The organism is Campylobacter sp. 107 (assembly GCF_002383835.1).
GTDB classification, from domain to species: domain Bacteria; phylum Campylobacterota; class Campylobacteria; order Campylobacterales; family Campylobacteraceae; genus Campylobacter_D; species Campylobacter_D jejuni.
In genome coordinates this window covers 1-57,671 of the sequence record NZ_NXBA01000023.1, presented here as the reverse complement: position 1 = coordinate 57,671, position 57,671 = coordinate 1, and the positions used below count along the sequence as shown (strand labels likewise).

General features: G+C 30.5%; 51 protein-coding genes, 1 tRNA gene, 1 other RNA gene and 2 pseudogenes (1 of these 55 running past the window's edge). 26 read left to right on the top strand and 29 right to left on the bottom strand.

Annotated features, from left to right (window positions below):
* Positions 1 to 152 carry the 3' portion of a hydrogenase small subunit gene (locus tag BGS40_RS04210; protein WP_096738420.1) on the top strand. It extends 1,342 nt beyond the left edge of the window, so 152 of the gene's 1,494 nt are visible here — the last part of the coding sequence; its start codon lies off the left edge, out of view; it ends in the stop codon at positions 150 to 152.
* Here the strand turns inward: BGS40_RS04210 and feoB are convergent.
* From feoB to BGS40_RS04175, 7 genes are all read right to left on the bottom strand, one after another.
* Positions 149 to 1,990: a ferrous iron transport protein B gene (gene feoB / locus BGS40_RS04205; protein WP_096738419.1), complete on the bottom strand. Its 1,842-nt coding sequence runs from the start codon at positions 1,988 to 1,990 to the stop codon at positions 149 to 151. The genes BGS40_RS04210 and feoB overlap by 4 nt on opposite strands.
* Positions 1,987 to 2,211 carry a FeoA family protein gene (locus tag BGS40_RS04200; RefSeq protein ID WP_002859677.1) on the bottom strand — a complete coding sequence of 75 codons (225 nt, stop codon included), beginning with the start codon at positions 2,209 to 2,211 and terminating at the stop codon, positions 1,987 to 1,989. Before BGS40_RS04200 ends, feoB begins: the two co-directional genes overlap by 4 nt.
* Positions 2,212 to 2,292: 81 nt before the next feature.
* A complete protein-coding gene (locus BGS40_RS04195) occupies positions 2,293 to 3,633 on the bottom strand; it encodes an MmgE/PrpD family protein (protein ID WP_096738418.1) in 1,341 nt (446 codons plus the stop codon).
* A gap of 8 nt (positions 3,634 to 3,641) precedes the next feature.
* A complete protein-coding gene (purB, locus tag BGS40_RS04190) occupies positions 3,642 to 5,009 on the bottom strand; it encodes an adenylosuccinate lyase (protein WP_096738417.1) in 1,368 nt (455 codons plus the stop codon).
* 9 nt (positions 5,010 to 5,018) lie between these two features.
* Positions 5,019 to 6,182, bottom strand: coding sequence for a trans-sulfuration enzyme family protein (locus BGS40_RS04185; RefSeq protein WP_052798033.1), 1,164 nt, complete (start codon positions 6,180 to 6,182; stop codon positions 5,019 to 5,021).
* 12 nt (positions 6,183 to 6,194) lie between these two features.
* Positions 6,195 to 7,634 carry a C4-dicarboxylate transporter DcuC gene (gene dcuC, locus BGS40_RS04180; RefSeq protein ID WP_087704282.1) on the bottom strand — a complete coding sequence of 480 codons (1,440 nt, stop codon included), beginning with the start codon at positions 7,632 to 7,634 and terminating at the stop codon, positions 6,195 to 6,197.
* Positions 7,635 to 7,637: 3 nt separating this feature from the next.
* Positions 7,638 to 8,000: a RidA family protein gene (locus tag BGS40_RS04175; protein ID WP_002860397.1), complete on the bottom strand. Its 363-nt coding sequence runs from the start codon at positions 7,998 to 8,000 to the stop codon at positions 7,638 to 7,640.
* 167 nt (positions 8,001 to 8,167) lie between these two features.
* Here BGS40_RS04175 and BGS40_RS04170 point away from each other — a divergent pair, with 167 nt between their 5' ends.
* Positions 8,168 to 8,824, top strand: coding sequence for a helix-turn-helix transcriptional regulator (locus BGS40_RS04170; RefSeq protein WP_032582320.1), 657 nt, complete (start codon positions 8,168 to 8,170; stop codon positions 8,822 to 8,824).
* On the opposite strand, the gene BGS40_RS04165 is transcribed toward BGS40_RS04170, so the two are convergent.
* Together BGS40_RS04165 and BGS40_RS04160 are read right to left on the bottom strand one after the other, a co-directional pair.
* On the bottom strand, positions 8,825 to 9,295 hold the full coding sequence (locus BGS40_RS04165) for a Cj1386 family hemin-binding protein (protein WP_002858381.1): 471 nt from the start codon (positions 9,293 to 9,295) through the stop codon (positions 8,825 to 8,827).
* A gap of 56 nt (positions 9,296 to 9,351) precedes the next feature.
* Positions 9,352 to 10,776 carry a catalase gene (locus BGS40_RS04160; protein WP_052775852.1) on the bottom strand — a complete coding sequence of 475 codons (1,425 nt, stop codon included), beginning with the start codon at positions 10,774 to 10,776 and terminating at the stop codon, positions 9,352 to 9,354.
* A gap of 170 nt (positions 10,777 to 10,946) precedes the next feature.
* Between BGS40_RS04160 and BGS40_RS04155 the strand changes: the two genes are divergently transcribed.
* Genes BGS40_RS04155 through fldA form a run of 3 tightly spaced genes read left to right on the top strand, consistent with a single transcriptional unit; the run spans position 10,947 to position 12,450 of the window.
* Positions 10,947 to 11,261, top strand: coding sequence for a DUF2325 domain-containing protein (locus BGS40_RS04155; protein WP_002855637.1), 315 nt, complete (start codon positions 10,947 to 10,949; stop codon positions 11,259 to 11,261).
* 2 nt (positions 11,262 to 11,263) lie between these two features.
* Positions 11,264 to 11,959 (top strand): hypothetical protein, encoded by a 696-nt coding sequence (locus BGS40_RS04150; RefSeq protein WP_052823887.1) that lies wholly within the window; start codon positions 11,264 to 11,266, stop codon positions 11,957 to 11,959.
* A complete protein-coding gene (gene fldA, locus BGS40_RS04145; RefSeq protein WP_096738416.1) occupies positions 11,959 to 12,450 on the top strand; it encodes a flavodoxin FldA in 492 nt (163 codons plus the stop codon). Before BGS40_RS04150 ends, fldA begins: the two co-directional genes overlap by 1 nt.
* A gap of 44 nt (positions 12,451 to 12,494) precedes the next feature.
* On the opposite strand, the gene BGS40_RS04140 is transcribed toward fldA, so the two are convergent.
* Genes BGS40_RS04140 through selA form a run of 4 tightly spaced genes read right to left on the bottom strand, consistent with a single transcriptional unit; the run spans position 12,495 to position 16,914 of the window.
* Positions 12,495 to 13,025, bottom strand: coding sequence for a hypothetical protein (locus tag BGS40_RS04140; RefSeq protein ID WP_096738415.1), 531 nt, complete (start codon positions 13,023 to 13,025; stop codon positions 12,495 to 12,497).
* A gap of 5 nt (positions 13,026 to 13,030) precedes the next feature.
* The gene (locus tag BGS40_RS04135) at positions 13,031 to 13,741 is read right to left on the bottom strand and encodes a thioredoxin fold domain-containing protein (RefSeq protein ID WP_096738414.1); all 711 of its coding nucleotides are present in this window, start codon (positions 13,739 to 13,741) and stop codon (positions 13,031 to 13,033) included.
* 48 nt (positions 13,742 to 13,789) lie between these two features.
* Positions 13,790 to 15,595 carry a selenocysteine-specific translation elongation factor gene (gene selB, locus BGS40_RS04130; protein WP_096738413.1) on the bottom strand — a complete coding sequence of 602 codons (1,806 nt, stop codon included), beginning with the start codon at positions 15,593 to 15,595 and terminating at the stop codon, positions 13,790 to 13,792.
* Positions 15,592 to 16,914, bottom strand: a complete 1,323-nt coding sequence (gene selA, locus BGS40_RS04125; RefSeq protein ID WP_096738412.1) for an L-seryl-tRNA(Sec) selenium transferase — start codon at positions 16,912 to 16,914, stop codon at positions 15,592 to 15,594. The genes selB and selA overlap by 4 nt, the downstream gene beginning before the upstream one ends.
* Positions 16,915 to 16,991: 77 nt before the next feature.
* Between selA and BGS40_RS04120 the strand changes: the two genes are divergently transcribed.
* The gene (locus tag BGS40_RS04120) at positions 16,992 to 18,665 is read left to right on the top strand and encodes a 4Fe-4S dicluster domain-containing protein (RefSeq protein WP_002877362.1); all 1,674 of its coding nucleotides are present in this window, start codon (positions 16,992 to 16,994) and stop codon (positions 18,663 to 18,665) included.
* Between the two features lie 2 nt (positions 18,666 to 18,667).
* On the opposite strand, the gene BGS40_RS04115 is transcribed toward BGS40_RS04120, so the two are convergent.
* The gene (locus tag BGS40_RS04115; protein ID WP_096738411.1) at positions 18,668 to 19,969 is read right to left on the bottom strand and encodes an MFS transporter; all 1,302 of its coding nucleotides are present in this window, start codon (positions 19,967 to 19,969) and stop codon (positions 18,668 to 18,670) included.
* Between the two features lie 166 nt (positions 19,970 to 20,135).
* Between BGS40_RS04115 and rdgB the strand changes: the two genes are divergently transcribed.
* The gene (gene rdgB / locus BGS40_RS04110; protein ID WP_052823881.1) at positions 20,136 to 20,738 is read left to right on the top strand and encodes an RdgB/HAM1 family non-canonical purine NTP pyrophosphatase; all 603 of its coding nucleotides are present in this window, start codon (positions 20,136 to 20,138) and stop codon (positions 20,736 to 20,738) included.
* Positions 20,739 to 20,768: 30 nt separating this feature from the next.
* Here rdgB and BGS40_RS04105 read toward each other — a convergent pair whose 3' ends face one another.
* From BGS40_RS04105 to mqnE, 6 genes are read right to left on the bottom strand one after another with little or no spacing between them, the layout of a single operon-like run.
* Positions 20,769 to 23,240, bottom strand: a complete 2,472-nt coding sequence (locus BGS40_RS04105) for an efflux RND transporter permease subunit (protein WP_096738410.1) — start codon at positions 23,238 to 23,240, stop codon at positions 20,769 to 20,771.
* A complete protein-coding gene (locus tag BGS40_RS04100; RefSeq protein WP_096738409.1) occupies positions 23,240 to 23,809 on the bottom strand; it encodes a Tgt2/MlaC family protein in 570 nt (189 codons plus the stop codon). The genes BGS40_RS04105 and BGS40_RS04100 overlap by 1 nt, the downstream gene beginning before the upstream one ends.
* Before the next feature lie 9 nt (positions 23,810 to 23,818).
* Positions 23,819 to 24,517, bottom strand: coding sequence for an MlaA family lipoprotein (locus BGS40_RS04095; protein WP_096738408.1), 699 nt, complete (start codon positions 24,515 to 24,517; stop codon positions 23,819 to 23,821).
* A gap of 44 nt (positions 24,518 to 24,561) precedes the next feature.
* Positions 24,562 to 25,005: a phosphoribosyltransferase gene (locus tag BGS40_RS04090; RefSeq protein WP_002869565.1), complete on the bottom strand. Its 444-nt coding sequence runs from the start codon at positions 25,003 to 25,005 to the stop codon at positions 24,562 to 24,564.
* Between the two features lie 13 nt (positions 25,006 to 25,018).
* Positions 25,019 to 26,338, bottom strand: coding sequence for an NCS2 family permease (locus tag BGS40_RS04085; protein WP_002856518.1), 1,320 nt, complete (start codon positions 26,336 to 26,338; stop codon positions 25,019 to 25,021).
* A 9-nt stretch (positions 26,339 to 26,347) separates the two neighbouring features.
* Entirely contained in the window at positions 26,348 to 27,412 is a 1,065-nt protein-coding gene (mqnE, locus tag BGS40_RS04080) for an aminofutalosine synthase MqnE (protein WP_096738407.1), read from the bottom strand.
* Between the two features lie 142 nt (positions 27,413 to 27,554).
* On the opposite strand from mqnE, the gene BGS40_RS04075 reads away from it, so the two are divergent.
* The 3 genes from BGS40_RS04075 (at position 27,555) to fumC (ending at position 33,229) form a co-directional block, all read left to right on the top strand.
* Positions 27,555 to 29,903, top strand: a complete 2,349-nt coding sequence (locus BGS40_RS04075; RefSeq protein WP_096738406.1) for a nucleotidyltransferase — start codon at positions 27,555 to 27,557, stop codon at positions 29,901 to 29,903.
* 4 nt (positions 29,904 to 29,907) lie between these two features.
* Complete coding sequence (gene glmS / locus BGS40_RS04070; protein WP_096738405.1) at positions 29,908 to 31,704, top strand: glutamine--fructose-6-phosphate transaminase (isomerizing); 1,797 nt, start codon at positions 29,908 to 29,910, stop codon at positions 31,702 to 31,704.
* A gap of 133 nt (positions 31,705 to 31,837) precedes the next feature.
* A complete protein-coding gene (gene fumC, locus BGS40_RS04065) occupies positions 31,838 to 33,229 on the top strand; it encodes a class II fumarate hydratase (protein WP_096738404.1) in 1,392 nt (463 codons plus the stop codon).
* 29 nt (positions 33,230 to 33,258) lie between these two features.
* Here the strand turns inward: fumC and BGS40_RS04060 are convergent, their stop codons facing one another.
* Positions 33,259 to 34,302 (bottom strand): AI-2E family transporter, encoded by a 1,044-nt coding sequence (locus BGS40_RS04060; protein WP_002892916.1) that lies wholly within the window; start codon positions 34,300 to 34,302, stop codon positions 33,259 to 33,261.
* Between the two features lie 3 nt (positions 34,303 to 34,305).
* A complete protein-coding gene (ruvB, locus tag BGS40_RS04055) occupies positions 34,306 to 35,313 on the bottom strand; it encodes a Holliday junction branch migration DNA helicase RuvB (RefSeq protein WP_096738403.1) in 1,008 nt (335 codons plus the stop codon).
* 90 nt (positions 35,314 to 35,403) lie between these two features.
* Here ruvB and BGS40_RS04050 point away from each other — a divergent pair, with 90 nt between their 5' ends.
* From BGS40_RS04050 to BGS40_RS04040, 3 genes and pseudogenes are all read left to right on the top strand, one after another.
* The gene (locus tag BGS40_RS04050) at positions 35,404 to 35,814 is read left to right on the top strand and encodes a hypothetical protein (protein ID WP_002783915.1); all 411 of its coding nucleotides are present in this window, start codon (positions 35,404 to 35,406) and stop codon (positions 35,812 to 35,814) included.
* Positions 35,815 to 36,173, top strand: a transfer-messenger RNA (tmRNA) gene (ssrA, locus tag BGS40_RS04045).
* 206 nt (positions 36,174 to 36,379) lie between these two features.
* Positions 36,380 to 38,641: pseudogene (locus BGS40_RS04040) on the top strand (autotransporter outer membrane beta-barrel domain-containing protein).
* 139 nt (positions 38,642 to 38,780) lie between these two features.
* Here BGS40_RS04040 and BGS40_RS04035 read toward each other — a convergent pair.
* Positions 38,781 to 40,865, bottom strand: coding sequence for an RNA degradosome polyphosphate kinase (locus BGS40_RS04035; protein WP_087695698.1), 2,085 nt, complete (start codon positions 40,863 to 40,865; stop codon positions 38,781 to 38,783).
* A gap of 187 nt (positions 40,866 to 41,052) precedes the next feature.
* Between BGS40_RS04035 and nrfH the strand changes: the two genes are divergently transcribed.
* The 4 genes from nrfH to BGS40_RS04015 all read left to right on the top strand — a co-directional run bounded on the left by nrfH (position 41,053) and on the right by BGS40_RS04015 (position 44,257).
* Positions 41,053 to 41,568: a cytochrome c nitrite reductase small subunit gene (gene nrfH, locus BGS40_RS04030; protein ID WP_010891930.1), complete on the top strand. Its 516-nt coding sequence runs from the start codon at positions 41,053 to 41,055 to the stop codon at positions 41,566 to 41,568.
* A gap of 14 nt (positions 41,569 to 41,582) precedes the next feature.
* Positions 41,583 to 43,415 (top strand): ammonia-forming cytochrome c nitrite reductase subunit c552, encoded by a 1,833-nt coding sequence (locus BGS40_RS04025; protein WP_096738402.1) that lies wholly within the window; start codon positions 41,583 to 41,585, stop codon positions 43,413 to 43,415.
* 134 nt (positions 43,416 to 43,549) lie between these two features.
* A complete protein-coding gene (locus tag BGS40_RS04020) occupies positions 43,550 to 44,104 on the top strand; it encodes a hypothetical protein (RefSeq protein ID WP_052794237.1) in 555 nt (184 codons plus the stop codon).
* A gap of 63 nt (positions 44,105 to 44,167) precedes the next feature.
* A tRNA-Ser gene (locus BGS40_RS04015) sits at positions 44,168 to 44,257 on the top strand.
* Between the two features lie 72 nt (positions 44,258 to 44,329).
* On the opposite strand, the gene ceuE is transcribed toward BGS40_RS04015, so the two are convergent.
* The 6 genes from ceuE to BGS40_RS03985 all read right to left on the bottom strand — a co-directional run bounded on the left by ceuE (position 44,330) and on the right by BGS40_RS03985 (position 49,633).
* On the bottom strand, positions 44,330 to 45,322 hold the full coding sequence (gene ceuE, locus BGS40_RS04010) for an enterochelin ABC transporter substrate-binding protein CeuE (protein ID WP_096738401.1): 993 nt from the start codon (positions 45,320 to 45,322) through the stop codon (positions 44,330 to 44,332).
* A gap of 12 nt (positions 45,323 to 45,334) precedes the next feature.
* Positions 45,335 to 46,090 (bottom strand): enterochelin ABC transporter ATP-binding protein CeuD, encoded by a 756-nt coding sequence (gene ceuD, locus BGS40_RS04005; RefSeq protein ID WP_096738400.1) that lies wholly within the window; start codon positions 46,088 to 46,090, stop codon positions 45,335 to 45,337.
* Complete coding sequence (gene ceuC / locus BGS40_RS04000; RefSeq protein WP_096738399.1) at positions 46,087 to 47,025, bottom strand: enterochelin ABC transporter permease CeuC; 939 nt, start codon at positions 47,023 to 47,025, stop codon at positions 46,087 to 46,089. The genes ceuD and ceuC overlap by 4 nt, the downstream gene beginning before the upstream one ends.
* Entirely contained in the window at positions 47,018 to 47,986 is a 969-nt protein-coding gene (gene ceuB / locus BGS40_RS03995) for an enterochelin ABC transporter permease CeuB (protein WP_096738398.1), read from the bottom strand. Before ceuB ends, ceuC begins: the two co-directional genes overlap by 8 nt.
* A gap of 85 nt (positions 47,987 to 48,071) precedes the next feature.
* Positions 48,072 to 49,061, bottom strand: coding sequence for a phospholipase A (locus BGS40_RS03990; RefSeq protein ID WP_096738397.1), 990 nt, complete (start codon positions 49,059 to 49,061; stop codon positions 48,072 to 48,074).
* Positions 49,058 to 49,633: a molybdenum cofactor guanylyltransferase gene (locus BGS40_RS03985; protein ID WP_002858185.1), complete on the bottom strand. Its 576-nt coding sequence runs from the start codon at positions 49,631 to 49,633 to the stop codon at positions 49,058 to 49,060. Before BGS40_RS03985 ends, BGS40_RS03990 begins: the two co-directional genes overlap by 4 nt.
* A gap of 61 nt (positions 49,634 to 49,694) precedes the next feature.
* On the opposite strand from BGS40_RS03985, the gene BGS40_RS03980 reads away from it, so the two are divergent.
* From BGS40_RS03980 to BGS40_RS03940, 9 genes and pseudogenes are all read left to right on the top strand, one after another.
* Complete coding sequence (locus tag BGS40_RS03980) at positions 49,695 to 51,002, top strand: NFACT RNA binding domain-containing protein (RefSeq protein WP_096738396.1); 1,308 nt, start codon at positions 49,695 to 49,697, stop codon at positions 51,000 to 51,002.
* A 1-nt stretch (position 51,003) separates the two neighbouring features.
* Positions 51,004 to 51,342 (top strand): hypothetical protein, encoded by a 339-nt coding sequence (locus BGS40_RS03975; RefSeq protein WP_002852397.1) that lies wholly within the window; start codon positions 51,004 to 51,006, stop codon positions 51,340 to 51,342.
* 8 nt (positions 51,343 to 51,350) lie between these two features.
* Positions 51,351 to 52,076, top strand: coding sequence for a phosphatidate cytidylyltransferase (locus BGS40_RS03970; protein ID WP_096738395.1), 726 nt, complete (start codon positions 51,351 to 51,353; stop codon positions 52,074 to 52,076).
* A complete protein-coding gene (gene dxr, locus BGS40_RS03965; RefSeq protein ID WP_096738394.1) occupies positions 52,073 to 53,143 on the top strand; it encodes a 1-deoxy-D-xylulose-5-phosphate reductoisomerase in 1,071 nt (356 codons plus the stop codon). The genes BGS40_RS03970 and dxr overlap by 4 nt, the downstream gene beginning before the upstream one ends.
* Before the next feature lies 1 nt (position 53,144).
* A complete protein-coding gene (locus BGS40_RS03960) occupies positions 53,145 to 54,539 on the top strand; it encodes a M99 family carboxypeptidase catalytic domain-containing protein (protein ID WP_052803818.1) in 1,395 nt (464 codons plus the stop codon).
* Positions 54,536 to 55,543: a tRNA (adenosine(37)-N6)-threonylcarbamoyltransferase complex transferase subunit TsaD gene (gene tsaD / locus BGS40_RS03955; protein ID WP_071170083.1), complete on the top strand. Its 1,008-nt coding sequence runs from the start codon at positions 54,536 to 54,538 to the stop codon at positions 55,541 to 55,543. The genes BGS40_RS03960 and tsaD overlap by 4 nt, the downstream gene beginning before the upstream one ends.
* Positions 55,544 to 56,059: a type II secretion system protein gene (locus BGS40_RS03950; protein WP_096738393.1), complete on the top strand. Its 516-nt coding sequence runs from the start codon at positions 55,544 to 55,546 to the stop codon at positions 56,057 to 56,059. It begins immediately after the preceding gene.
* Positions 56,059 to 57,300, top strand: coding sequence for a DUF2920 family protein (locus tag BGS40_RS03945; protein WP_096738392.1), 1,242 nt, complete (start codon positions 56,059 to 56,061; stop codon positions 57,298 to 57,300). Before BGS40_RS03950 ends, BGS40_RS03945 begins: the two co-directional genes overlap by 1 nt.
* Positions 57,301 to 57,311: 11 nt before the next feature.
* Positions 57,312 to 57,671, top strand: a pseudogene (locus BGS40_RS03940) (motility associated factor glycosyltransferase family protein); the annotation flags it as partial.

Below are 57,671 nucleotides of genomic sequence, written 5' to 3'. Positions count from 1 at the left end.
ATGCTGAAAAACCAAAGCTTGATGTGAGTAAATCTTTTCGTATGACTTTAATCTATCTTTGCGGTGGGCTTGATTTTGAAGGTATTGCTTATAGTATTTTAAAAGCTTTTGAAGATAATATTACTAAAATTTCATCATTAAAAGCAAGTTAATTTAATAAAATTTTAGCAATATGAAGCCCTATAAAAGCTACTATATAAGCACTTGTGCAGGTAAAAAGAAAGAGAAAAAGAGTGTATTTTAGCTTTCCACTTTCTTTTGAAAAAACTATAGTTGCTGCAAAGCAGGGATTATAAATCATTACAAATAAAATAAAAGCCACTGCACTTGGTATAGGTATATTTTTGGCAATAATTCCTTTTAAATCATTATTTGTTTCATCTACATCTTTTCCTAGTGAATAAAGTACTCCCATAGTTGAAATCATCACTTCTTTAGCGGCCAAACCACTGATTAAAGATATGCTTAATTTCCAATCTAACTCAAGGGGTTTAAAAATAGGTTCTATGCCTTTGCCAAATTGTCCTAAATAACTTTGTTCTATAGCTTTTTCTTGAGCGTTAAAATCATTTAAATTTTCTTCATTTTTTGGAAAATTGCTAGCAAACCATATGAGCAAAGAGGCTAAAAGTATGAAAGTTCCTGCTTTTTTAAGATACATTTTGGCTTTATTATAAACCATAAACCAAACTAAATGCCAATTTGGCATACGATATTTTGGCATTTCCATAACAAAAGGTTCATCAAGTCCACGAAATGCTGTCATTCTTAAAAATTTTGCAGCACAAAGTCCCAAAATCGCACCTAAAATATAAATTCCAAAAAGATAATTTCCTGCTTTTTCACTTGGAAAAAAAGCACCGATAAAAAGCACATATACAGGAAGTCTTGCCCCGCAACTCATAAAATTGATCACAAAAAGAGTTAAAAGTCTATCTCTTTTGTTCTTAAGAGTGCGTGTAGCCATAAAAGCAGGTACCGAACAACCAAAACCAGTGATTAGCGGAATAAAACTTTTACCATGCAAACCAAATTTATGTAAAATCCCATCAAGTAAAAAAGCTATTCTTGACATATAGCCTGTGGTTTCTAAAAGAGCTATGCCTAAAAATAAGATTATTATATTAGGTAAAAAAAGTATCACAGCACCAACACCTGCGATAATCCCATCAGCTAAAGCTGAAGCGATGAAGGTATTAGAAATATTGTTTTTAACAAGTTCACCTAAGGCATTAAAGCCTGATTCTATATAATCCATAGGAATTTGCCCTAAGCTAAAGGTGAGTTGAAATAAAAGCCACATTAAAAATAAAAATATAGGTAAGCCAAAGAATTTATGGATAAGTAAGGCATCGATTTTTTTGGTTAAATTTCTTTCTTCTTTTTTGCGTGTGATAATTTTTTTTGAAAGTTCATTAATAAAATATAATAAATATTCTTTCTCTGGGCTTTTTTCACAAAGTGGAGTATAAAATTGAGATCTTGAAATAAATTTACTTTCAAATAAAATAATAATTTTTTGCAGCAAAAGTTCTAAATTTTCTTTTGTTTTTGCTGAAATTTCAACAACTTGACTTTGAAATTCTTGGCTTAAAACAGAAGTGTCAAGCTCTATACCTTCTTTTTTGGCTTCATCGCACATATTTAAAGCTAAAAGCATTTTTTTATTAAGGCTTAAAAGTTCTGCGCTAAGGATAAGATTGCGTTCTAAATTGGTAGCATCTAAAACATTAACAATAACATCATAGTCGTTTTGATTTAAAAAATGACGTGTGATTTTTTCTTCTTCGCTATATCCATCTAAAGAATAAGTTCCTGGCAAATCAATGACTTCAAATTCATAGTTTTTATAAAAAGTTTTTGCGCTTGCTTTTTCTATAGTAACTCCGCTAAAATTTCCTACTTTCATATTAGCTTTGCAAAGCACATTAATAAGAAGACTTTTGCCTACATTAGGCTGACCTACAAGGGCTATTTTGATTTTTTTCATATAAGATTCACTTCTATGGTTTTAGCTTCATCAGATCTTAGGATAACACAACTTGCATCAAGCTCTACCATTATGGTGGCATTTTTTAAAGAGGAGTGAATTTTTTTCAAGTTTTTATTTTTGATAAATCCAAAGCTTAAAAGTCTATTTTTGAGTTCTTTTTGAGCGCTTAAATTGACAATAATAGCCTTTTGTCCATCTTTTAAATTATCTAAAGTCATTGTAATTCCTAAATTAATAATAAATATTATAATAAAAAAGTGTAATGAAATTATCCTTCTTATAAAAAGAAGGATTAATATTTAAAAAGAAAAGTGGTTTAAATTTTCTAGATTGATGATTTGATCTAGAATTTTGTTAGCTTTAGCATTATCAAGGTAAATTTGTGCATTGGCTAAAAATTTAGCTTTTAATTCTTCAAAACTTAATGGATTATCAAAATTACCTTTATTTATAAAAACATCTTTTTGGATTGTGCGTCCATCTTGCAAACTGGCTTCTAAATGCCCTGGAAAATATTTTGGAAAGCCTTGAGATTTTCTTTTTTCGTAACTGATTTTTTTAGCAAATTCTAGTACTTCTTCACGCTTTAAATTTTCATAAGATTCAAGAGTGATTTTACCATCAAAGAATCCTAGAGCCATTAAAAAAGGCATGGAAAATTTAGCTTCGTAAGCACTATTTGGAGTGTATTTTGCTTCCAAAGGATCGCAGATAAAAGAAATAGGAACTTCATCTACAAAACAATGAATACTTTTAATTTCATCAGCTTTTAAACCATCATTTTTTAAAGCAATAGCACAATCAATAAGCCCATGAGCAAAATGACAACTTGGATAAGGCTTGATTGAAACTTGCATAGTTTGCCAAATTTCTCCTAAGGCTTTGTTAAGTTCTGTTTTATCGCATTCTTCTTCTATGCCAAAACATTTAAAGATATTATCCCTACCTTCAAAAATACTCAAAGGTCCACTCATATGGTTTTTAGCAAAATGAGCTACTATAATACCGTTTTTAATAGCATTGGCAATATGCAAAACTTTTGAATTAGATCCATTGGATAAAAACTCATTAATCCCACTTGCAAAACTTCCTGCAAGTCCTAAAGCATTGATGATTTGTTCTTTGTTAAGATCTAGCAAGATTGCACTTGCACTTACGCTTCCAAAAATTCCTGCAATAGCAGTGGTATGAAAACCACGCTTATGAAAAGTACCTTTGCTTGCAATGCCTACTCTAGCTGCAATTTCCCAGCCTACTATAAAAGCTTTGATGATTTTTTTTGCATCTTTGTTAACATGAAAACCATAACTTAAACAAAGTGGAGTTAAAATTGCACTTGCATGCAAAATCGCTTCTGTATGTGTATCGTCAAAATCTAACGCATGAGAAGCAATGCCATCTAGCATGGCTGCGTATATAGGATCTAATTTTTGATCATTTACCCAAATAAGGGTATTTTTTTCTGTGCTTAAATTTTCAAAAGCTTTAAAAGCATTTAAAACACATTCTTCTTTGCTTGCTGCTATAGCTGTTCCAAGGCTATCAAGCATAAGTTCTTTAGCTCTTTGAACAACTGTATTAGGGATATTTTCATATTTAAGATTGAAAATAAAATCCGCTAAAATTTCACTATAGAACATGATTTTTCCTATTTTAAAATAGCACTATTTTTGATTTTTTCCAAAAATTCATCTACAAGTTTTGGTGCATATCCTACATAGGTTGTTGCATCAAGTAAAGCATCAATTTCTTTTTCTTTCAATACCTTAGATACTCTTTTATCTGCAAGTAAAACTTCTTTAAAGGTTTTTTGTTTTTCGATACCTAGCATAGCATTTTCATAAACAATCTCATGGGCGTGTTGTTTTCCATAATGATCGCTTAATGCAAACATAACACGCTCTGCTAAAACAAAACCATTAAGAGTATTTAAATTTTTAAGCATTTTGTCTTTTTTTACTTCTAAATCACTAAGAGCGAATTTCATATTTGCTAAAACCACAGAAAGCATTAAAAACATTTCAGGTAAAAGCTTCCATTCCATTTTCCAAACTTGACCATCTCTTTCATGTTCATGTCTTTCAATATCACTTAAAATGGCTAAATTTGCTTTAAAGGCATTGCTTATTGTAACCGCATTTTCGCTTACTGCAGGATTTCTTTTGTGTGGCATAGTGCTTGATCCTACTTGTCCTTTGCCAAAAGGTTCAGCAACTTCATCAATTTCATTATGCGAAAGGATTAAAATTTCATGAGCAATTTTGTTAAAGGTTGCGTTGATATTGCCTAGTACAAAACCAAGTTCTATAAAGCGATCACGTGCAGGTTGCCAAGAAATATTAGGCACATCAAGTCCTAAATTTTCTAAAGTGAGTTTTTCTACTTCATTGCACTCATCACTTAAACTTGCTTTAGTTCCTACAGCACCTACTATACTGCCTACATAAAGTCTTTTTTCAAGTTCAAGTATTCTTTCAAAATGACGCTCAAGTTCGCTTAACCAAATAGCCACTTTATGTCCAAAAGTAATAGGCAAAGCCTGAAGTGCTAAAGTTCTTCCCATCATAGCAGTGTTTTTATGGGTTTTAGCTAGTTTCGCTAAGGCTTTTGCGATAGCTTTTAATTCGCTTTTTACAAGAGTCATTGCTTCTTTAAATTGTAAAACCAGTCCTGTATCGATGATATCTTGAGTGGTTACTCCAAAATGTACATATTCGCCTAAATTATTATCGCAAGCTTTTTCTAATCCTCTTACAGTAGGAACTAAAGGGTGTTTGGTTTTTTTAAATTCAGCAAAGATAAAGTCCATATCCATAAATTTATAATGAGCTTTTTTTGCGATCTCATCAGCTGCTTTTTTAGGGATAATTTTAAGTTTTGCTTGTGCTTTTGCTAAAGCTGCTTCAACATCGAGCCATTTTTGTATGCGGTTTTGTTCGCAAAAAATAGCACGCATTTCCTGCGTGCTCCATGAGTCTGCTAGTAATCTATGATCAAATACACTAATTCCTGTCATCTTATCTCCTTATTTTTTAATACTATCAAAAGCTTGTGTTAAATCAGCAATTAAATCTTTAGTATCTTCAAGACCTATATGAAATCTTACAAATGGTCCTCTTGCACTTAGGTCTGTTGCAGTTCTAGGCGGAGTAGTTACGGTGGCTAAGCTTTCATATCCACCCCAGCTAGCACCAATTGAAAAGTATTCTAGTTTATCTACAAATTTAATAGCATCCTCTTTGTTATAACCTTCTGCAAATTCTATGGTAATCATACCATTTGCACCTTTATGATCACGCATGAAAATTTCATGATTTGAGTGGGATTTGAGTTTTGGATAGAAAATTGTTTTAACTTCTTTTCTGCTTTGTAAAAACTCTACAATTTCATCAGCACTTTTTTCATGAGCTTTCATTCTTACATCTAGTGTTCTCATACCACGAAGTACTAAGTAAGCATCATCAGGGCTTGTTGTAAAGCCTAAAGCTTCTGGAAGTTTGTCAAAATTTTTCCATTCTTTTTCGTTGATTACTACTATACCCATGGTTACATCAGAGTGTCCACTAAGATATTTTGTAGCGGCGATAACTGAAATATCCACTCCAAGTTCTAAAGGATTTAGAAAATATCCACTAGAATAAGTATTGTCAATAGCTACAGGGATATTATGCGCATGGGCAATTTTGCAAAGTTTTGGTAAATCTATGATTTCATAAAGTATAGAACCTGGACTTTCACATAAGATAAGCTTGGTATTAGGTTTGATTTTTTCTTCTACATCACTTGCATCAGCTTTTAAAAAATCAATTTCAACTCCCATTTTTTCTAAAAATAATTCGCAAATTGTTCTTACAGGCCCATAAATTGCATCGGTAATTAAAAAATGCGCATCTTTGCTTGCATAGTTTAAAAGTACCATAGCTAATGCTGCAAGTCCCGTTGGGAAAAGTTGTGCTCTATAGCCACCCTCTAGAGTGCAAATAAGTTTTTCAAGTTCAAAATTGGTTGTTGTTCCTCTAGCTCCATAACTTAAAACACGATCTGTTTTTCTTAATTCTCTGTATTTTTGCCAAGTTGCGTGATCTTTAAAAAGTATAGTTGATGCACGCATAAGTGTAGGATTGACTGATCTTACTTCAGCGCCTTGATCGCCTCTGCCACAATGAATAAGTTTAGTTTTTGAGTTCATTTTTTCTCCTTTTTAAAGATAGATATAAGTCATAATAACATTTACAATAGCCGCTACAAGCATAGGAATAGCTGTTCTTTTAACCACGGCAAAAGGACTTACTTTTGCAATAGCTGAAATAGCTAAGATTGCTGGTGCAATAGGACTAACACATCTTCCAAAGCCCGTCATGATTTGAATTGGTGCTATCATGGTGATAGTTTCAACTCCAAAGTGTTTTGCTATATTTGGGATAAGTGGAGCAAAGCTAAAAAATGCTGCATTTCCTGAACCCATTAAGAAAGCACAAACCGCAAGTAAGATTGAAACAGCGATAATAATAGCCAAAACTCCAAATCCTGCATTTTTGCAAAATTCTATTAAAGTATCTACAAAACCTACAGATAAAAGACCACTTGCAAATACTTGACCACAAACGATGAGTGAAACTGTGATAACAAATAAATGTCCCATTCCTTTAAAGAAAATCATCATAGAATTAAGAGTTTCTCTTATACTTTTATAGCGTATCATTTCAAAAATAATAGCCACAAAAGTTGAAATCACCATTGCTACTGGAACATTCATTTTAATTGCAGTGCTAGCAGCTGCTTTAACTTCTTCAGCGCTACTTATTCCCATTAAAACCAAGATGCTATCAAGCACGGAACTAAATCCTAGGATTAAAACCAAAGGAATTATAGGTAAAATCGCATAAATTCTAGGAGGCTTTTTAAGTTCTTTTTCTTTACCTTCATTTTCATTTAGTTCTTTTTCAATTTCTTGCGCATTGAAGACAAAATTATCTTTTTTGTCAAAAAATTTATTGCAAAGATATATTGCAATACTTACAGCTATAATGATAGGCAAGGTTGTAGGGAGTTGATAATGAACAAAATAAATTGCAGGATCAACTTCAGCTTTTTCTGAGGCCATGATCACATTTCCACTTCCAGGTCCATGATCGATATATTGACAAATAGCAATCACACTTAAGGCAGAAAGTTTTGAAACACCAGAGCGTACAAGTATAGGATACATAGTAACCATAAGTAAAAGTGCCAAGCCTGCGTGAGAAGGGATGAAAAGAACTAAAAATTGTACGATAAAATAAGCAACTATGAGTAAAACATAAGGAGATTTTACGGCTTTTAAAGGTTTTTCAAAAACTTTAAAAAGTGCATAAGAAGCCCCTACATGATCCATATAAGCAGAAAAACCTGCTATAGTCATAAGTGTAAGTCCAAGCCCTGCTAATGTACTTGACATGGTTTGATTAAAAACTTGAAAAATATCAAAAAAACCTAGATTTAAAGAATCTTTAGTAACAATGTGTGGAGAAAGTCCAAAAATAGTAGCTAAGGAAAGTAAAAGCAAGCCACTTAAAAGCAATGCCATGTGAGCATTGATTTTTTTATAAAGCATAAAAACAAGTAAAAAAATACTAAATAAAGAAAAAACAATACCTAGCATATTTTATCCTTTTTGAGCGATGATCTCTATCTCTACTTTAGCTTTTTTTGGTAGATCTTTTACTGCAAAAGCGCTTCTTGCTGGATAAGGAGCTTTAAAAAATTCAGCATAAATTTCATTAAATGCTACAAAATCATTAATATCAGCTAAAAAGCAAGTGGTTTTAACCACTTTATCATAACTGATACCATTTTCTTCTAAGATAGCACCGATATTTTTCAAAGATTGTTTGGTTTGTTCTTTGATATCATGGCTTTCTATTTCGCCTGAATCAGGGTTGATAGGAAGTTGTCCTGATATAAATAAAAGTCCATTTACTTCTCTGTAAGCTGAGTATGGACCAATGGCCTTTGGATAGTTTGACATGAATTCTCCTTTGTTAAATATAGATTAAGCAGAATGCATTTTATCACTACAATAATAATTTGTCAATAGTTTATTATCATAATAATAAAATTTTATTTTTAAGAAATGTTTTAAAGTATAAAGAGTAGAATTTAATATTATATTAATTTTTTATTGAAGGCAGTTTTATGGATGAGGGACAAAAACAACAATTTATAAAGTTGACATATTTTTTAGGAGAAGTTTTAGGTGAGCAATATGAGATAGTTTTTCATGTAATTACTGAAGATGGGGCCTATATTGCAGCAATTGTTAACAGTCACATTAGTGGAAGAAGTTTAGATTCTCCCTTGACTGCTTTTGCAAGTGAGCTTATGCAAAATAAAAAATATTTAGAAAAAGATTTTTTATGTGATTATAAGGCTCTTGTTGGAAAATCAAAATTAATTAGAGGATCTACTTTTTTTATTAAAAATCATGACAAATTAGTAGGTATTTTGTGTATCAATCATGATACTAGCATTATGAGAGATTTAATATGCAAGATGATTGATTTAGAAAAAATTGGAGATATGGGTGATATTTTAGGAAATATTAGTTTTTCTCAAAATGATTCAAGTATAGAAACATTAAGTCACTCGATAGAGGATATTTTAGTTCAAAGCGTAGATTCTAGTTATTTAAATTCTGATTATCAATTAAGCATTACTCAAAAAGAAGAAATTGCTGAAAAGCTATATGAAAAAGGTATTTTTAATATAAAAGGGGCGGTTCCTATCGTAGCAAAATTTTTAAAAATTTCAGAACCTAGTGTCTATAGGTATCTGAAGAAATTTAAAAAATAACTAAAATTTTTTGATAAATTTTAGTATTTTTAGGCTTATTTTCTTTAAAAAATTATTTTTAGATTTTTTGAGTAAAAATTCTGCCACATCTTTGCGTCCAAACATAATAGCAAAAGTATAAGGTGTCATTCCTAAACCATTGTTTTCATCAATATTTGCTCCATATTTAACTAAAAGTTCACACATAGGTAAGTATCCTTTAAAACAAACTCCCGCTAATGGGGTTTGTCCACGATCGTTTTTTTCATCTACTTTTGCACCTTTTTCTAAAAGCATTTTAGCGCTTTCATAAGAATTATTATAAGCTGCAAGCATAAGCAAGCTATCGCCTTTATGAGTTTTTAAATTTACATTTAAACCTGCTTCTATCATGATTTTAAGATTTTCACATTCATTATTTCTTGCAAAATTAAAAGCCATTTTGCAAAGCTCTTCAAATCTTTTTTCTTCTTCTAAACTAAGAGTTGTCATTGTTTTTCCTTAATTATTATAATCTTTAGTTTGCCACCAAAAGTGGCAAGTAAAAATTATTTTTCTAAAGCTTTTTTAATTCCTTTTGCATAATCAGGTGAAATTTTTTCAAAATGTTCTAAAGCTCTAGTGATAATTTTTTCATCAACTCCTTCCATAGAAGCGGCGATATTATGAAAAAGTTGAGTTTTTTGGTCATCATTCATAAGATTAAATAAAGCTCTTGGTTGAGTATAAAAGTCATTATCTAGTGGAGCATATCTTTGTGCTATGCCTTCTAAGACTAAATCAGGTTCAAGATAGCTTTTGTCTTCTTTTGGGCTGTTATCATAGCTGTTTGGTTCATAATAAGCTGCATCATTTTTATAACTATCAAAATTCATAGCACCAGCGACATTGTAAGTATTCACTTCGCTTTTTGCACGATTTACTGGTAAAAGATGGTAATTAGTTCCTATTCTATATCTTTGTGCATCAGGATATGAAAAAATTCTAGCTTGCAACATTTTATCAGGGCTAAAGCCAATTCCAGGAACGATATTGCTTGGACTAAAGGCAGCTTGTTCAACTTCATTGAAATAATTTTGAGGATTTTTGTTTAGAATCATTTCGCCTATATCCATCAAAGGTACAAGACTATGAGGCCAAATTTTTGTTAAATCAAAAGGATTAAATCCAAGTTTTTCTATATCTTTTTCAGCAAGAATTTGAACTTGAACTTTCCATTTTGGAAAATCTTTATTTTCTATAGCATTATAGAGATCTCTTTGATGACTTTCTCTATCTTTTGCTATAAGCTCGGCAGCTTCTTGGTTGGTAAGATTTTTAATCCCTTGTTGGGTTTTAAAATGGAATTTCACCCAAAATCTTTCATTTTTATCATTAATAAAACTATAAGTATGGCTTCCAAATCCATGCATATGACGATAACTTGCAGGAATTCCTCTATCGCTCATAAGAATGGTTACTTGATGTAAACTTTCAGGACATAAACTCCAAAAATCCCAAGCAGCATTATTACTTCTTAGATGAGTTCTTGGATCTCTTTTTTGAGTATGGATGAAATCAGGAAATTTATACGCATCACGGATAAAAAAAGTTGGAGTATTATTTCCTACTAAATCCCAATTTCCTTCTTTGGTGTAAAATTTAATGGCAAATCCACGTACATCACGCTCAGCATCTGCTGCACCTGCTTCACCTGCAACAGTAGAAAAGCGTAGGAAAAGAGGAGTTATTTCTCCTTTTTGAAATATTTTTGCCTTAGTATAAGCAGATAAATCAGCGGTGATTTTTATTTCTCCATAAGCCCCACTTCCCTTGGCATGAACGGTTCTTTCTGGAATTCTTTCTCTATTTTGATGAGCAAGTTTTTCAAGCAAAAGGTAATCTTGCATAAGCAAAGGTCCTTTTGCGCCTGCACTTAATGAATTTTGGTTATCGGCTATAATGTTTCCAAAATCGTTAGTTAATTTTTTCATTGTTTTCTCCTAAATAATAAATTTTATCAATTAGTAAATTATATCTATTAAAAATTAAAATTAACTGAATAATTGCATTTTATTGATAATAAATTTCAAAATAAATTTAGTTTTTTTATATTATAATAATAATTATCAAAATATATTTTAAAAATCACAAAGGAGAATTTATGTCAGTTTTGGTTATTGGTGCAGATGAAATCACTCCTATTAGAGCTGTTTTACATGATTTAGGTGCTAAAAAAATAGAACACTGGGATGCGCGTAATGAAAATAGAGTTAACCGCAAGCCGATTCCTTGTGATACAGAATGTATAGTAATGTTAACAAGCTTTTTAAATCATAATACTATGAAAAAAATCAAAAATGAAGCTAAAAAGCGTAAAATTCCATTAGTTTGTGCAAAAAGAAGTGTAAGTTGTGTGTATTGTGAATATTGTAAAATTTTTAATCTTAATAAAGAATTTTCTTGCTATAAAGGTTAAAGATGTTATTTGGATTTGATGATAAGCGAGAATTTATACCGCAAATTTATCATTATTTAAACAATCAAGAGCTTATGTTGACTTTTTTAACTCAATATAATGCGAGCGTTGATAGCGATCTAAAAATTCCTCTTTTATATGCAAAAAACACCAAGAGTTTAAAAATGATATTTGAAAATTTTTTACATGATATAATGCATGTTTCATTTGGTAAGATTCAAAATATAAATATCAAGCTTAATGCATACGCTTTTTGCTTTCAAAAAAGAAAAAGCTTGATTTTTAATACTAAAATATCTAAGAATGTCGATTTTTTAAGACTTTTAAGAATTTATCTTTATGGCATTTGTTTTGATGCGCAAATTTTATTTAGCTCTTATGTTTATGATAAGGTTTCTTTTCAAAATAATGGAAAAAATATAGATCAAGATGGTGATCTTATTATAATAGATAAGAAATTTGCAATTTTACCACTTTGCAAAGAGATTAATACACATAATTTAAAAATTGAAAATGAAATTCATGGATTATTGAATTTAATAAAAGAAAACAATTTTGAAAAATTTTATATTGTTTGTCCGCGTAACAAAAATTTCACACATTTTATTGAAATAAAACATTTTTTGTGTGATTTAAACAAAACTATGTTAAAATTAGTTCCGTATAAAATATCAAATCAAATTATAAGGAGAAAATAATGTCAGTAGCAGTAATCTATGGTAGTGCTATGGGAAATACAGAAGGAGCGGCTAATACAATTGCTTCAAAACTTGGAATTAGCGATGTTTTTAATATCTCAGATATTGATGCAGCTAAAATGAATTCTTACGATAAATTAATTTGTGGAACTTCAACTTGGGGAAGTGGTGATTTACAAGATGATTGGGATAGTTTTGATTTTTCAGGGCTTAGTCTCGGTGGAAAAACTGTAGCTGTATTTGGTATGGGTGATAGTGAAAGTTATTCTGATACTTTTTGTGGTGGCATGGGTAAATTAGCTCAAAATTTAAAAGATGCAGGCGCAAATTTGGTAGGAGAAGTTTCAACTGATGGTTATACATTTGAAGCAAGTGATGCGGTTGTAGATGGTAAATTTGTTGGACTTGCTCTTGACAATGATAATCAAGAGGATCAAACTGAATCAAGAATTGATGCTTGGATAGAACAAATCAAACCTTATTTTGCTTAATAATTCTTAAAATCAAGAGTTTTTATACTCTTGATTGTCTTTTCTTAAAAATAAAAAAAACTCACTATTTGATTTATAATTTTATTTTCTAAAGATAATTGACAGCGTTCTTTATTTCCAAGATAAGCTGTTCTAGTAAGAAGACTTGTTTTTTGAGAATTGTGATTTTTAGAGTTGATTTGTAAATTAACTTGCATAGTATAGTAGTTTTCTACCATCCATTCTCCATCACTTTCCAAAGGATCAAAATCATAAAAAAATCTTGCTGAAGTTGTGATTTTTTGGGCATAAGAATGCTTTTTCATATCTATAAGATTGATTAAAATTTCATAATCTGCATTCTCTTTTACTTCTTTTAAGCCTAAATTTTTAAGTTTTAAAGCCAAATCTCTATCCAAAGTAGTTCGAAGTTGACTAGGATTTTGAAAGGAAATTTTAAAACTTTGTTGTTTTTGTGATCTGATAAAAATGCCTTCATTACTTGTTTGAATAAAGCTTTGCATGAAAGTTGCATTGGTGCAAGCACTCATAAAGAGTGCTATAAAAAAGCTTACAATTAAAGTAATTTTAGACATTAGATTTATTTAATAATAGTTGGAGTAGCACTAAGACCTAATGAGCGATATTTTTCATATAAAGAAAAAACTTCTTTTAATTCTGCATCGCTTACTTTTGGATAATTTTTGATATTTGCATCATAGTATTTGTTTAAAATTGCGATTTTTTCTTTGTCATTTTTTGCTTTTTTTGCTTCTTTGTAGATTAGAGCGGATTTTTCAAAGGCAGATTTTCCATGTACTGGAGTTAAAATATAATTAACTTGATAGTTTTTAAGTTCATTATCAATTTGAGCTAAATGTTCTCTACAATATGGGCATTCAGGATCTGAAAAAACATAAATTGCGGGTTTATTTTTATCTCCTAAAGCTATTACCATGGTTTCTTTTTGTGCTACAGCTTTAGCATTTTTTGTAAAATTTTCTCTTGCTTCTTGAAATTTTTTCATTTCATATTCTTGAGCATAAGAAATTCCCGTTTTCAAGTCGATAAGATCAGGGGTAATAAGACTATCTTTTGTAAAAAGAATGTTTTCTTGTTTTTGTCCATTTAATTCAACGCTTACAATAACACTTTCAAAACCCGTATTACCAACATTTTGACGATTTGATACACTAACGGTAGCATTTGGAAATTGTGCTTTAATGCTTTTTGAATAAAAATCACTAATTTCTGAATTACTTGCAGCAAACAAAGATGCTGAACAGGCAAGAATTAAACTTAATTTTTTCATAGTTTATAAATCCTTTAAATAAATTATGTTTAATTCTATAATGATTTTCTAAATGTTTGTTAAAAATCTTTTTTCAGCTTCTTTGCTTACTTGAGGAAATTTGTCTAAGTATTCTAAATAAGCAATAGCATATTTTCTTGAAAGATTAAAATATTCTTTCATACTTTGCACATCAAGACTTTGATTTTTTAATAAATTTAAACATTCTTGCATAAGTTTTTCAAGAGCTTGTTTTTCTATAAAAAGATTGTGTGAAAGTCTTACAACTAAGCCTTTTTGGGTAAGTTTTTTGAGTATATTATCTCCGCTTTTTCTATCAAGTTCTAAAAAATCATAAAGATTATAAGGAGCTTCGGGTTTAATACCTTGTTTTTTTAAAATTTCATACATTTGGTTATTGTTTTTTTCTTGAAGTTTTTCAAAATCTATGCCTTTTTTAAAATAAATTCCATTTTGAAAATCCAATAAATTTGACATCTCTTTAAGCCCGAGTTCGCAAAAATTTTCACTTGCCCAAGTAATCCTTAAAGCTAAAGAATGTGCTGAAAGCATGGCATAAGGATTTTTTTCAAGTATGAATTTGATGAAATTTTTAATTTCTTCTAGACTTTGTAAATGATATACATTAAGATTTTTTTCATCAACAAATACTTGATTTAATTCTTTTGCTAATTTCAATGCTTTTTGATGAGAAAGTTTAAATCTCTGATAACTTGAAAGCAAGCCAAAGCCGTATTTGTGTGCGTCTTTTAAGAAAGAAAAAGCCGCTTTAAAATCTTTATTTTTCAAAAACATTAAAAATTTATTTTTTTGTTCTTTTTTTAAAGGTTCGCTTAAAGGATTTAAAACCTTACCACCGCCTATAACACGATTGTTTTGTAATAAAATAAAAGCCTCATCAAAACTTAAAAATACATTTTTATCAAAACTAAAATGTACAAAAAATTCATCATTTTCTAGTTTTTTTAATATATTTATTTTGCATTCTATTTGTCTTGAACCCACGCAAAAAATCATTTTGCTATTTTGTAAATTTTTTGCTTTAACTAACGCATCGCATTCTTTAAAGGCTTTAAAATAACCTTTTTTACTTAGTAAATAACCTTTTTTTAACTCTTTATAATCACAATTTAAACTTAAAGCCACACGGTTACAAGCTTTGATTTGCTCTAAATTAGTATCGTGGTTTTGTATATTTGTAACAATGAGTTCTTTTTGAGTGTCTAAACAGATAATTTTTTCATTTAAAGTGATACTTCCTTCATTCAGGCTACCTGTAACGACAGTTCCTATACCTTTTAGAGAAAAAACTCTATCGATATAATAATGAAAAATCAGTTCTTCATCATTTTCTTTGTTTTCTATGGTATAAAGATAATTTTTTAATTCTTCTATGCCTTGATTATTTTTTATACTGGTATGAAATACTTTTAAAATGGGATAATCTAAATTTTTTAACTCTTCTAAAATTTCTACACTTTTTTGCTCTATGTTTTCGCAAAGATCGCATTTGCTAAGTACTAAAATGATATTTTTAATATCAAGAATTTTTAAAATTTCTAAATGTTCTAAACTTTGTTCTTTTAAACCCTCGTTAATATCTACGACAAATAAACAAACACTAAAGCCAAAAGCTCCACTTACCATAGTTTTAACCAAATCTTTATGTCCTGGAACATCGATAAAAGAAATGTTTTTATCTTTTAATTTAAGATTTGAAAAACTTAAATTAATGGTGATTTGTCTTTCTTGTTCTTCTTTTAAACTATCACCTTCAAAACCATTTAAAGCTTTAATGAGTGAAGTTTTTCCATGATCAATATGTCCTGCGGTTCCTATAATAACAGATTTCATAAGTTTTCCATTTGATTGATTGTAAGAATAAGTTTTTGAAGTTCATTTTCTCGTATAGTTCTAAAATCAAGAACAAATTCATCATTTTCAATGCGTCCTATGATATTTTCTTTTCTAAATCGAGTTTGTAGTTTTAAAGCATCTCCTTGAAAAGTTAGTATATAAGTATCTAAACTTTTATCAGGCATAGAACCTCCTCCTACTAAACTTTTGCTTTTTTTGAGTCGGGTTTGAAATTTTAATTCTTTTTGCACTCTTAAAGCTTTTTCTTCTATAAAGGATAAGTCATCATTTAAAAGTTTTAAGGTAATAATTTTTTCATAATCTTTTTGTAAATAAGCTTTTAAGCTTTCATTTAAAAAAGATAGGGTTAATTTATCCACTCTTAGCATTCTTAAAAGTTGATTTTGTTTAAGTTTTTCTATGAGTTCTTTTTTTCCAAGTATAATGCCTGCTTGCACGCTGCCAAAAAGTTTATCTCCACTAAAACTTAAAATATCACATTCTTGTACGAGTTTTTTGATTTTAGGTTCATTTTTAATCAGCTTTTCATTTAAATTTTCACACCAGCCAGAACCTAGATCATAATAACTCAAAAGCCCTTTTTCTTTTGCTAGTTCATGTAGATCTTTTATATTTACTTCACTATGAAAACCCATAAGAGCGAAATTAGACTTGTGGGTTTTTAAAATTAGAGCGGTATTTTCACTGATAGCTTGTTTATAGTCTTTTAAGTGTGTTTTGTTACTAGTTCCAACTTCGCAAAGCTTTACACCTGCAGCTTTTATCACTTCAGGCACACGAAAACTTCCGCCAATTTCTACAAGTTCTCCTCTTGAGCTTATGACTTCTTTATCATAACAAAGAGAATTAAGTACTAAAAAAACTGCCGCAGCGTTGTTATTGACCACTAAAGCATCTTCGCATTCAAAAAGCATTTTAAGTTTTTCCAACACCAAAGCATAGCGAGAGCCTCTTTTTCCATTTTCTAAATCAAACTCTACATTAGAATAATTACAAATGATATCTTTACACGCTTTATAAAGTTCTTCATGGATTACACTTCTGCCAAGGTTTGTGTGTATAACCACTCCGCTTGCATTAATTACACTTTGTAAATCTTTGCGGTAAAAAGTTTTGATTTCTTTTTTGATTTCTAAAAGTAGTTTATCTTTAGAAATTTCATCTTGGGAAAAATTTTCTTTTAGTTTTGCGACAACTTTTTTACAAAAAAATGCTTTGATATAAAAAGGATAGGATTTTAAACTCTCATCTTCAATAAGAGTGTTAATTTGTGGAAAAGTTCTAAATTTGTTCATCTTAAGCCTTAAGAAAATATTTGGTTATTTTAACATAGAATTTATAAAATGATGTTTTAAAGAGATTAAGGAAGACAATGCAAGATTTTGTTTATATAAAAAATGATGTTTTAATCCCTTTGCCTGATGCTATTGAAATTTTAGATCAGATAAATGATAAAGAAGTATTAATTTGCAATGATAAAAATCAAAAAGCACAAATTTATGCCCCTGAGATTAATTTTTATCTTAAAAATTCTCAAGATGAAATTTTAGAGCAAAGTAAAAATGTTTTAACGCTTTATGAAGCAAGAGCTAGTGTTTATGATTTAGGGCTTGATTTAGAACAAAGCAAAGAAGTGCAAAATCGTTTGATTTTAGTAGATAGCGATACTCAAACCGTAGAGTTTTTAAAAGAACATGGATTTAAGGTTATTGCTTTAAGCAGTGCAGAAATTTTAGCTGTTTTTGGAAGTGTAGGGGAGCTTTGTGCTGTGGTTAAAAATCAAGGCGAAGAAGTGGAAATAGATTTTGATTTTTTACTTTTTAAAGCTGAAGATTTAAGCGTTGTGCGTAAAGATTTTACGAGACAAAGCGGATGTTATAATCTTTTAAATTTTGAAAATCTTGAAGTATTGCTTGAGTTTTTGCAAAGCAAAAGTCCAAAATATCATTATAAAACTTATATTAGCTATAATGCTAGCGTGTGTCAATACCACGAAAGACGCAGTGAGCATTGTGCAAAATGTGCTGAAATTTGTCCTACTGTGGCGATTTTAAAAGATGATGAAAATAAACATTTGGAATTTTCTCAAGTGGATTGTTTGGGTTGTGGAGGATGTATTAGCGTGTGTCCTAGCGGATCGCTTGATTATGCTCCTATGCCAAGAGAAAGTTTTTTTATCCTTTGCGAGTTTTATAAAGATAAAAAAATTTTAATCATTCCCAAAAAAATGTCTTTAGAAAATTTAAACATTGCTTTACCAAAAGATGTTTTACCCTTTATGATAGAGGGTGAAAAATGGCTTTCTTCTATGCATTTTTTAACGCTTTTGCAAAATAGTGGAGCAAATTTAGTTTTTTATACGGATTTTGTATCTCGTGGTAGCAATGAAGCCATTACACTTTTAAATACTTTTTTTGAGAGAAAATTTCAAAAAAAAGCTATTTTTGTTGCTAAAGATGAAAAAGAATTGCAAAATGTTTTAAAAGAGCAAGAATTTATACAAGATTTAAAATATGATTTTCATAACAACACCTTAACTACAAGAGAAAATTTTGCCAAAAGAATGCAAGAAATGATAAAAAATGAAGATTTTGGCAGTATAGAAAGTGGCGAATGGTTGCGTTATGGTAAGGTAGAAATCAATCCTAACACCTGTACGCTTTGTCTTTCTTGTGTGGGTGCCTGTAATGTAGGAGCTTTAATCGCTGATAAACAAGAAAATGCTTTGAAATTTAATGCCTCTCTTTGTACGACTTGTGGGTATTGTGAGTTAAGTTGTGCTGAAAAAGATACTTTAAAATTACTTCGTAGTGGAATGGAGTTTAGAGCTTCTTATTTTGAATATCAAACCATGGCAAAAGATGAACTTTTTGCCTGTATAGAATGTGGTAAAGAATTTGCCACAAAAAAAGCTGTAGAAAAAATAGCCAATTTAATGAAACCTAAATTTGGTAATGATGAAAATAAAATCAAAACGCTTTATTGCTGTGCAGATTGCAAGGCAAAAGTGATGATAAAAGCAATGGGTTTTGCGAGGCAAAATTAGATTTAGATCTTAATTTTGCCTTCTAATTCTTCTTTATTTGTAAGTTTGCTATCAAATTTAACAACAAGATTTTTAGAGTTTTTATAAATATCTACAACCCCTAAATTTTCACTAAAAGTACCGAAATTTAAAGGCGTTTCTAAAGGTAGATAAAGGTTTTTAAAATCAGCTGGATTTTTTAAGAAAAATAATGCCACAAGCCAAATTAGAGCTAAAACCACTAAAATAATAGCTAAAAGATTTAAGGCATCTAGATGTAAAAATATTCCTCCGATAATACCACCTATAAAACTTCCACCATATCCAAAAGCATTAAACAACCCTAATGCCGCACCTTTTTCATGAACTTTACAAAATTTTGATGCACAACTTTGCATAATAGGCTCATGTAAATTAAAACCTATAAAAAAAATCACAACTGCTATGATAAAAAAACCTATAGAATTACTAAAAGTAAAAAAAAGATAAGAAAGTATAAAAAAAACAATTCCTAAGAGTAAAATTTGTTTAGCTAAACCTCTTTTTTCGCCTAAACTTCCAGCAAAGCCCATAGCGATAAAACCTGCTACCATAGAAGCACTATAAACAATCCAAAGTTTATCAGAAGCAAAGCCTAAATGTTTTACTAGAATGATAGGAATACTTAAAAATGCTATACTCATAAGCATTTTTTGCATGAAATTAGTAAGATTCATAAGGGCTAAATTTTTTTGTTTAATAAGATGAAAAAAAGGAGTTTTTTCATTTTCATGAGTGATTTTATTTTCTTTAGGTACAACAGTATAAAGTAAAATTATACATAAAAGAGATAAAGCTGCACTAAGATCAAAAAGGCTAGATAAACCCCATTTTGCACTCATTAAAGGAGAGATTACCATAGAAGCTGCAAAACTAAGTCCTATAAAAGAACCCATTACCGCCATGGCTTTACCACGATTTTCTTCTGTGATAAAATCACTTATCATTGCTGTAGCTACTGCTCCAATGGCCCCTGCACCTTGGAGCATTCTTCCTAAAAGCATGATGTAGATATTTTCCGCAAAAGAGCAGATTAAAGAGCCTATTATAAAAATAATCAGTCCAATGAGCATGGTTTTTTTACGACCAATTTTATCACTTAAAATCCCAAAAGGCATTTGTAAAATCATTTGGGTTAAGGCATAAACACCAACTAAAAGTCCCACTAAAAATTCATTAGCGCCTTCAAGTTTTAAAGCATAAAGACTTAAAACTGGCAAAACTATAAAAAGCCCAAAAAATCTTGTTCCAACTATGAAAGATAAGGGTAAGACATTGTTTAGCATTATCAATTTCCTATTAAATTTGAAATTTAAATTAGGATAATTTTACTATGAAATGGATTAAGCATTGATTAACATCGTTTTATCATTTGATATTTAAAAGCTACGCACAAGGATAAATTTTATAAAATCATATTTTTGTTTTTGATATTATTTTGGAGCTTTTGTTATGAAGATTATCCTAGCTACGAGCAATAAGCATAAAGTTTTAGAACTTAAAGAAATTTTAAAAGATTTTGAAATTTATGCTTTTGATGAAGTTTTAACACCTTTTGAGATTGAAGAAAATGGAAAAACTTTTAAAGAAAACGCCTTGATTAAAGCAAGAGCGGTTTTTAATGCTTTAGATGAAAAGCAAAAAAAAGATTTTATCGCCTTAAGTGATGATAGTGGCATTTGTGTAGATGTTTTAGAAGGAAATCCAGGAATTTATTCTGCTCGATTTAGCGGTAAGGGTGATGATAAAAGTAACCGTGATAAACTTGTCAATGAAATGATAAAAAAAGGTTGTAATCAAAGCAGGGCACATTATGTTGCTGCTATTGCTATGGTGGGTTTGATGGGGGAATTTAGCACACATGGAACCATGCATGGAAAAGTAATAGATACAGAAAAAGGTGAAAATGGTTTTGGTTATGATAGCCTTTTTATTCCAAAGGGTTTTGATAAAACCTTAGCCCAGCTTAGCGTGGATGAGAAGAATAACATCTCTCATCGTTTTAAAGCCTTAGAGCTTGCAAAAATCATTTTAAAGATTTTAAACAAAGGATAAAAATGAAAAATTTTTTAAAATATATAGCTATTATTGTTTTAATATATGCTCTTTATGTTGGTTTGGAAACTTGGTTTTCTTAGAATAAATAGTGATTAAAAAGCTTGGCAACAAGAACAAACTTCCACTTAAAAGCAAAATCATTACAAAAACGGTTAAAATTCCAAAATAAATTGTTGGAATAAAATTGCTACTCATCATAACACTAAAACCCAAAACTATGCTAATAGTAGTATAATAAAGTGCCGAACCTATACTAAGGTGAGAAATCATAATGGCATCTTCTAGGCTTTTGTTTTTAATTTCTTCTCTAAAACGATAAATATAATGTATAGCATCATCAACGCCTATACCTATAGCAATAGCAGCTATAGTGATACTCATCATATCCAAAGGAATACCTAAAAGTCCCATAAGAGCAAAAACCACACTTAAAGGAATAACATTTACTAATATAGCCGCAACTGAAAATTTTAAATCCCTAAAAACAATGATAAAAAGTATGAAAATAGCTAAAATTACAAATATAAGAGTATCAAATTGCGATGAAAAAAGACTTTGGAGCATATTATTATAAAGTACCATTATACCTGTGATTTGAACTTCTACTCCATCATTTTTTACAAGCTCGTTGAGCTGTTTTTTAAGATCTATTAAAAATTCATTACGTCTTAAATTCGGATCAGAATCAACAATACGCATACTAAATCTTAACTCGTTATTCTCTATACTTACAAAAGGTGAAAGCAAGTCTTGTTTAAATTTAGCAGGTAAATTCTCATTTAAAAACGCAAGAGCAAAATCATCTAACTCTTTTCCATCGTTGATATTTTTCCCTAGGGTTAAAAGACTATTAAGACTTAAAACCGAGCCTACAAATTCTTTATTTTCTAAAAATTCATGAACTTTTTTTGCAATGCGTGTTTTTTTAGAGTCAAACCAATAAGTTTCTTGTGTGGCTAAATTTTCAAATTCGCTTTCAAAACTATCAAGAGTATTGCTTGTATTTTGATCGTTTTTATTATTTGGAAAACGAATGATGACTTCTAAAGGCAAGGTTCCACCTAGGTTTTTATCAATAACCAAAAGTCCTTTTTTGATTTCACTGCGATCTTTGAAATAATTGACAAAAGAATTTTCAACTCTGAGTTTTGAAATGCCTATTAAAGCTAAGATTATAGCAAGAACTGAAATTCCATAAATCATGTGACGCTTTTTAGAATCAAGAGCGGTTTTAGCACAAAAGGCTAAAAGATTAAATTTAAACTCTTTTTTATGATAGTTTTTTGGTTTTAAAAGAACTAAGATACTTGCTAAAAATAAATAACTAAAGATAAGAGCTAAACCTATACCTATACTCATCATAATACCAAGTTTTATGATAGGTTCGATATTTGAAAGCATTAAAGAAAAAAATCCTATCATCGTTGTAACAATGGCATAAAGGCTAGGATTTGCTTTGGCTAGTAAGGTTTCAAGTACTATGCGCTCAACTTTAGCTTTGGGATGATTTTGGGTACTTTCGATAAAATGCGTGATCAAATGAACAACTACACTTAAGGTGATAATTAAAACCAAAGCAATGTAATTTGATGAAATAACTGTGATTTGAAAATTTAAAAGTGCAAAAACTCCACTAGCTGCACTTAAGCTTATAAAACAAATAAAAAGAGGTAAAAAAACAAAGCGCCATGAACGGAAAAAATAATAAAGTGCAAGTCCTAGTAAAAATACAAGAGAAACACCATAGAGCACAAGATCAGATTTTATATAAGCTATCATATCATCAGCGATCATGCTTACGCCACCAAGGTAGAGCGTATCTTTATTTTTTTCATAATTTCGAACTATGCTTTTAATAGTATCTAGACTTTGTTTCGTGATAACTTTTTGCTTGTCTTGATGTTTTTTTATAGCAAGACGAATTTGATCTTTTTCTTTTTCATCGGTAGCAAGATCGCGTTTTTCTACAAGATCATTATAAACTGTATCAGGCTTTAAGTAAATAATAAGCCCTGTTACTTTTCCATCTTTTGAGATGATATTATTTTTATAAAAGGGACTATTTAAAATTTCATTTCGGGCTTTTGTGCGGTTTATATCTTGGCTTTCTATGTTTGGGATATTTTTTAACAGTTCTTTTAAATCCGTATTTTGTGAACTTTGAAGCAAAGGGGCATTGATGATGCTAAAAACGCGCTCTACTAAAGGGGCCTTTTCTAATTCTTCATGAAGTTTTTTTAATTTGGCTAAATTTTCATTTGAAAAAGGTTTTTCATCATAGGGTTTGAAGGCTAAAAGTAAAAAATTATCACTTTTATAATGTTTTGAAATTTCTCTAAAAGTTTTTAAATCTGCATCATCTTCTAAAAGTAAACTTTCAGCACTTGCATCTACGCTAAGCTTAAAAGCAAAAAAGCTTAAAAACAGGCATATAAACAAGGTTCCAAAAAAAGTACTTTTTGGACGAGAAATAAAAAACTTTAAAAGCTTTGCAAACATTATTCTATGACAATACTCTCAAGTTTTTGAAGTAGGGCATCAAAGCCTTGGTTGGATAAAATATCTCCAAATTGTGATCTATAAGTTTGTACTATACTCACACCTAAAACATCTACATCATAAACAAGCCAGTTGTTATTATCATTGTAAAATTTGAAAATGATATTTTTTTCTTCCCCATCTACTACCATAGAAGTGGTTAAAAAATAGCGTTTTTCATTTTTTAACTCACCATTTTTGACCTTTAAAACCTGATCTTTATAAAGACTGAGTTTATCGGTAAAACTTTTTTTAAGACTTGCTTCAAAGGCTGTGGTAAATTTTTTTTGTTCTTTTGGATTTAATTTAGAATAATTTTTCGAAAGACTGAGTTTTGCCATGAGTTTATAATCTATTATGCTATCAAAAAGTTTAAAAATTCCATCAGCAGCTTGTTTTTTGTCTTCTTTGCTATCTTGTAAAAGTTTTAAGCTTGCATCAATGTTTTTTTGCATAGTACTAGAAATTTCATCTAGCTGTAAGGCAAAAGCATTAAAAAATAAAGCCAAGATTAAAAATATTTTTTTCATTATTTTCCTTTATTTGCTAAGTTCATTGCGTCTTTGCTCGTAAGCATCACGCAAGAATGGATATAAATTAGGCGTGTTGTGATAAATTTCATCAATTTCATCAAGTCTAAAACTAAGTTCATTACCAAATCCATAAGCACTTATAGCTATACTTGCCCAAGTAGGATCAATGTAAGCAGTAAAACTTGCATACCAAGTTGCAGGTAAAGCAAGAGTATCTCTAAGATTACTAGGGCCGAGTATAGGTAAGACAATATGAAAACCGCTTCCTACACCCCAGTGAGCCAAAACGGTTCCTAAGTCCGCGGGATGTTTTTTAAGACCCATTTTTGATGCCACATCCATAAGTCCACCAAAGCCCATAATGGTATTGGCGGTAAATCTTTTAAATTCTTCTCCCGCTTCTTCAAATTTAAACTGTAAAATATTGCCTACAAAACGCAAAGGAGCAAGTAAATTATCAAAGAAATTTCTTACCCCTAATCTTATAAATTCAGGAGTGATAGTGTTATAGCCTTTAAGAATGGGACGCAAACCATAATCATACAAAGCCACATTAAAACTTGTCATAGCTTTGTTATATCCTGAAAGTGGATCGTTTACTTGATAGTTTTGGTATTCTTGTTCGAAATCATCTAAATTTTGTTCTTTAGCAAAAGCAAAAATAGCAAAAAAAATTAAAATAAAAGATATAAATTTTATTCTCAAGCAAAAACTCCTAAAAATTATAAAAGTAAAATTATAGCAAATTTTTAATCAAGGTTTATATCCCAGTAAAAATCCACCCATTCAGTAGCTTCTTTTACTTTAAAATCAGGCTCTAAAAGAGCGGTTTTTTTGTAAAAAATGGTTGTAATCTTAAGTTCTATATGAGGAAATTTTTCAAGCAAAACTTTTTTTATTTCTGCTAAACTTTCTCCACTATCTACTATATCATCAATGAGTAGAATTTTTTTGTGCTTGCTTAAATCAGGAATGTTAAAAATTTCAATAGTATCAAGTTTTTTCGTATTATCGTAATGAATTGAGTTTAAAGCAAAAAGTTGACGCGTTTTTAAAGCCACTGCTAAAGAGTGTCCTAAACTCATCCCCCCTCTTGCTATAGCTAAAAGTGCATCAGGGTTAAAATCTTTTTTAATTTCTTTAGCAAGAATTTTTACATCTTCTTTAAATTCTTCATAGGAGTAAAATATCATTATATATCCTTATTTATTGTAGTGCCATAAGTAAAAAATTACCCAAAGATAATAAACTTAAAACTATAATGCCAAGATTGATTTTATCCCATTCGCGTTTAAAAATTCGTACAAGTAAATAAGAAAGAAAACCAAAAGCAAAACCTGTGGTGATGGAGTAAGTAAAAGGCATCATGATAATAGTAAAAAAGCTTGCTACAGCTATAGCACTATCTTTAAAATCTATATTTTTAACTTCCATAAACATTAAAATTCCAACCATTACAAGTACGGGGTATATTGCGTTTGCAGGAATGGCTTTAAAAAGTGGCAGTAAAAAAAGTGTAAAAGCAAAACAAATAGCTACAACTAAAGCTGTAAGCCCAGTTCTTCCTCCGCTTTCAACCCCTGTAGTGCTTTCAACAAAGGCTGTAACTGTAGAAGTGCCTGTCATAGCTCCTAAGGCTGATCCTGTTGCATCTGCCATTAAGGTTTTGCTTAGTTTTTTTTCTCCATTTTTGGGATCATCAAAAATCTTTCCTCTTTCACCCACACCTGTGATAGTTCCTATGCTATCAAAAAGTTGAGTGATAAAAAAAGTAAGAATTATAGGTATCATAGTAATATTTAAGGCACTTTTGATATCAAGTTGTAAAAAGATGGCTCCTAAACCATTTTCCATGCTAAAATTTGGCCAAGAAAAGATTTGCACAGGAAAACTTGCATTGTCTAAATGGAAAATCCAAGCAATAATAGAGCTTGCTAATACCCCCAAAATAAAAGCTCCGCGAAGTTTTATAGCCCAAAAAAAGATGATTAAAGCTAGAGTGAAAATTCCAAAAAGCACATGAGGACTTTTGAAATTTCCTATGCTGACTAAGGTATCTTTATTATGCATTATCACACCCATTTGACTTAAGCCTAAAAATGCAATAAAACAACCTATGCCCGCACAAATTGCAAGGCGTAAATCTTTTGGGATATTGCGGATTACCCAAAGGCGAAAATGCGTAAAAGAAAGTATGAGAAAAATAATACTTGAAATAAAAACAGCTCCTAAGGCACTTTGCCAAGCTATGTTTTGACCTAAACAAACCGCAAAGGTAAAATAAGCATTTAAACCCATTCCTACACTCATAGCTACAGGAGTATTGGCAAAAAAAGCATTAAAAGCACTTGCAACTATGGTAATTAAAGCTGTTGCGGTGATTAAAGCTTCTATAGGCATTCCTGTATTTCCTACTATGCTAGAATTTACGGGGATAATGTAAACCATAGCTAAAAAAGTAGTAAGTCCTGCTATAACTTCGGTTTTAAAACTCGTATTGTTTTCTTTGAGTTTAAAAAAGCTCATTTTTTCTCCTTAGTAGGTTTTTAGCTCGTTGTATAAACTATCGCGTTCTACAGGAATAAGATTTGAAGTTTTTATCATATCGATAAAAGTTTTTAAACTTGTGCCTTTGGCGGACTTTGCACCACCTGCACTTTGTATACTTTCTTTTTCTATAGTGCCGTCTAAATCATTAGCTCCAAATTCTTGTGCTACCATGGCTAAATTTAAAGTCATTGTTGCCCAGTAAGCTTTGATATTTGTGATATTATCAAGCACTAAACGAGAAATGGCAATGGTTTTTAAAATTTCTTCACTATCCATGATTTTATCAGTTTGTATAAAGCTATTATCCCTTTGCCAAACTAGAGGGATAAAAGCATTAAATCCACCGGTTTGATCTTGAAGATCGCGCAGTCTTAACATATGATCGATCCTGTGATGTCTTTCTTCTATATGTCCAAAAAGCATGGTAGCATTACTTTGCTTGCTTTTTTCATGCCAAAGTTTATGAATTTTAAGCCAATTTTCACTGCTAACTTTTCCATGACAAATTTTCTTACGCACTTCTTCATCAAAAATTTCAGCTCCACCACCTGGCATGGAATCAACGCCGTATTCAAGCATTTTTTCTATCACTTCTTCATAACTCATTTTAAAACGACGATGTAAAAAATCAATTTCAGCAGCAGTCATAGCTTTTACATGAAGATTAGGATATTTTTCTTTTATCATTTTAAAAATTTCTAAATACCATTGCCAAGTTGTATCTTTGTTGTGAGCTGAAACGATATGCACTTCTTTGGTTTCTCGTTTTACAGTTTCATCGACGATTTTCATGATTTCTTCATGAGTCATCAAATAAGGATTAGGATTTTTTCGGTGCGCTGAAAAGGCGCAAAATTTACAGGTATCTGCACAGATATTAGTTGGGTTGATATGGCGATTGATATTAAAATAGACTTTTTTTCCATGAAGTTTAGTGCGTTTTTTGTGAGCGTATTTGCCTAAGGTAAAAAGATCTAGATCCCAAAGTGCATTGGCTTCTTCTTGGTTTAATCTTTCTTCATTTTCTAGTTTGGTGATTAAATTTTTCATTTTAATTTTACTCTTTTACTGTTTTTAAATAAAGCATTATAATTTTTGCTTACTGAAAAAGAGTTTATAGAAAAAGCCAAAATAAAAGATATTTTTGTTAAGATTATTATTAAAATATTAAAATTTAAAGAGAGTAGAAATTTTGTTAAATAAAGAATTAGAAATTTTTAAAAAAAATCTTAGTTCCTATACTCAAAGTTGTAGAAAATTTTTTCTTAAGCAAGGGGCGTTTAGTTTATATCATTCTAAAAATATGGATAATTTCATAAAAAAAGCTTATGATATAGTTCTTAAAGATTATTTTGATGATTTTTCACCTCCAAGTGATAATATCCCTTTTTGTGTTTTAGCAAGCAAAGCATATGCAAATAATAGTCTTTGTTTTAATGAAAGTATTTCTTTGATTTTTGTTTATAAAGATATTAAGGCTTTTCATTTAAAACCTATGATTAAGGCTTTTATCGAAATTTTAAATGATGCGCATTTGCAAATTGATTCGGTTATCTTAGAATTTAATGGACTTTATAATGCTAGCAATGAGCTTAAGACTTCTATAATACAAACTCGTTTCATATGTGGTTCTAGGATTTTATTTAAAGGGATTAAGATAAAATTTGAGAGTATTATAAAAGAAAATAAAAATGATTTTGCCAAGCTTTTGCTAGAAAATTTTAAAGAATTTGACATTCCATTTATAAAGCAAGAATTTAATATCTTAAAAGATTTTGGCGGATTAAATCATTTAAGATCCTTAGAGAGTTTGCTTGTTCTTTTTAAGACTTCTCCAAAAAATTATGCTTTAAATTTTATAGATGAAAAAAATTTAAGCGAGTTACGTTTAGCTGGAGATTTTTTACTTTCTTTAAAATCAGCGATGAATTTATTAAGTGCTAAAGATGAGGATGAATTTTTACTTATTAATGTTCATGATTTGAGTGAATTAATGTATAAAAAAGCTAAAAAACATTTTGGAGCAAATGAGTTGTTGGTTCAAAAGGCTTTGCAAAGTATGCATACTATAGGTTTTTATACACACTTTTTAGCAAAGCAAATTCAAGATGGATTAAATCATACTCTTAAACAAGAATATAAATTTAAAACTCTTGTGGAAGTTTTAGAATACTTATTAAAACTTGAAGATAAACATGTTATTTTCGATCTTAACTTGGTTTTTGCCCTAAGAAGATTGAAATACGGTAAAAAAGATATAGAAAAAGCTTTAATATTTTTTGAGAAAATTTTTTATAAAAGGCATAGTTTTTGTGTTTTAAAACTTTTGCTTGATAGTGGAATTTTAAAAGATTTATGTAAGCCTTTTTGGACAGTTCGTTTTTTAAGCGATGAAGAAGGAAATTATAGTTTTGATGAGCAAGTTTTTCTTATGTTAAGTGAATTTGAAAAATATGAAGATGAGCTTGAGATACTCCAAAAACTTAAAACCGATGAAAAAATGATTTTAAAGCTTGTGATACTTTTAAGCGCTATAGAAAGTGAAAATGAAATTTCTTTAGCAGGCATATATAGAGCGTATTGCTCTAAATTTGATTTAAAGAATGAAATTTTAGAATGGGGTCTTAAGATATTTAAAAATAATAATGCCTTAAAAGATCTTGTAGAAAAAGAAGATATTTACAATCCTATTGTTGTAAGTAGCTTGGTTTCTAAGCTAGAAAATTTAGAAAATTTAGAGCTTTTATATACTTTAACTTGGCTAAAGGCTAAGGCTTTAAATTATAATGCTTTTTATTTTAGAGTTCTTGATAAACTTTTAGAAAATGCGAAACAAGGTTTTGAAGATGAAAATCTACTTGAAGAAAGCGCAAGAAGAGTAAAAAAAGAATTAACACTTAAAAGAAGTAAGATTTTTTTAGAGCAAGATGAAATTTTGCAAGATAAAATCATACATATCAAATCAAATCTTTTTATTATAAAAAATACTTTTGAAGATATTGTTATGATTTCTAAATTAGCCAAAGAAAATGATTTTAAATTTTGGTTTAGTAATGAAACAAATCTTAGTTTGCAAATTGTTGCACCACTTCATTTTAATATTGCCATTATTTTAAGTTCTTTAACAAATTTAAATCTTATTTTCATGAACTTTTTTGAACTTTTTGATAATAAAATTTATTTAAGATTTGAATATGATAATATTATCAGTGATGAGCAAAAACTAAAACTTTGCGAGCTTTTAAATTCAAATCTTTCTGGTTTTAATTTGAAAAAAATTAAAAAGCCAATCATTAAAAAAGATGAGTTAAAATTAGACTTAAACTATTCTAAAATGTATGCCAAATTAGGTCTTAATACCAAAGATCAGCAGGGTTTAATGGCGTATTTGATGAATGTTTTTAATGAACTTGAACTTGTTTTATGTGCAGCAAAAATTCAAACCATAAGACAAAGGACGCGTAATATTTTTATTTTTCAAAAGAATGAAAAATTAGAACATAGCGAGCAAAAGTTAGTTAATTTATTAATAAGTGAGTAACAAAATGTGTGGAATCGTAGGCTATATAGGAAATAATGAAAAAAAACAAATTATACTAAATGGACTTAAAGAATTAGAATATCGTGGCTATGATAGTGCGGGTATGGCAGTGATGCAAGAAGGAGAGCTTAGTTTTTTTAAAGCTGTAGGAAAGCTTGAAAATTTGGCGAATAAATGCACGGATTTTGAAAGTCAAGGTTATGGTTTTGCTATAGGTCATACAAGATGGGCAACTCATGGTAAGCCTACTGAAATCAACGCACATCCTCATTTAGGACAGTATTCTTGTGTGATTCACAATGGTATTATAGAAAATTATAAAGAAATCAAAGACAAACTTGAAAAAGAAGGCGTGAGTTTTTTAAGTCAAACCGATACAGAAGTTATTGTCCAGCTTTTTGAATTTTATGCAAGAAATTTGGGAGTTTTTGAAGCTTGGCAAAAAACCATCAAAGAACTTCGCGGTGCTTTTGCTACTTTGTTAGTAACAAAAAAAGATCCCAAACATGTGTATTTTGCAAAAAATGCTGCTCCTTTGATTATCGGTAAAAATGCAAATAAAGAATGGTATTTTTCTTCAGGTGATGCGCCTTTGATAGGAAGTTGTGATGAGGTAATGTATCTTGAAGATTTAAGCTTGGGATACGCGAGTAAAGATGAGCTTGTTGTTTATGAAAATGATGTTTTAAAGTCACTTTGTTTTTCTAAGCTTTCAGGCGATAAGGCTTATGCAAAAAAAGATGGCTTTCGCTTTTTTATGGAAAAAGAAATTTATGAACAAAGTCGCGTGATGAGTGAAGTTTTAATGGGGCGTACTCAAGGTGATGAAGTCGTTTTTGATGAGTTAAACAATGAAGATTTAAGTCAAGTAGATGAAATCACGCTTTGTGCTTGTGGAACAAGCTATCATGCTGCAATGGCAAGTGCTTATTTGTTTGAAAGAATTGCTAAAGTTAAAGCTAAAGTAGAAATTGCAAGTGAATTTCGATACCGTGAAGCAATTATAAAAAAAGATTCTTTATTTATTGTTATTTCTCAAAGTGGAGAAACAGCAGACACTTTAGAGGCTTTAAAGATTGCAAAAGAGCAGGGTGCTAAGACCTTTGCAATTTGTAATGTGGATAATTCTAATATAGTGCGTTTAGCACATCTAAGTCTTTTAACTCGTGCGGGCATAGAAAAAGGAGTTGCTTCAACTAAAGCTTTTGCGACTCAAGTTTTAACCCTTTGGATGCTTGCTATTTTTATGGCCCAAAAAAGAAATTTAAATGTTTCTGCTGAAATTAAAGCGCTTTTACATACTCCAAATTGTGTAAATGTAAAACAAGCTTTACATGAAAAAATTCATCGTTTATCCAAGCGTTATTTAGATGGACATGGCTTTTTCTTTATAGGCAGAGATGTGTTTTATCCTTTGGCCTTAGAAGGAGCTTTGAAACTTAAAGAATTATCTTATCTTCATGCTGAGGGTTATCCTGCAGGAGAGATGAAACATGGCCCTATTGCTTTGGCTGATTCTAAGCTTTATACTATAGCTTTAATGCCAAAGCACATGCTTTATGAAAAAACAAAATCAAATGTTGAAGAGCTTATTGCTAGGGATTCTACAGTACTTAGCATTTCACCTTTAGAATTTGATTTAAGTGATGATTTTATAAAAACCAATGAGCAAGATCATTATATGTGTGAATTTTTTGAAATGATGGTCATTACTCAACTTTTGGCGATGGAAATTTCCATAAGACTTGGCAATGATGTGGATATGCCAAGAAATTTGGCTAAAAGCGTAACAGTCGAATAATCCGTGCAGTTTAAATAAACTGCACATAACTTCAAAATACTACAAAAAATATAAATAAATTTTAAATTATAAGCTAACTTTATGCTTATTTTTGTTTAAATAATTCTAATAATATTTCTAGAAAGGAAACACTATGGAATACAGAGTTGAACATGATACTATGGGTGAAGTTAAGGTCCCAAATGATAAATATTGGGGAGCTCAAACTGAAAGAAGTTTTGAAAATTTCAAAATTGGTTGTGAGAAAATGCCAAAGGTTTTAATCTATGCTTTTGCAAATCTTAAAAAATCTTTAGCTTTAGTCAATAACAAACTTGGCAAACTTGATGATGCTAAGAAAAATGCTATAGTTCAAGCTTGCGATGAGATTATCGCAGGTAAATTTGATGATAATTTTCCACTTGCGATTTGGCAAACAGGTTCAGGCACGCAAAGCAATATGAATATGAATGAAGTTATTGCAAATCGTGCTACTGAAATCATGGGCGGGGATTTTCGCAAAGAAAAGCTTGTGCATCCAAATGATCATGTTAATATGAGTCAAAGTTCAAATGATACTTTTCCAACAGCTATGAGTATAGTTGCAGTTGAGCAAGTAGAGAAAAAGCTTATCCCTGCACTTGATGAGCTTATTGCAACTTTTGAAAAAAAAATAAAAGAATTTGATGGCATTATTAAGATAGGTCGCACGCATTTACAAGATGCTACTCCACTTACTCTAGCACAAGAATTTAGTGGATATCTTTCTATGCTTTTACATTCAAAAGAGCAAATCATCGCTTCTTTACCAACTTTAAGAGAACTTGCCATAGGAGGAACCGCAGTAGGAACAGGGCTTAATGCACATCCAGGATTAAGCCAAAAAGTAAGTGAAGAGCTAACTCAACTTATAGGTACAAAATTTGTTTCAAGTCCAAATAAATTTCATGCTTTAACAAGTCATGATGCGATTAATTTTACTCATGGAGCGATGAAAGGTTTGGCTGCAAATTTAATGAAAATTGCAAATGATATTAGATGGCTAGCTTCAGGTCCAAGATGCGGTCTTGGTGAGCTTATCATCCCTGAAAATGAGCCAGGAAGTTCGATTATGCCAGGTAAGGTAAATCCTACCCAGTGCGAAGCTGTTACTATGGTTGCTGTACAAGTGATGGGAAATGATGCAGCTATCGGATTTGCAGCAAGTCAAGGAAATTTTGAACTTAATGTGTTTAAGCCTGTGATTATTTATAATTTCTTGCAAAGTCTTGATTTGTTGGCTGATTCTATGCATTCATTCAATATCCATTGTGCTGTAGGCATAGAACCAAATCGTGCAAAAATTGATCATAATCTTCATAATTCTTTAATGCTAGTTACCGCTCTAAATCCACACATAGGTTATGAAAACGCTGCTAAAGTAGCCAAAAATGCCCATAAAAAAGGTATTTCTTTAAAAGAAAGCGCAATGGAGCTTGGTTTGGTTAGCGAAGAAGATTTCAATAAATTTGTTGATCCTACTAAAATGATAGGCCCAAAAGCCTAGAACATCAAACTTGCCTTTTTTAAGGCAAGTTAAATTAAATTCTTATCTTTTAAAATCACATACATTCTTAAAGTTGATACAAAAAAGGTTAAAATCGCAGGACCTAATATAATACCCCAAAAACCAAAGGTAGAAATTCCTGCTATCATAGCCAAGAAAATTAAAAGTTCATTGATTTTAGTAGGGGTTTTTACAAGTTTTTTGTTGATCCATTTGATGATTAAAGGTTTGATTAAAGTATCTGCTATAAAAGAAATTACAATTACAGAATAAATAAAAATAACAAGAGCTGAGTTAAGATTGTTTGAGGCAAATTCATAAAGACTTACAGGCATATAAATTAAAGCACCTCCTATAGCAGGTATGAGAGAACTTACAGCAAAAATTACTCCCATTAAAATTCCATCATAACCATAAAATATTGTGATTAAACCAAAAAGCGCACCTTGAAATATCGCTACAATCACCATAGAGTAAAGTACAACAGCCATAACATTACCCACTTCGCTTAAAACATCATCAAGTTCTTTTTTATCAATAGGAATGATGGATTTAAGATAGATAACAAGTTCTGTTCCATATAGATTTGCAAAGAAATAAAATACGCAAATTAAAACCATATCTATAAGAAATTTAGCTCCTGATTTTGTAAAACTTGAAGCATAACTTAGAATTTGTTTAGAAATACTATTTAAATCTATAGAAGCTAAAAATTCTTTGATTTTAGGTTCTAAAAAATTAAAGCTTTCAGGCAAGGTGAATTGATAGTTTTTGACATAATCAAGTGTTTGTGTAACTAAATTAATATCAAAATTCTTTAAAGCTTTGGCAAGTTCTATCATGGCATAAACAAAAGGTGCAAAGAAAAGCAAAACCATACAAGCTGTTGTAAGAATGGAAGCTAAAAATTTATGTCCTTTGGTAAGATTTAAAAATTTTGCATTGATGTTTGAGGTAGCTACCGCCATTAAACTAGCTATGATAATTACAAGTAAAAAACCTTTAAAAAGGTAAAGCAAAAGAAATAAAATGACTAAAATAAAGCTTATAAGAAAGAATTTTCCATTTTGCAAAATTTACTCCTCAAATAAAGTTTTTTCATAGTTTAGTTTTAAAGCACTATAACTTTTTGCACTTGCTATACGCCCTTTTGCAGTGCGTTCTATATAGCCATTAGCTAGTAAATAAGGCTCGATTACATCTTCTATGGTATTTTCATCTTCACTTAAAGCCGCAGCAATACTTGCAAGTCCGATAGGTTTTTGTTTGGCAGCAGTTAAAAGTTCAAGATATCTTAAATCCATCGCATCAAAACCAAGCTCATTAACTCCTAAAGAATTTAAAGCCTCATTAGCTCTTTTTTCTGTGATAATCTCTTCATCATTAACATCGGCAAAATCTCTAACTCTTTTTAAAAGCCTTAGAGCTATTCTAGGAGTTGAACGACTTCTTTTAGCGATCTCAAGTGCGGCTTTTTCTTCGCAAGTTTTATTAAGTTTTAAAGCTGCTTTTTGCAAGATGAGGGCAAGTTCGCTATCTTTGTAAAATTCTAATCTAAATTGCATGCCAAAACGATCACGTAAAGGATTGCTAAGCATACCTGCACGTGTTGTAGCCCCTATGAGAGTAAATTTTGGTAAATCAATTTTTATGGTTTGAGCAGCTGGACCACTACCTATGATAATATCAAGGCGGTAATCTTCCATCGCAGGGTAAAGCACTTCTTCGATAGCAGAGCTTAAGCGATGAATTTCATCGATAAAAAGTATATCTCCTTCGCTAAGATTGGTTAAAATGGCTGCTAAATCCCCGCTTTTTTCTATCATAGGAGCGGCGGTTGTTTTGATATTTGCGTCCATTTCATAGGAGATGATATTAGCTAGTGTTGTTTTTCCAAGTCCTGCAGGACCGCTAAAAAGTATATGATCTAAACATTCGTTGCGTTTTTTGGCTGCAGTTATAAAGATATTTAAATTTTTTTTAATGCTTTCTTGACCTATATAACCATCAAAATTTGAAGGACGTAACGAAGTTTCGTAAGTTTCATCAAAGGAGTATTTTTCTATTTCTACTATTCTATCCATATCTTTGCTTATATTTTGGAAAAATTAAAATAAGATTTTAGCTAAAATTTGCTAGAATTTACATTAAACTTTAATGATTATGGTTTAAAAATGGGAATTTTAACAAAATTAGAATTAGATTATGAAATTGACGATATAGAAAAATTTTTACAATTTTTTAGAACCATGTGCGATAGGTTTGAACCTTTAATCATCAAGCTTGGAAGCGATAGCGTGCGTTATAAAGAAGCCATAAAAGAGCTTGAAACTTTAGCACACAATACCGCTTGGGCAGCAAGACGCTTAAATCTTGAAGAAGTGACTGATTTTTGTGTATTTTGTGAAGAGATGATGGCGCAAGCAAATCGCTTTAATGGGCCTGCTAGTGATGAATTTACGGATTGGATGCTTTTGATGAGTGATCAATTTGAAAAATATTGTCGTTCGTATGAAAATGATGATTCTGTTTTAGCGGTTTTTAATCCTTTAATTGTTAATGTTCCAAATATTATTTCTAAATAAGGGAGCGACTTGGCTTCGACAGGAGTAAGTCTGCTTAGATGGCATGTCGCTTTGGGCAAAGCGTAAAAAGCCCAAATAAAATTAAACGCAAACAACGTTAAATTCGCTCCTGCTTACGCTAAAGCTGCGTAAGTTCAGTTGAGCCTGAAATTTAAGTCATACTATCTAGCTTAATTTTCGGTCATTTTTGATAGTGTAGCCTTGCGTTTGACAAGCGTTGAGGTGAAATAAGGTCTTAGCCTTGCTTTTGAGTTTTGGAAGATGAGCGAAGTAGGGTGAAGTAGTCATCTTTGCTAAGCATGTAGAGGTCTTTGTGGGATTATTTTTGGACAGGGGTTCGATTCCCCTCGCTTCCACCATCACGCTAATTTTAAGTAAATCATAAGTTTATTTCAAATTTTTAGAATTTTTTATATGAAGTTAAGAATGATTTATTACCCTTAAAATTTTGATATATTGGGTTTTATAATTTTTCATTAAAAATTTATAGTTTTATTTTTAAGCTTATTTTTAGGGGGGGGGGTATAATTATTCCTTCAGTTTAAATTTATTGAAGGAGAAACTTATGAAGAAAAATGCTTCGAGCAAGATATTGCTAAGCTTAGGTGTAGCAACTTTGCTTTATTCGAGTGCTTTTGCACAAGAAATCAATTTTACAGGGTCTTCAGATATAGGAAAATATTTTGAAGAAAATGGTAAGGATATCAATCTTAAAAATCCTGATAAGTACAAAGGGCAAGATTTAAGTATCAAAATGGGCATTGGGGATTTACCAAGCGATGGCTATGATAGCGCTGATTATCGATTTAACATTGATATCGGTAAAAACAATACTTTAAGCTTTACGCATAATAACAATCAAGAACCTGCTTATGTAACAAATCTAAACGCTACTGCTAAAGAGGTTAAAACAACAGATATAATTTTACAAGCTTTTGCGCCTTCGGTGATTAATGGAGATTTAACTATGACTAGCTCAGGAAAGGAAGCCATTACTCAAGATGAAGAAAAAGGCTCAGGTATAATTCTTTATAATGGAGCAGTTGAAGGAAAAAGTGCTAATGGTAGCTTAACTATAAATGGAAATTTTACTGCCGATAAAACCCTTTTTGCTACTTATGGAAATTTTGTTAAGGTAAATGGAACTGCAAATCTTAAAAATTCAAATTTTGGACTTATGAAGCGCTCTTATACAGACTTAGAAGCAAATAATGTAGTAATAGTTCAAGCTAAAGATTTCAATGAAGATATTTTAAAAGCAAATAATAACGCAGGTGCATTACTTTTAAAATTCGCAAGTGATTATATCTCAACCAGTGTTCAAGGCAAAGATCCTTTGGAAGCAGGAACTGTACTGGATATCACTGATGACAAATATAGCGGAGGTTTAGTAGATTATAAACTTAGCGTTCAAAACTGCGGTGGCAATAAATGCTTAGTAATCAATGGAGGTGCTACTGCAGCAGCTAAAAATAAGCTAGTTCAACTTCAAGTAGATATAGATACTATCGATAAATTGCTTAAAAATGAATTTGATTCTAGTCAAGATGAAGAATGGAAACAAGCAAAAGAAGCTCTTGAAAAACAAAAAACTGAACTTCAAACAATGTTAGAAGAAGCTGAGAAAAACGGCGGTAAAATCGATGATGAAAAATACATTGATTTAGTAAATAAAAACTTAAATTTAAATCTTAGTGCTAATGATAAAGCTTCTATTCTAGCACTTCGTTCTATTACAGAACAATTAGGAAGTATAGGGGCAGATTTAGCAAGTAGAGAAGGTGTAAAACTAGCCCTACAAATCAAAAAAGACACAGACAATACAGGTAAATCTGTATCTAATCTCAATTCAGCTTCTAGTGCAGTAAATACCACTATGAATATTTCTAATGATGTTTCTATAGGTTCTCGTGTAGCAATGCTAAACAATCCTTTTGGAACTTATGCTTCTAAAATGAATGGTCTTAAATTTGCTGCTTTAGATAGTGATATGAGACCAAGCTATGTAAATGAATATACCAATAGTGTTTGGGCTAATGCTTTTGGTGGTGCTAACATTATCGATGGAGATAGTGGTGCAATGTATGATGCTACCGTGGGAGTAGATAAACAAGCTAATGATGATGTTTTATGGGGTGCTTATTTTACCTATGCAAACGCTAAAATCAAAGACAATAATTTAGAACAAAAAAGCGATAACTTCCAATTAGGTATGTATTCTACTATCAATATAGCTCCACAATGGGAACTTAATCTTAAAGCTTATGCTCAAGTTTCTCCAACTAAACAAGACAATGTTCAAATAGATGGTGCATATAACTCAGATTATACAAGCAAATTCTTAGGACTTAGTGCTAATGCAGGTCGTGTGTTTGACTTTAGTGATAATACTTTATTTATTAAACCTTTTGCGGGAGTAAATTATTATTTTAGTTATACTCCATCTCATACAGAAAATGGTGCTATTGCTAAAGATATTGATTCTATGAAAAACAATTCTGTAAGTGTTGAAGTGGGTGCTGAATTTAGAAAATATATGAATGAAAACTCTTATATTTTTGTAACTCCAAAAATAGAACAATTTGTTATCAATAGTGGTGATGATTACACAGCTAACCTAGCTGTAAATAATGCTTTCTTTACTAGTGTAGAAGCTAACAACAAGAAAAAAACATACGGATAAATTATCGTAGGGGGTAATGTAGATTTTACAAATCAACTCAGTATGAATCTTGGCTTTGGTGCTAAACAAATACTAGCAGGTAGAGTAGATAGCAAAAATGAAACTTACTTAAGTGGTCAAGTAGGGCTTAAGTATAAATTTTAATCTTAAAAATCATTTCTAAATCTTTTTATAGTTTAGAAATGATTGTTTATTTCTATGGGAAATCTCCTAGGGCTTTATCTTAAAGTCCTTTTATAACAAATAAGTAAATAAGTCTTTAGAGTAAAAACCCTAAAAATTTTTAGTTTTCTTTGAAAAGTTTGGAAGCTAAGTGCGTTGCACGACTTTGATCTGTATCTTTTTTAAGTGTTTTATAAATTTTACTTACATATTCTTCTAAGGTTTGTTGAGAATCTATAGTTTTTTCAGAAGAAGGAATTTTTTCATACTCTCCATCGTTTTTAAGCTCATAAGCTAAAACATTGTCGCTAAGTTGTAAGCGTAAAAATTGAGCTAATTTAGCTTTGCTTCTTTCATCATATATAGGAGTCATAAGTTCTAAGCGACGCTCTAAATTTCTTGGCATCCAATCTGCACTCGATATAAAATAATTTGGTTCACTATGTTTAAAATAAAATACTCTAGCATGTTCTAAGTATTTTCCTATGATGCTTCTAACACGTATGTTTTTGCTGTATTCTTCATCAGGTTTTAAGCAACAAATTCCGCGTATGATAAGATCGATTTGTACCCCTTCCTTACTTGCTTCATAAAGCGCTTGTATGATATCACTATCCACAAGAGAATTCATTTTAGCTACAATGACACCTTCATTTTTCTTGCTTGTTTCAATGCGTATCATTTCTAAAACTTTTTCTTTGATTTGATTTGGGCTCATTGAAAGAGTTTGAAGGCGACGATTTTTACTAAAGCCCGATAAGATGTGAAAAAAGCTTGTCGTATCTCTTGCAAATTCTGCTTTGCTTGTAAAATAACTCACATCAGTATAGATTTTAGCACTGCTTGCATTATAATTTCCTGTGCTTAAATGCATATAAAATTTAAGTTTATCTCCTTGTTTGCGTATGACTTGAGAAACCTTAGCGTGGACTTTAAAACCTGTAATGCCATAAACAACATGAGCTCCGGCATTTTCTAAAGCTTTCGCCCAATGAAGATTATTTTCTTCATCAAAGCGTGCTTTTAATTCTACCATCACAGTTACTTGTTTTCCATCGCTTGCGGCATCAATTAAAGCTTGAACTATATTGGAATTTTTTTCAACTCTATAAAGTGTCATTCTTATGGAAATTACTTCAGGATCTTTGCTTGCTTCTTTAATAAATTTATAAACTGGATCAAAACTTTCAAAAGGTTGTATGATGAGTATATCTTCTTTTTCTACAGCATCAAAAATAGATAAATTCTCATCAAAAGGTGGTAAAGTTTTAGGCGTGTAAAGTGGGCTTAAAAGATGTGTAAAGGTTTTATTTCCTGCGATTTGCCAAAGACTAGGGAGATTAAGTAAGATAGAATATTCATAAACATCTTTATGAAAAATTTTCATGTGAGTATTAAGGAATTCTACGATTTGTTCATCTGCATCTTTTTGAATTTGCAATCTTACAAAAGCTCCTTTTCTACGAAGTTTTAAGCCTTGCTCTAAAATCATCATAAAATCATCAGCTTCTTCCTCTTCTATCACTATATCTGCATTTCTAGTCACTCTAAATGCTGCTGAAGCTAAGAGTTTATAGCCTGGAAAAATTTCTTCTGCGTGTTGATGGACTATACTTTCTATAGGAACATAAATATTTGCACTTACCTCATAAAAACGAGGTAAAACCCTTGGAATTCTAATCATTCCAAATTTTACAAGTTCAGGATGCGCTTTATCACAAATTTTAACCGCCAGTGAAAAAGATAAGTTGTTTAAATGCGGAAAAGGGTGAGTAGCATCAACAGCTATTGGAACAATAACAGGAAAAATATTGGAGAAAAAATACTCATCACATTTTTGTTTTAAATTTTCATCTAAATTTTCATAATGTTTTATGAAAAGATTTTCTTTTTCTAATTCACTTGTGATTTCATTAAAATAACGCTCCAAAAGCTCTTTTTCTTGATGTAAGTATTTGCGTATAGCTTTTAATTGTTGCAACGGTGTCATTTTATCACTACTACTTGCATTAACTCCAGCTGAAAAAAGTTGTTTTAAGCCTGCAACGCGTATCATATAAAATTCATCTAAATTAGTGCAATATATAGCTATAAATTTTAATTTTTCTAACAAGGGTAAATTTTTAGAACATTGGTCTAACACACGAGAATTAAAGCGAAGCCAAGAAAGTTCGCGATTGATAAACATATCAGGACTTGTTTGCATTAATTTTTCCTTTTTTTGTTATATTTTATCATTTATTTTAAAATTATTGAATAAAAGTTTTAAATTTTTTAGGTTAATTGAGAGTAAATATATCTTTAAAATTATATTAAATTTATCTATGTTAAAATTAAAAAATTTATTTCTGGGAAATTCTGTGACATTGTTATTTCATTGAAGGTTTTGAGAAATGATAATTTTAAGGAGGAAAATTTTGAAGAAAACTTCGAATCTTTTTACTATTTTTCTTGTTTTGCTTTTTGTTTTCTTTGCGGTTGGGTTTTATACCTTTTATAACGCTAAGGGTACATCTTATTTAAGCAATGCAAGTGAATCTTGTAATAACTGCCATATTATGAATGAAGTTTATAACGAATACATGGCAGGGCCACACTCTCAAAAAGTCAAAGGCGAACCAAGAGCAACTTGTGTAGATTGCCATTTGCCACATAATTTTGTAGCTAAATGGATAGCTAAGGCTCAAAGTGGTTTAGGGCATGCTTATGCTTTTACTTTTAAACTTGATGAGTTGCCTACAAATTTGAGTGCGACTGAAAAAAGCAGAAAAATGGTGCAAGAAAACTGCATACGCTGTCATGCAGATTTTGCTCAAACAGCTATCAATGCTACAACAAATCCACATGCAGACAAGTCATTAAATTGTGCTTCTTGTCATAAAGATGTTGGACATAAACACGGAATTTAATAAGGAGAAGATGAATGAAAAAAAATATTTTACGCTTGGGTATTGTTGTTTTGGTTTTACTTATAGCGGGAGTTTTATGGCTAAATAATGATATCAATCAAAAAAAAGAAGATGAAGCAAATAAAAATGCCATTGCAGCAAATGCTGATTTTTCTTTGCTTAGCGATGATGATCCAAATTTTGAAAAATGGGGTAAGGTTTTTCCAGAGCAACTAAAAATGTATTTAACAGTTGAAAAAGAAGAGCCTAAAGCTACTGAATTTGGTGGTAATTTAGCTTATTCAAAATTGATTCGCTTTCCTCAATTAACCATACTTTGGGCAGGATATCCTTTTAGTCTTGATTTCAATGAAGAAAGAGGGCATTTTTGGGTTCAAGTAGATCAAATGAAAACAGCAAGAAACAACAAGGATTTTCTTAATGCTCACGGACTTGCTGCTTTTAAAGGCCAACCCGCAGCTTGTATGAATTGTCATAGTGGATGGACTCCATGGCTTATAAAAAATGTTGCTAAAGGGGATTTTACCGCTTTTAACTCTACAAATTATTGGACTATGATTAAAAATATCCCAGCCGTTGATGGTATAGTAGAAAATTCACCTGAACATGCAGGCCCACATGGTGGTAAAAGAATGGGTGTAACTTGTGCAGATTGTCATAATCCAAATGATATGAGTTTAAGACTTACTCGTCCAGCAGCGATTAATGCTTTAGTTTCTAGGGGATATGAAAAAGATCCAGTACAAGGCGTAAAAGCTACAAGAGAAGAAATGAGAACTTTAGTTTGCTCTCAATGCCATGTTGAATACTATTTTAAACCAACTGGGGAAAAAGTAAAGGTAATGGGTGAAACTATTGTAGATGATAGTTCTAAAAAATGGTGGAATGGAACTCAGAAAAATTATGATGAGTATGAGTTTTGGAGAGATGGTAATAAAGCTAAAGAGATTGAAACCGATGGTATAGTTTTAACTTTTCCTTGGAGTGAGTGGAAAAAAGGACAACCATTTAGAATTGAAATGTTAGATGATTATTATGATAAAGTTCGTGGAGTATTTGGAGCTGATTTTACTCATAAATTAACAGGGGCACAAATTATTAAAATTCAACACCCAGAAAGCGAACTTTATAGTGGCGGTGTGCATGCTGCAAATGGGGTAAGTTGCGTAGATTGTCATATGCCTTATGTTAGAGAAGGAGCTAAAAAGGTTACTCAACACAATATCACCTCTCCTTTAAGAGATATTAACTCTGCTTGTAAGTCTTGTCATAAACAAAGTGAAGATTATTTAAAAGCTCAAGTGCTTGACATACAAAATAGCGTTGCACATGATCAAAGAACTGCAGAGTACGCAATTGTTAGTTTGATTATGGATACTAAAAAACTACGCGATGAATTAGGCAATATGGAAAAATTCCAAAGTGATGGAAAAGCTGATGCGAAAAAAATTAGCGAAGAGTTAAAAGAAGTTTTAGAACTTCATCGTAAAGCTCAAATGAGAGCAGATTTTGTTAACGCTGAAAACTCAACTGGTTTCCATAATCCTCGTGAAGCTTCAAGGATGTTATTGCAAGCTGTTGATATGGCAAGAATGGGACAAACTAAACTTGTAGAAATCGCAACAGCAAATGGAATTAAAGATTTTAAAACTTCAAATTTAGGTTTTGAAGATATTCAAAAATTTAATCCAGGAGAGCTTTATTATAAAGTAGATGTTAATAGTCATAAAGCTGGAGAGCGTTACTATGCAGATGAAAAAGATGTTAATGGTAATCCTCCAAAAGAACTTTTAGAGCATGATAAAGAGCTTGCTCCTTATAATTATCAAGTGATTGATAAAAAATAATTCTTAAGCCCTATAATCATAGGGCTTTTTCTTTTTTTATTTTAAAAAATATAAACTTTTTATTTAAAATTCACTTTTACTTCACTTTATTTTGTCAAAATATCACAAATTTTGATAATCAAAAAGGAGTTAAAATGATCAACAAAAATAAATTGTTTAGACAGGTTCATATCTATCTTAGTTTGTTCTTCTTGCCTTGTGCTTTGCTTTTTGCTTTAACAGGTATAGCGTATATTTTTGGTATTAATCAAGATGTGGGCTTAAAAGTTGAGCAGTATCAATTGTCAAAAGTTATAGAAAGTGGTAAAGAAAGAGAAGCTTTAATAGAGTTTTTAAAAACAAATGGTTTAAAAGTACCATCTAATACAGATATTATTAAAAGTAAAGATAAAGGTATAACAATAGGTGGAACTCATTATAGTGCTAATATAACTCAAAAATCTACTAATGAATACAATATTACTTTAAAAACAAGATCTTTACTTGGCGATATGATTATGCTTCATAAAGATAAGGGTGTTTGGTATTTTTCTGTGCTTAGTGTAGGCTTTGGTATTACTTTATTTATGCTTTATATTTCAGGGCTTATGATTACTTTGTTTGCAAATAAAAAAGATAGAAGTAAACAATTTGCAGTTCTTGGAGTAGGGGTTGTTGTAACTTTGCTTTTGGCTTATCTTAGCCTTTGATTTTTCCTAGCTTTTTAAGCTAGGTATTATTTATTTTTTTGTATACTTATACTTTACTTTATTGGACAGATGGGTGAGTGGCTGAAACCACACCCCTGCTAAGGGTGCAGATCTTAACGGGTCTCGAGGGTTCAAATCCCTCTCTGTCCGCCACTAAAACTTTCTTGAAAATCCCAAGTATTTTATTAAGTATCGAAGCAAGAGACTAGCCCTTGCGAAGTTATATTATTTTACAGCGTTTTTGATTTCTAAAATCATAGTTTTTAAAGACTCTAGTCCATTTCCACTTGCTAAATACCAGTATTCTGGATCAAGATAGATGATTTTTTTGTTTTGTGCTGCTTTGGTTTTAGCGACAAGCGCATTATTGAGTATGCCTTGAGCGCGTTCTTTATTGCCTACGATGACATTTCTATCAACAACAAAAATATAATCAGGATTTTTTTCTAATATAAATTCAGAATTGATACTTTTTCCGTGTGTGCCTACTTTTATATTCTCATCTACTGCATTAATCCCTAAAACATCGTGAATAATCCCAAAGCGAGATTGAGGACCAAAGGCTGAAATTTTGTTAGAATTTGTAAGAATGATAAGAGCTTTTTTATCTTCATCAACTATACTTTTGGCTTTTTCAATTTCATTTTTAATATCTGAAATTTTTTCTAAAGCTTCTTTTTCTAAACCATAAAGTTTTGCAACGCTTAAGACATTGTTTTCAAAAGAGCTTAAAAAATTTGCATTATCAAGACCTACAAATAAAGTTGGAGCTATTTCTTTTAACTTATCATAAAATTTACTTTGGCGTCCAGAAATGATGATAAGATCAGGTTTTAAAGCATTAATGGCTTCAAAATCAACTTGTTGTACTCCACCTACACTAGGTTTGTTTTTAAATTGTTGTAGGTATTTTGGTAAATTTTTAGCAGGAACGCCCGCGACTTTATCATTTAATTTTAAAGCATCAAAAGTATCTAAAATTCCAAGATCTAAGATCACTACCTTAGAAGGATTTTTAGGGATTTTATTTTCTCCTAGACTATCCTTCACTAAAAAACTATCACTCTCATCGCTCATACTAATAGGCAAAACTTTCACCGTAGCAGTGTTGGTTTTTGTTGTAGAACTTGCGTTATTTTCATTTGAGTTTGAATTACAAGCTGTTAAGATTAGACTTAAAAAAAATGCAAAAAATGCAAAAACTAAAGATTTTTTCATATTTTCTCCTTTTTAAAAATAAATACAAATTTTCTTGCCATCAATTTGACTTACGGGTATATCCATATCATAAATTTGTTTTAAATTTTCTTGATTGATGATTTCATCTTTTGAGCCTTGTTTTAAAAGCTTCCCATCTTTTAAGGCTATGATTTCATCAGAATAAATCGAAGCAAAATTAATATCATGCAATACAACAGCTATACTTTTGTTAAAGTCTTTGACTAAATTTTTCATTAGTTGCATGATTTGTACGCTATGCTTCATATCAAGATTGTTTAAAGGTTCATCAAACATTATAAATTCAGTGTCTTGAGCGATGATCATGGCTATAAAAGCTCTTTGTTTTTGTCCGCCGCTTAATGTATCTAAAAATTCATTTCTTAAGTTACTAAGTCCCATGTATTCTAAAGCCTCATTGATTTTGATTTTATCGTTTGCATTAAGTCTTCCTTGAGAATGTGGAAAACGCCCAAAAGCGACTAATTCTTCAACTTTTAATCTTAAATTGATATTGTTTTGTTGTTTGAGAATGGAAATTTTTTGTGCTAAGATTTGCTCTTTATAATTTTTTAAATTCATTCCATTGATATAAATTTCTCCACTACTAGGTTTTATCAAACGACTTGCTAGAGCTAAAAGAGTGGATTTTCCAGCGCCATTGGCTCCTATTATAGAAGTGATTTTGCCTTTATGAAAATCAAGGCTAAGATCTGAAATAATGACTTTATTATCATAAAATTTGGTGATATTTTTTAGTTTAATCATAATTTATTACCCTTTAATATAAGATAGATAAAATATATCCCACCTAAGAAATTAATAACCACGCTTATAGTGGCATTATAATCAAAAACTCTAGAGACAAAAAACACCCCTCCAAGTAAAGCCAAAATACTAATAAGTATACAAGCGCTTAGCAAAATACTATGTTTTGCAGTTTTAAATAGCTCATAAGTGATATTTACTACTAAAAGTCCTAAAAAGGTTATAGGACCTACAAGTGCGGTGCTAATAGAAGTTAAAATAGCTATGATAATCATCAATTGTTTTGAAATTTTTTGATAATTTATCCCTAAATTTATCGCTAAATCTTTGCCTAAATTTAAAGGATCTAAAAATTTCATATAGCGAAAAATCCATATAAAACTTAAAAAGCTAATAATATAAGCAAGAATTAAAACATCAAAAGCAATATTATCAAAACTAGCAAACATTCTTCCTTGTATTACCATGAATTCATCAGGGTCGATTAGTACTTCAAAAAAAGAGCTTAAAGTGCTAAAAAGTGTTCCAAAAACTAAACCTAAAAGCATGATAAGATAAATACTTCTATCGCTACTAAATAAAATCTTATAAAGTCCTAGTGAAAAAACCACCATACAAACTAGAGTGATTAAAAAATTGATATCGTTTTTATAAACACTTAAATTAGCCGCACCAAAAGAAAAGATAAGAGCACTTTGAAGCAACATATATAAAGAATCTAATCCTATGATAGCAGGGGTTAGAATTTTGTTATTGCATAAAGTTTGAAAAATCACTGTTGAAACAGCGATACAAATAGCTACTATAATAATAGCCGCAATTTGTAAAAAACGACTTTTTAAAGCATACTCATCAAAGCCATTTAAACCCACAAATATAAAAATCCCTATCATACCAAGTGTTAAAAAGCTTAAAATTAGCATTTTTTTACGCATAAACTTTCCTTTTTAGCAAAAGAAAGATAAAGATTAAAGATCCTAAAACACCTGTAGTAATGCTTAAAGGCATTTCAAAAGGAAAGATGACAAGTCTTGAAATGATATCGCAAACAAGTAAAAACAAAGCTCCACAAAGTGCTATATAGATAAGATTTTTTCTAAGATTATCACCCAGATAAAGAGCTACTAAATTTGGGATAATTAGCCCTAAAAAAGGGATAATCCCAACGCTTACAATCACTAAACTAGTGATAATGCTTACAATCATCAAGCCTAAAAATAATATCCCATTATAAGAAATTCCAAGATTTAAAGCTATATCTTCACCCATGCCAACTATGGTAATTTTATGAGCTAAAAAATAAGCAAGTATAAAAAGTGGTAAAGAAATGTAGAGCAATTCATAATTTCCCTGCATAACATTTGCCATACTGCCTTGTAGCCAGCCTTGGATATTTTGTATATAATTTAAAGTATAGGCAAAAAAAGTGGTTATAGCACTAATAATGCCTCCAAACATCAAGCCTATCAAAGGTACAAAAATCACATCTTTGAGTTTGATTTTTCTTAAAATTTGGATAAATATAAAAGAACCCAAAAGTGCAAATATAGAAGCAATAATAGCTTGAGTGAAAAAAGATGCTCCAGCAAAAAATATTAAAGAAATAAGTATGCCAAATTTAGCACAATCCATAGTCCCTGCCGTAGTTGGAGAAACGAATTTATTTTGCGTGAGTTGTTGCATGATAAGCCCGCATATACTAAGACTCATTCCTGTGAGTAAAATCGCTATAAGTCTAGGAATTCTTGTAAGGGTTATGATTTCTAGTTGAGTGGAGTTAAGATTAAGGATATCTTTTACATTGATACTGATAACTCCTATAAATAAACTTATCATTCCAAAAAATAAAAGTAAAGCTATAAGCACTTTTAAACTCAATATATACTTAAAAAACAAATCTTTCCTTATAGTAATAATAATTATCAAAAATGAAATTGTAATGAAATTTGTTTTAAGAAATGATAAAACTACAAAGGATATTTTAGTAAGAAATCAAAAATCCAGTGGAAAGTCTTTGCAAGTGTTTGTTATAGTCTATAAGGCTTTCTCCATAGCCATTAAAGTATTGTAAATACCAATAAATTCCGTTATTAAAAATATCATATCCTAGATCAACCTGTATAGCACCTTTGTTATCGTGGAATTTAAGATTATTTCTTAGCATAAGATTGATAAAATAATCATCGCCCAAATACGCTAAATTCACATCAAAATTTCCCATATAATGCAAGATTGCAGGATTGTCATCATCTTTTTTGCTTTCAGGAATTCTATACCAAAGGCGTGGAACAAATAAAAATTTATTATATAAAATAGCCGTAGATACATAAATTCTATTCCATGAGCGAGATTGTAAATTCTCATCTCCCTTGCCATTGCTTTCATGCAATATACCTACGCGTAGATTGTTAAAAAATTCATAATCTTTAAGATACAAAGGAAAATCTATAAAAAATTCTGGTTGATAGTTGGTTTCTCTAAAAGGAGAAGAATGCTCATAAATTTGCCACCAAGAAGTTTGAGTATAGGCTATATAATATTTTTCATCTAGTCCTAGTAAATTTTCAAAAAGTCTTTTTTTAACACTAAGTTGGAATTTTGCCTCACTCTTATTATTATTTGTTCCTAAAGAATTAAAACTATAAGCAAAAGGTAAAAAATAATTCATCTTATAAGAGCTAATGCCAAGGGGATTAAAACTTTCATTTTCACCAAGATAATTAGCCAAAGCTAAGTGAGAAAAGTCTTGTTTTTCTTCTTTTTTTATAGTGATAGAATTTTGCGTTTGTGTTGCTTGGCTTGAGTTATTTTGTTCTTGAGAAATCAAAACAGATGAATTTTTTAAAGCGAGTTTTTTGTAAATTTCCATAGCTTTTTTATAATCGCCTTGTTTTTCATACTCTAAAGCTTGTTGTAAATCACTAGCCCATATAAAAACGCATAAGCTTAAAAATAAAGCAATTTTTCTCATTTTAACTCGCTTTTAAATTTTTCATATTCTTCATAAAAATTAAGATTTAAAAAAGCATCTTCATCTTCAAATTCTACAAATTTGGTTTTAATCTCAGAAAATAAAAGTCCTATTTTTTGTTCATTTTTTTCTAAGAAATTTTTACAAGTTTGAGCTAAAGAGCTGTGATAAAAGCCACATAAGGGATGTTTATGCAAAGGGGTTTTTGCTATGATTATTTTATAGTTTTGTTCTAAAAAAGGAAGCATTTTTAAAAGCTCATTTTCACCTACTTTAGGACTATCTACACTTAAAACAAAAACAAATTCATTTTTAAAATTTGAAAGTATAGAGTAAAGCGCAAGCATAGGAGAGTAAACTTCAAATTCTAAAGAATCTTTTATCAAGCTAAAATGGTTTTCAAATTTGTCTTCTTTCGCACTCACATAGACATTTTTAAAAATTTTAGAAAATTTCTCTACTTGAAATTGAGTTAAATTTTGATTTTTAAGAATCAATTTGCTTTTATCTTGTCCCATACGACTAGATTTGCCACCACATAAAATCACGCAATTTAGCTCATTAAGCTGCACAAATTTCCTTTTTTAATGTAATTCTACCACAAATTCGCCAAAATATTTTATAATTTCTTTTATGAAATACACAGAACTTTTACAATTGCAAACTTTTTTTTCTCAGTTTAAAAAAATCGATTTTATCAAGCGTATCAATGACAATATTTTGGAATTAAGCTTTGATAGAGAAAGATTTATTTTTGATCTTACTCGTGCAATGAGTGCGATTTATACAGCTAAATTTAATGCAAAAAATTATAATGCACCTTTTGATTTTATGCTTAAAAAGTATTTTAGCAATGCTTTTATAAAGGAAGTTAAAGTCCTTGAAGGCAATCGTATTTTATGTTTTAGTGTAAAAGCTAATAAGGCTTATAAAAGCTATGAGAGCAAGATTTATTTTGAATTTACGGGTAAAAATACCAATGTTATTCTTACAGATAAAAAAAATTTGATCATAGAGGCTTTAAGGCATATTGATAAAAGTTATCGTGTTGTAAAACCTAATGTGATTTTAGAGCCTTTAAAGCCTTATAAAATGGATGAAAATTTTGAGGAAATCAAAGACTTTGCAGATTATTTTTCTCGCAAATTTACAAGCATTTATGAGAGTAAAATCAAACAAATAAAAAATTTAAAACTTGCACAAGTAGATAAAAAAATACAAAATTTACAAGAACTTTTTTCTAGTCTAGATGAAGAAAATTCTTTACTCTTAAAAGCTTTAGAATACAGAAAAAGGGCTGATGTATTGTTTGCAAATTTGAGTGTTTTAAAAGATTATGAAAGGGAATTTAAGCTTGATGATTTTGAAGGCAAAGAGCTTGAATTTAAGCTTGAATTTAGTCCTAAGCAAAGCGCTAATTTATATTATAAAAATGCCAAAAAATTAGAACAAAAAGCTAAAAATTTAAACATACAAAGACAAAATTTAAAAGAAAAGTTAGATTTTACCTTGAGTTTGAAAGAATTATTGCTTCAAGCTAAGAGTGAGATAGAGCTTGAAATTTTACTACCTAAAAAAAATAGCAAAAAAAATCAAGATTATAAACAAGAAGATCTTGTGGCACATTTTTATTACAATGAGTTTAAAATTTGTGTGGGTAAAAATGAAAAAGGCAATGAATTTTTACTTAAAAATGCTAAAAAAGATGATTTGTGGCTTCATGTAAGGGATATTCCTAGCGCACATACTTTGATTGTATCAAACAAGCAAAAAATCAGCCTCGATGTGATAGAATTTGCTGCAAGGCTTTGTGTAAGCTTTTCTAAGTTAAAGAAAGGTTCGTATTGGGTCAATTATACCTTAAAAAATTTTGTTAAGGTTCAGCAAAAGGCGTTTGTAAATTATACAAATTTTAAAAGTATTAATATCACAAAGGATTAAAATGCCAGTTAGCCCTTTAGGAAATATCAATTATATAAATCAGAATATGGCTTATCCAGCTACACAAGCAAGCAATGAGCTTGCAAAAGAAGGTTTTGCAGCTACGCTAAATATGGCTGAATTTAATGAAAAAGAAAAAACTTTAAACAAGCTTGAAAAAGTCAATGAGACTCATGAAATCAAAGAAGAGATCAAAGAAAAAGCCGAACAAGAAGAAAAAAAGAAAAAACACAATCAAGAAGCTAAAACCAGCGATGATGAGAAAAATGAAGAAGATGAGTCTAAAGATCCAAATTTTAAAGACGCGCAAAGCATTCATCGCTTAGATATTAGTATATAAGGAAAAATATGTTTAATACAACTAGAATTATTTCAGCTCTTGTGATGATAGGGGCTATTATTATTATCGCGTTAATTGATCAATTTTTTATCAATTTTATCGTTTTTGCGGTTTTATTGTATTTATCTTTTAGTGAAGCAAAAAAACTTTTTGCTTTAGAAAATATTTCTATTATCCCTTTGGCTATAGCTTTTATTTTGGGAAGTTTATTGCATAAAGCTTTGCTTTTTGGGATTTTAGCTTTGTTATTAGTCGTTGGATATTTGGTTTATAAAAAGGCTTCCTTAAAACCAGCTCTTATTTATATTTATCCTAGTTTGCCTATTTTAGCACTTTGGCAAGTGTATTTAGATCAGGGTATATTTGCGCTTTTTTGGCTTATCATTATCGTTGCAGCTTGCGATAGTGGGGCGTATTTTATCGGAAAACTTATGGGTAAAACTCCTTTTTCTCCAACAAGTCCAAACAAAACCTTAGAAGGTGTTATAGGTGGCTTGATTTGTGCGAGTGTTATTGGAACTATTTTGGGAATTTTTGTTTATAGTTTTTGGCTTTCTTTACTTTGTTCGTTTTTTGTAGCGATTTTTGCAGTGATTGGAGATTTGCTTGAGAGTTATTTTAAAAGAGAAGCAGGTGTAAAAGATAGTGGAGATCTTATCCCTGGTCATGGGGGCGTGCTCGATAGAATCGATGCAGTGATCATTGCTGCTTTTGTGATGGTTACTTTTTTATGATACTTTTTGGAAGCACGGGCAGCATAGGAATAAACGCTCTTAAACTTGCTGCTTTAAAAAATATTCGTATTTCTGCTTTAGCTTGTGGGGATAATATCGCTCTTTTAAATGAACAAATCGCAAGGTTTAAACCCAAATTTGTTGCCATAAAAGATTCAAAAAATAAGCATTTAGTTAAACACGATAGGGTTTTTATAGGGCAAGAAGGTTTAGAGCAAATTTTAACAGAATGTCAAGATAAGCTTTTACTCAATGCCATTGTAGGTTTTGCAGGACTTAAAAGCACTTTAAAGGCTAAAGAGCTTGGCAAAAGCATAGCTTTAGCTAACAAAGAAAGTCTTGTAGTAGCTGGGAGTTTTTTGAAAGGGGCTAAATTTTTACCCGTTGATAGTGAGCATGCAGCTTTAAAATTTTTACTCGAAGGTAAAAAAAATATAGCAAAACTTTATATCACAGCAAGCGGCGGAGCTTTTTATAAATATAAAATCAAAGATTTAAATCAAGTCAGTGTCAAAGATGCTTTAAAACATCCTAATTGGAACATGGGAGCAAAGATCACTATAGATAGTGCGACTATGGCAAATAAGCTTTTTGAGATTATAGAGGCTTATCATTTATATGATTTTAAAGAAATTGATGCTTTAATAGAACCAAGATCTTTAGTGCATGCAATGTGTGAATTTAAAAATGGAGCTAGCACGGCGTATTTTTCAAAAGCAGATATGAAACTAGCTATTTCAGATGCTATATTTGAAAAACAAGATACGCCTATTTTAGAGGCTGTTGATTTTAGTAAAATACCTGCTTTAAAATTTCATCCAATCAGCACAAAAAAATATCCTATTTTTAAGCTTAAAAATACATTTTTAAAAGAGCCAAATTTAGGTGTTATCATCAATGCTGCTAATGAAGTTGGTGTTTATAATTTTTTAGAAAATAAAAGTGGATTTTTAGATATCACTAAATGTATTTTTAAAGCCCTTGATCATTTTGGAGTGCCTAAAATTTCAAGTATAGAAGAGGTTTTTGAGTATGATTTTAAAACAAGAGAGTATTTAAGGAGTTAAAATGAAAATTTTTTTAACAATTTTATTTTTTATAACAAGCATTTTTGCTTTAGAGCTAGACTTTAGCGTAGGAGAAAATGGAAAAAGTCTAGATGATAATAATACAGTTTTAATTTTTGGTGGAATTCAAGGTGATGAGCCTGGTGGATTTCATGCGGCAAGTTTGCTTTTGAGTGATTATAATATCACCAAGGGTAAGATTATAGTGGCTCCAAATTTAGCTTTTGATAGCATTATCAAGCGTTCGCGTGGGAATAATGGGGATTTAAACCGTAAATTTGCAAGCATTAGCCCAAAGGATCCTGATTATAAAACTGTGCAACGCATTAAAGAGCTTATTTTACTTCCTGAAGTTAGTATGGTGATCAATCTTCACGATGGTTGGGGTTTTTATAAACCTACTTATATCGATGCGATGCAAAATCCTAAGCGTTGGGGAAATTCAAGCGTGATTGACACAAGTGAAATCAATGCAAGCAAATACCCTGATCTTGAAAATATCGCCACTCAAACCGTAAATAGTGTCAATTCTTCACTTGCTGATCCAAAGCATGCTTATCATCTTAAAAACACCAAAACCCAAGAGCTTGGCGATACGGAAATGCTTAAAGCTTTAACTTATTTTGTGATTTCAAATCACAAAGCCGCTTTTGCAAATGAAGCAAGTAAAAATCTGCCTGTAAATTTAAGAGCTTATTATCATCTTTTGGCAATTGAAAATTATTTAAAAACCGCAGGAATTGAATTTAGCAGAGATTTTGAACTCACTCCACAAGGGGTTGATAAAGCCATAAACCGAGAGCTTAAAGTAAAGCTTTTTAATGATAGAATTTTACTTTCTTTAAAAAATCCAAGAAAGATTATCAACTATGTGCCTTTTCCGGTAAATAAAGAGTTAAATTATAACACAAGCAATGAACTTACGGCTGTTATCGCAGAAGGAAATTCTTTTTATATCCAATATGGCAATCGTTTTCAAACAAGATTATATCCTGAGTATTTAGAATTTAGCGATGCTTTTAATGAAGTGACTTTTCAAGTTGATGGCAATGAAACCACAGTTCCTTTTGGAACCAAGGTAAAAGTAAAAGAGAATTTTCTTATTCCAAAGATAGCTAATGTGCGCGTAAATATCATAGGTTTTGATCATGGAAAAGATGAAAGTGGTATTTTAGTTCATAAAAAAAATATGCAAACACAATACTCTTTAGACATGGCAGGTAAAATTTATAGAGTGGAATTTTATGAGTTAAGAGGGGCAAATTTGCAACAACTTTTAGAGGCAAATATCAATAGCAAGTTGATCAAAAACGCTAAAAATTTGGATTTAAATACTCTTAAAATGGCAAGATCAAAAGATAAATTCTTAGGTTCTATTTTAGTGGAATTTGAATGAAAAATCTTATCCTAGCTATAGAAAGTTCTTGTGATGATAGTTCTATAGCTATCATTGATAAAAATACATTAGAATGTAAATTTCATAAAAAAATTTCCCAAGAATTAGAGCATAGCATCTATGGGGGAGTGGTGCCTGAACTTGCTGCAAGACTTCATAGCGAGGCTTTGCCAAAGATACTTAAGCAATGCAAAGAGCATTTTAAAAATCTTTGTGCTATAGCTGTGACAAATGAACCTGGGCTTAGCGTTTCTTTGCTCAGTGGAATTTCTATGGCAAAAACCTTAGCAAGTGCTCTAAATTTACCCTTAATCCCTATAAATCATCTTAAAGGTCATATTTATAGTCTTTTTTTAGAGGAAAAAATTTCTTTAGATATGGGAATTTTGCTTGTTAGTGGTGGCCACACTATGGTGCTTTATCTTAAAGATGATGCAAGCTTAGAGCTTTTAGCAAGTACAAATGATGATAGCTTTGGAGAAAGTTTTGATAAAGTGGCTAAAATGATGAATTTAGGTTATCCTGGTGGGGTCATCATAGAAAATTTAGCAAAAAACGCCAAACTTAAAAATATCTCTTTTAATATACCTTTAAAGCATTCTAAAGAACTCGCTTATAGTTTTTCAGGGCTTAAAAATGCAGTGCGTTTGGAAATTTTAAAGCATGAAAATTTAAGCGATGATATAAAAGCAGAAATAGCTTATGCCTTTGAAAATACAGCTTGTGATCATATCATGGATAAATTAGAAAAAATTTTTAATCTTTATAAATTTAAAAATTTTGGCGTTGTAGGTGGAGCTAGTGCAAATCTTAACTTGCGTTCGCGTTTGCAAAATTTATGTCAAAAATATAATGCAAATTTAAAACTAGCTCCTTTAAAATTCTGCTCTGATAATGCTTTGATGATAGCAAGAGCTGCGGTTGATGCTTATGAAAAAAAGGAATTTGTAAGCATAGAAGAAGATATTTTAAGCCCTAAAAATAAAAATTTTTCAAGGATATAGATGAAAAAAGCTTTTACCATATTAGAACTTGTTTTTGTGATTGTTATTTTAGGAATTTTAGCCGCTATTGCTTTACCAAAAATGAGTTCAAGCAAGGATGAAGCTGAAGTTAGTAAGTCTTTAAATAACCTTAAAACTTTGATCAATGATATAAGCATTTATACTTTAAAAAATGATCATTTAAGCTCTATAAAAACGATGAGCAATGTAAGCGGGGTTGAAAATGTCGATCTTGGCAATTTTAATGGTACCAAAGAAGTAAAATTTCGCGTAGGTGATGATAAAGAATGCTTAAAACTTGTTTTTATAAATAAAGCTGATTTTATACTCATGGGAATTTCAAGCAATGAAGCAAGTAAAAATGCTATCATCAACGCAGCCAATCAAAGCCATGAAGATTTAGAAAATATAGACTTTATAAGCTCTTCTAGTAGCAAAGCTTGCGTGATCTTAAGTAAGAATGAAAATTTTAAAAACCTAGCGAGTAAAACTTATCTTTTAATAGGGGGAATGTAATGATAGTGAGTAAAACTTATGAGATTGACTCTTGTGATGATGTAGAACTTGGTATAAAAAGAGAGTCAAAGCTTGAATTTAAGCTTTGGTATGATGATGAAAAAACACCTGAAGCCTTGGTGTTTGTGGTGCAAGGTATGGGCGATGATATATCATCGATCCAATATGTTGGTGATTATATGGTAAGGCAATTTAATACTGCTGTAGTTGGAGTAAATTATCATTGTATTGGTAATCGTCCTCAAACAGGCTCTACTTTTTATTTAGATGATATAGACAAGCTTATTTTAAAAGTAAGTTGTGAAGCTGCGGATATCAAGCTTCCTTATGATGTTGATAAAATTCAAGACTATAAACAAATGAGTGAGATTTTTCATTTTGTAAATAATCAAATAATTGAAGGCAAGCAAAAAGGTAATTTTACACCAAATTATTTTTTAAATTTACATGTGAGTTTGCAACCTGCAAAAAACGAATATCAAAATTTTGGAATCATGCAAGCTCAAGATCTTTTAAATGTCACACTTTACCTTAAAAAACATGCTCCTTTTGATACTATGGGGGGGGGTATACCAGTTATTATGATAGGTAGTTCTCATGGGGGATATTTAGCACATTTGGCGGCTAAGATTGCACCTTGGTTAGTAGATGGAGTGTTGGATAATTCTGCATACGCTAAGTTTTTATGGAGAGTTGTAGGTTTTGGAAAGGAAATAGATTTTATGCAGTATAGTGAATTTTCTACTTTTGATTTTTTCCATCATATCAATACACACTGTTCGACAAAAACTTTTTGGACAAGTAATTCTTCATCGCCTCGTTTTTTTTCTCCCGCAAGAAGAAAAATTCGAAATCTTTTAGAGGAAGATCATCTTTTAGAACAATCAAAATGTTTGAAAACTTGTTTTGTAAGTTATCATTCATTATATGATGAGTATGTTTCTTTAAAAGAAAAAACTATGCTTTATGAAGAGCTTGATAAACTTGGCTTTGATGCAACTTTGTGTTCTATTACTAAAGAATCTCAAGTTGATGGAAAATTTATTAAAAACTTAAATCATGGCATGGGAATTCCAGTAAAACTTTTGATTAAAAAAGAACTTCCTTTAATGTTAGAAAAAATAAAACAAAATCTAAAAAAAGATTGCAAAGAAAAATATATCTCTTATCCTTGTGAGGATTTGTTGTATCAATTTAGCGAAAAAGATGACAAAATATTGTTAAAGATAGATAAAATTTAAGGAAAACTTTCATGACCATACTAGAAAAAAACATACAAGCTTTATTAAGTGGGGTAAATGAACCCTTAGGAAATAAACTTTTAAATTTCATACAAAATAAAACTTGTTCTCGTTTTAATATAGATGAAAATTTAAATATCTATGATAAAACTCATAATGTTTTTATGTATGAAAACTTAGAAGAAGAATTAAATTTTTTCTATCAAAGTATTTTAGAAAAAACTCATAGATATCCTTTTATATGTATTTATGGTATAGGCAATGCTTTGCTTATTAAAAATTTAGCTAAACACTATAAACATCTTTTTGTATTTGAAAGTGAAATAGAACTTTTTATTCTAGCTTTAAGCACGATAGATTTGAGTGAAGAG

Excerpts from the sequence above, each read along its gene's own strand:
- ceuE (WP_096738401.1), bottom strand. The coding sequence starts at position 45,322 with ATGAAAAAATCTTTAGTTTTTGCATTTTTTGCATTTTTTTTAAGTCTA.
- selB (WP_096738413.1), bottom strand. The coding sequence starts at position 15,595 with ATGAAATCTGTTATTATAGGAACCGCAGGACATATTGATCATGGAAAA.
- ceuD (WP_096738400.1), bottom strand. The coding sequence starts at position 46,090 with ATGATTAAACTAAAAAATATCACCAAATTTTATGATAATAAAGTCATT.
- BGS40_RS04200 (WP_002859677.1), bottom strand. The coding sequence starts at position 2,211 with ATGACTTTAGATAATTTAAAAGATGGACAAAAGGCTATTATTGTCAAT.
- BGS40_RS03960 (WP_052803818.1), top strand. The coding sequence starts at position 53,145 with ATGAAAATTTTTTTAACAATTTTATTTTTTATAACAAGCATTTTTGCT.
- BGS40_RS03990 (WP_096738397.1), bottom strand. The coding sequence starts at position 49,061 with ATGAGAAAAATTGCTTTATTTTTAAGCTTATGCGTTTTTATATGGGCT.
- fldA (WP_096738416.1), top strand. The coding sequence starts at position 11,959 with ATGTCAGTAGCAGTAATCTATGGTAGTGCTATGGGAAATACAGAAGGA.
- BGS40_RS03945 (WP_096738392.1), top strand. The coding sequence starts at position 56,059 with ATGATAGTGAGTAAAACTTATGAGATTGACTCTTGTGATGATGTAGAA.
- BGS40_RS04160 (WP_052775852.1), bottom strand. The coding sequence starts at position 10,776 with ATGAAAAAATTAACTAACGATTTTGGAAACATTATAGCCGATAACCAA.
- BGS40_RS04175 (WP_002860397.1), bottom strand. The coding sequence starts at position 8,000 with ATGTCAAACTATCCAAAGGCCATTGGTCCATACTCAGCTTACAGAGAA.
- BGS40_RS04100 (WP_096738409.1), bottom strand. The coding sequence starts at position 23,809 with ATGAAAAAAATATTTTTAATCTTGGCTTTATTTTTTAATGCTTTTGCC.
- feoB (WP_096738419.1), bottom strand. The coding sequence starts at position 1,990 with ATGAAAAAAATCAAAATAGCCCTTGTAGGTCAGCCTAATGTAGGCAAA.
- BGS40_RS04150 (WP_052823887.1), top strand. The coding sequence starts at position 11,264 with ATGTTATTTGGATTTGATGATAAGCGAGAATTTATACCGCAAATTTAT.
- BGS40_RS03950 (WP_096738393.1), top strand. The coding sequence starts at position 55,544 with ATGAAAAAAGCTTTTACCATATTAGAACTTGTTTTTGTGATTGTTATT.
- ceuC (WP_096738399.1), bottom strand. The coding sequence starts at position 47,025 with ATGCGTAAAAAAATGCTAATTTTAAGCTTTTTAACACTTGGTATGATA.
- BGS40_RS04185 (WP_052798033.1), bottom strand. The coding sequence starts at position 6,182 with ATGAACTCAAAAACTAAACTTATTCATTGTGGCAGAGGCGATCAAGGC.
- selA (WP_096738412.1), bottom strand. The coding sequence starts at position 16,914 with ATGAACAAATTTAGAACTTTTCCACAAATTAACACTCTTATTGAAGAT.
- BGS40_RS04090 (WP_002869565.1), bottom strand. The coding sequence starts at position 25,005 with ATGATATTTTACTCCTATGAAGAATTTAAAGAAGATGTAAAAATTCTT.
- mqnE (WP_096738407.1), bottom strand. The coding sequence starts at position 27,412 with ATGAAAAATTTAATCACCAAACTAGAAAATGAAGAAAGATTAAACCAA.
- fumC (WP_096738404.1), top strand. The coding sequence starts at position 31,838 with ATGGAATACAGAGTTGAACATGATACTATGGGTGAAGTTAAGGTCCCA.
- BGS40_RS04020 (WP_052794237.1), top strand. The coding sequence starts at position 43,550 with ATGATCAACAAAAATAAATTGTTTAGACAGGTTCATATCTATCTTAGT.
- BGS40_RS04155 (WP_002855637.1), top strand. The coding sequence starts at position 10,947 with ATGTCAGTTTTGGTTATTGGTGCAGATGAAATCACTCCTATTAGAGCT.
- BGS40_RS04120 (WP_002877362.1), top strand. The coding sequence starts at position 16,992 with ATGCAAGATTTTGTTTATATAAAAAATGATGTTTTAATCCCTTTGCCT.
- BGS40_RS04170 (WP_032582320.1), top strand. The coding sequence starts at position 8,168 with ATGGATGAGGGACAAAAACAACAATTTATAAAGTTGACATATTTTTTA.
- purB (WP_096738417.1), bottom strand. The coding sequence starts at position 5,009 with ATGACAGGAATTAGTGTATTTGATCATAGATTACTAGCAGACTCATGG.
- BGS40_RS03980 (WP_096738396.1), top strand. The coding sequence starts at position 49,695 with ATGAAATACACAGAACTTTTACAATTGCAAACTTTTTTTTCTCAGTTT.
- dxr (WP_096738394.1), top strand. The coding sequence starts at position 52,073 with ATGATACTTTTTGGAAGCACGGGCAGCATAGGAATAAACGCTCTTAAA.
- BGS40_RS04135 (WP_096738414.1), bottom strand. The coding sequence starts at position 13,741 with ATGAAAAAATTAAGTTTAATTCTTGCCTGTTCAGCATCTTTGTTTGCT.
- BGS40_RS04195 (WP_096738418.1), bottom strand. The coding sequence starts at position 3,633 with ATGTTCTATAGTGAAATTTTAGCGGATTTTATTTTCAATCTTAAATAT.
- glmS (WP_096738405.1), top strand. The coding sequence starts at position 29,908 with ATGTGTGGAATCGTAGGCTATATAGGAAATAATGAAAAAAAACAAATT.
- BGS40_RS04115 (WP_096738411.1), bottom strand. The coding sequence starts at position 19,969 with ATGCTAAACAATGTCTTACCCTTATCTTTCATAGTTGGAACAAGATTT.
- BGS40_RS04050 (WP_002783915.1), top strand. The coding sequence starts at position 35,404 with ATGGGAATTTTAACAAAATTAGAATTAGATTATGAAATTGACGATATA.
- BGS40_RS04025 (WP_096738402.1), top strand. The coding sequence starts at position 41,583 with ATGAAAAAAAATATTTTACGCTTGGGTATTGTTGTTTTGGTTTTACTT.
- tsaD (WP_071170083.1), top strand. The coding sequence starts at position 54,536 with ATGAAAAATCTTATCCTAGCTATAGAAAGTTCTTGTGATGATAGTTCT.
- BGS40_RS03975 (WP_002852397.1), top strand. The coding sequence starts at position 51,004 with ATGCCAGTTAGCCCTTTAGGAAATATCAATTATATAAATCAGAATATG.
- ruvB (WP_096738403.1), bottom strand. The coding sequence starts at position 35,313 with ATGGATAGAATAGTAGAAATAGAAAAATACTCCTTTGATGAAACTTAC.
- nrfH (WP_010891930.1), top strand. The coding sequence starts at position 41,053 with ATGATAATTTTAAGGAGGAAAATTTTGAAGAAAACTTCGAATCTTTTT.
- rdgB (WP_052823881.1), top strand. The coding sequence starts at position 20,136 with ATGAAGATTATCCTAGCTACGAGCAATAAGCATAAAGTTTTAGAACTT.
- BGS40_RS04085 (WP_002856518.1), bottom strand. The coding sequence starts at position 26,338 with ATGAGCTTTTTTAAACTCAAAGAAAACAATACGAGTTTTAAAACCGAA.
- BGS40_RS04105 (WP_096738410.1), bottom strand. The coding sequence starts at position 23,240 with ATGTTTGCAAAGCTTTTAAAGTTTTTTATTTCTCGTCCAAAAAGTACT.
- BGS40_RS03970 (WP_096738395.1), top strand. The coding sequence starts at position 51,351 with ATGTTTAATACAACTAGAATTATTTCAGCTCTTGTGATGATAGGGGCT.
- BGS40_RS04035 (WP_087695698.1), bottom strand. The coding sequence starts at position 40,865 with ATGCAAACAAGTCCTGATATGTTTATCAATCGCGAACTTTCTTGGCTT.
- BGS40_RS04140 (WP_096738415.1), bottom strand. The coding sequence starts at position 13,025 with ATGTCTAAAATTACTTTAATTGTAAGCTTTTTTATAGCACTCTTTATG.
- dcuC (WP_087704282.1), bottom strand. The coding sequence starts at position 7,634 with ATGCTAGGTATTGTTTTTTCTTTATTTAGTATTTTTTTACTTGTTTTT.
- BGS40_RS04165 (WP_002858381.1), bottom strand. The coding sequence starts at position 9,295 with ATGACAACTCTTAGTTTAGAAGAAGAAAAAAGATTTGAAGAGCTTTGC.